Annotated in this window: 55 protein-coding genes (1 of these 55 cut by a window edge); 17 read left to right on the forward strand and 38 right to left on the reverse strand. The window is 68.0% G+C overall.

Going from position 1 to position 55,804, the window contains the following annotated elements; all coding sequences use genetic code 11:
* Positions 1 to 69: 69 nt before the first annotated feature.
* Positions 70 to 603 (forward strand): GNAT family N-acetyltransferase, encoded by a 534-nt coding sequence (locus Rhe02_RS21510; protein ID WP_203910100.1) that lies wholly within the window; start codon positions 70 to 72, stop codon positions 601 to 603.
* Between the two features lie 9 nt (positions 604 to 612).
* Here the strand turns inward: Rhe02_RS21510 and nusB are convergent, their stop codons facing one another.
* The 6 genes from nusB to aroC form a co-directional block, all read right to left on the reverse strand.
* The gene (nusB, locus tag Rhe02_RS21515; protein ID WP_203910213.1) at positions 613 to 1,026 is read right to left on the reverse strand and encodes a transcription antitermination factor NusB; all 414 of its coding nucleotides are present in this window, start codon (positions 1,024 to 1,026) and stop codon (positions 613 to 615) included.
* Between the two features lie 81 nt (positions 1,027 to 1,107).
* Entirely contained in the window at positions 1,108 to 1,665 is a 558-nt protein-coding gene (efp, locus tag Rhe02_RS21520; RefSeq protein WP_203910101.1) for an elongation factor P, read from the reverse strand.
* Between the two features lie 46 nt (positions 1,666 to 1,711).
* Entirely contained in the window at positions 1,712 to 2,137 is a 426-nt protein-coding gene (gene aroQ, locus Rhe02_RS21525) for a type II 3-dehydroquinate dehydratase (protein ID WP_203910102.1), read from the reverse strand.
* Positions 2,118 to 3,152: a 3-dehydroquinate synthase gene (gene aroB, locus Rhe02_RS21530; protein WP_203910103.1), complete on the reverse strand. Its 1,035-nt coding sequence runs from the start codon at positions 3,150 to 3,152 to the stop codon at positions 2,118 to 2,120. The genes aroQ and aroB overlap by 20 nt, the downstream gene beginning before the upstream one ends.
* Before the next feature lie 91 nt (positions 3,153 to 3,243).
* Positions 3,244 to 3,744, reverse strand: coding sequence for a shikimate kinase (locus Rhe02_RS21535; RefSeq protein WP_203910104.1), 501 nt, complete (start codon positions 3,742 to 3,744; stop codon positions 3,244 to 3,246).
* On the reverse strand, positions 3,741 to 4,919 hold the full coding sequence (gene aroC, locus Rhe02_RS21540; RefSeq protein ID WP_203910105.1) for a chorismate synthase: 1,179 nt from the start codon (positions 4,917 to 4,919) through the stop codon (positions 3,741 to 3,743). The genes Rhe02_RS21535 and aroC overlap by 4 nt, the downstream gene beginning before the upstream one ends.
* A 53-nt stretch (positions 4,920 to 4,972) precedes the next feature.
* Here aroC and Rhe02_RS21545 point away from each other — a divergent pair, with 53 nt between their 5' ends.
* Positions 4,973 to 5,812, forward strand: coding sequence for a polysaccharide deacetylase family protein (locus Rhe02_RS21545; RefSeq protein WP_203910106.1), 840 nt, complete (start codon positions 4,973 to 4,975; stop codon positions 5,810 to 5,812).
* Here the strand turns inward: Rhe02_RS21545 and Rhe02_RS21550 are convergent.
* On the reverse strand, positions 5,795 to 6,172 hold the full coding sequence (locus tag Rhe02_RS21550; protein ID WP_203910107.1) for a hypothetical protein: 378 nt from the start codon (positions 6,170 to 6,172) through the stop codon (positions 5,795 to 5,797). The genes Rhe02_RS21545 and Rhe02_RS21550 overlap by 18 nt on opposite strands.
* 112 nt (positions 6,173 to 6,284) lie before the next feature.
* Between Rhe02_RS21550 and Rhe02_RS21555 the strand changes: the two genes are divergently transcribed.
* Positions 6,285 to 6,803 carry an RNA polymerase sigma factor gene (locus Rhe02_RS21555; RefSeq protein WP_203910108.1) on the forward strand — a complete coding sequence of 173 codons (519 nt, stop codon included), beginning with the start codon at positions 6,285 to 6,287 and terminating at the stop codon, positions 6,801 to 6,803.
* A 2-nt stretch (positions 6,804 to 6,805) separates the two neighbouring features.
* Positions 6,806 to 7,891 carry a TolB family protein gene (locus Rhe02_RS21560; RefSeq protein WP_203910109.1) on the forward strand — a complete coding sequence of 362 codons (1,086 nt, stop codon included), beginning with the start codon at positions 6,806 to 6,808 and terminating at the stop codon, positions 7,889 to 7,891.
* On the opposite strand, the gene Rhe02_RS21565 is transcribed toward Rhe02_RS21560, so the two are convergent.
* The 9 genes from Rhe02_RS21565 to Rhe02_RS21605 all read right to left on the reverse strand — a co-directional run bounded on the left by Rhe02_RS21565 (position 7,884) and on the right by Rhe02_RS21605 (position 17,712).
* A complete protein-coding gene (locus Rhe02_RS21565) occupies positions 7,884 to 8,705 on the reverse strand; it encodes a shikimate dehydrogenase (protein ID WP_203910110.1) in 822 nt (273 codons plus the stop codon). The genes Rhe02_RS21560 and Rhe02_RS21565 overlap by 8 nt on opposite strands.
* Positions 8,699 to 9,907, reverse strand: coding sequence for an endolytic transglycosylase MltG (gene mltG, locus Rhe02_RS21570; RefSeq protein WP_373320670.1), 1,209 nt, complete (start codon positions 9,905 to 9,907; stop codon positions 8,699 to 8,701). Before mltG ends, Rhe02_RS21565 begins: the two co-directional genes overlap by 7 nt.
* A complete protein-coding gene (gene ruvX / locus Rhe02_RS21575; protein WP_203910111.1) occupies positions 9,904 to 10,350 on the reverse strand; it encodes a Holliday junction resolvase RuvX in 447 nt (148 codons plus the stop codon). Before ruvX ends, mltG begins: the two co-directional genes overlap by 4 nt.
* Positions 10,351 to 10,354: 4 nt before the next feature.
* Positions 10,355 to 13,033, reverse strand: coding sequence for an alanine--tRNA ligase (alaS, locus tag Rhe02_RS21580; protein WP_203910112.1), 2,679 nt, complete (start codon positions 13,031 to 13,033; stop codon positions 10,355 to 10,357).
* 8 nt (positions 13,034 to 13,041) lie between these two features.
* On the reverse strand, positions 13,042 to 13,350 hold the full coding sequence (locus tag Rhe02_RS21585) for a hypothetical protein (RefSeq protein ID WP_203910113.1): 309 nt from the start codon (positions 13,348 to 13,350) through the stop codon (positions 13,042 to 13,044).
* Position 13,351: 1 nt separating this feature from the next.
* Positions 13,352 to 13,804 carry a DUF948 domain-containing protein gene (locus Rhe02_RS21590; protein WP_203910114.1) on the reverse strand — a complete coding sequence of 151 codons (453 nt, stop codon included), beginning with the start codon at positions 13,802 to 13,804 and terminating at the stop codon, positions 13,352 to 13,354.
* A gap of 63 nt (positions 13,805 to 13,867) precedes the next feature.
* Positions 13,868 to 15,946 carry a hypothetical protein gene (locus tag Rhe02_RS49925; protein WP_239123967.1) on the reverse strand — a complete coding sequence of 693 codons (2,079 nt, stop codon included), beginning with the start codon at positions 15,944 to 15,946 and terminating at the stop codon, positions 13,868 to 13,870.
* On the reverse strand, positions 15,943 to 17,319 hold the full coding sequence (locus Rhe02_RS21600) for a replication-associated recombination protein A (protein WP_203910115.1): 1,377 nt from the start codon (positions 17,317 to 17,319) through the stop codon (positions 15,943 to 15,945). The genes Rhe02_RS49925 and Rhe02_RS21600 overlap by 4 nt, the downstream gene beginning before the upstream one ends.
* A gap of 90 nt (positions 17,320 to 17,409) precedes the next feature.
* Positions 17,410 to 17,712 (reverse strand): hypothetical protein, encoded by a 303-nt coding sequence (locus tag Rhe02_RS21605; RefSeq protein WP_203910116.1) that lies wholly within the window; start codon positions 17,710 to 17,712, stop codon positions 17,410 to 17,412.
* A gap of 260 nt (positions 17,713 to 17,972) precedes the next feature.
* On the opposite strand from Rhe02_RS21605, the gene Rhe02_RS21610 reads away from it, so the two are divergent.
* Positions 17,973 to 19,295: a hypothetical protein gene (locus Rhe02_RS21610; RefSeq protein ID WP_203910117.1), complete on the forward strand. Its 1,323-nt coding sequence runs from the start codon at positions 17,973 to 17,975 to the stop codon at positions 19,293 to 19,295.
* On the opposite strand, the gene aspS is transcribed toward Rhe02_RS21610, so the two are convergent.
* Positions 19,285 to 21,030: an aspartate--tRNA ligase gene (gene aspS, locus Rhe02_RS21615; RefSeq protein ID WP_203910118.1), complete on the reverse strand. Its 1,746-nt coding sequence runs from the start codon at positions 21,028 to 21,030 to the stop codon at positions 19,285 to 19,287. The genes Rhe02_RS21610 and aspS overlap by 11 nt on opposite strands.
* A 10-nt stretch (positions 21,031 to 21,040) precedes the next feature.
* Positions 21,041 to 21,526: a hypothetical protein gene (locus Rhe02_RS21620; protein ID WP_203910119.1), complete on the reverse strand. Its 486-nt coding sequence runs from the start codon at positions 21,524 to 21,526 to the stop codon at positions 21,041 to 21,043.
* Between the two features lie 34 nt (positions 21,527 to 21,560).
* Between Rhe02_RS21620 and Rhe02_RS21625 the strand changes: the two genes are divergently transcribed.
* The 5 genes from Rhe02_RS21625 to Rhe02_RS21645 all read left to right on the forward strand — a co-directional run bounded on the left by Rhe02_RS21625 (position 21,561) and on the right by Rhe02_RS21645 (position 26,167).
* Positions 21,561 to 22,259, forward strand: coding sequence for a response regulator transcription factor (locus tag Rhe02_RS21625; RefSeq protein WP_203910120.1), 699 nt, complete (start codon positions 21,561 to 21,563; stop codon positions 22,257 to 22,259).
* A 49-nt stretch (positions 22,260 to 22,308) separates the two neighbouring features.
* On the forward strand, positions 22,309 to 23,208 hold the full coding sequence (locus Rhe02_RS21630) for a sensor histidine kinase (protein WP_203910121.1): 900 nt from the start codon (positions 22,309 to 22,311) through the stop codon (positions 23,206 to 23,208).
* 98 nt (positions 23,209 to 23,306) lie between these two features.
* Positions 23,307 to 24,494, forward strand: coding sequence for a cytochrome P450 family protein (locus Rhe02_RS21635; protein WP_203910122.1), 1,188 nt, complete (start codon positions 23,307 to 23,309; stop codon positions 24,492 to 24,494).
* Positions 24,495 to 24,496: 2 nt separating this feature from the next.
* Positions 24,497 to 25,267: a crotonase/enoyl-CoA hydratase family protein gene (locus Rhe02_RS21640; protein ID WP_203910123.1), complete on the forward strand. Its 771-nt coding sequence runs from the start codon at positions 24,497 to 24,499 to the stop codon at positions 25,265 to 25,267.
* 126 nt (positions 25,268 to 25,393) lie between these two features.
* Positions 25,394 to 26,167, forward strand: coding sequence for a TIGR03089 family protein (locus Rhe02_RS21645; protein WP_239123968.1), 774 nt, complete (start codon positions 25,394 to 25,396; stop codon positions 26,165 to 26,167).
* Here Rhe02_RS21645 and Rhe02_RS21650 read toward each other — a convergent pair.
* The 3 genes from Rhe02_RS21650 to Rhe02_RS21660 form a co-directional block, all read right to left on the reverse strand.
* On the reverse strand, positions 26,164 to 27,621 hold the full coding sequence (locus Rhe02_RS21650; protein WP_203910124.1) for a glycoside hydrolase family 3 protein: 1,458 nt from the start codon (positions 27,619 to 27,621) through the stop codon (positions 26,164 to 26,166). The genes Rhe02_RS21645 and Rhe02_RS21650 overlap by 4 nt on opposite strands.
* A gap of 189 nt (positions 27,622 to 27,810) precedes the next feature.
* Positions 27,811 to 29,127, reverse strand: a complete 1,317-nt coding sequence (gene hisS, locus Rhe02_RS21655; RefSeq protein WP_203910125.1) for a histidine--tRNA ligase — start codon at positions 29,125 to 29,127, stop codon at positions 27,811 to 27,813.
* A 30-nt stretch (positions 29,128 to 29,157) separates the two neighbouring features.
* Complete coding sequence (locus Rhe02_RS21660; protein WP_203910126.1) at positions 29,158 to 29,841, reverse strand: MBL fold metallo-hydrolase; 684 nt, start codon at positions 29,839 to 29,841, stop codon at positions 29,158 to 29,160.
* A gap of 192 nt (positions 29,842 to 30,033) precedes the next feature.
* Between Rhe02_RS21660 and Rhe02_RS21665 the strand changes: the two genes are divergently transcribed.
* Together Rhe02_RS21665 and Rhe02_RS21670 are read left to right on the forward strand one after the other, a co-directional pair.
* On the forward strand, positions 30,034 to 30,978 hold the full coding sequence (locus Rhe02_RS21665) for a peptidylprolyl isomerase (protein ID WP_203910127.1): 945 nt from the start codon (positions 30,034 to 30,036) through the stop codon (positions 30,976 to 30,978).
* 27 nt (positions 30,979 to 31,005) lie between these two features.
* Positions 31,006 to 31,818 (forward strand): peptidylprolyl isomerase, encoded by an 813-nt coding sequence (locus tag Rhe02_RS21670; protein ID WP_239123969.1) that lies wholly within the window; start codon positions 31,006 to 31,008, stop codon positions 31,816 to 31,818.
* Between the two features lie 42 nt (positions 31,819 to 31,860).
* Here Rhe02_RS21670 and Rhe02_RS21675 read toward each other — a convergent pair whose 3' ends face one another.
* The 8 genes from Rhe02_RS21675 to ruvC all read right to left on the reverse strand — a co-directional run bounded on the left by Rhe02_RS21675 (position 31,861) and on the right by ruvC (position 41,208).
* On the reverse strand, positions 31,861 to 34,272 hold the full coding sequence (locus tag Rhe02_RS21675) for a RelA/SpoT family protein (RefSeq protein ID WP_203910128.1): 2,412 nt from the start codon (positions 34,270 to 34,272) through the stop codon (positions 31,861 to 31,863).
* A 101-nt stretch (positions 34,273 to 34,373) separates the two neighbouring features.
* Positions 34,374 to 34,880, reverse strand: coding sequence for an adenine phosphoribosyltransferase (locus Rhe02_RS21680; protein WP_203910218.1), 507 nt, complete (start codon positions 34,878 to 34,880; stop codon positions 34,374 to 34,376).
* 591 nt (positions 34,881 to 35,471) lie between these two features.
* Complete coding sequence (secF, locus tag Rhe02_RS21685) at positions 35,472 to 36,635, reverse strand: protein translocase subunit SecF (RefSeq protein WP_203910129.1); 1,164 nt, start codon at positions 36,633 to 36,635, stop codon at positions 35,472 to 35,474.
* Positions 36,635 to 38,428 (reverse strand): protein translocase subunit SecD, encoded by a 1,794-nt coding sequence (gene secD, locus Rhe02_RS21690; protein WP_239123970.1) that lies wholly within the window; start codon positions 38,426 to 38,428, stop codon positions 36,635 to 36,637. The genes secF and secD overlap by 1 nt, the downstream gene beginning before the upstream one ends.
* A 102-nt stretch (positions 38,429 to 38,530) precedes the next feature.
* The gene (gene yajC, locus Rhe02_RS21695; RefSeq protein WP_203910131.1) at positions 38,531 to 38,845 is read right to left on the reverse strand and encodes a preprotein translocase subunit YajC; all 315 of its coding nucleotides are present in this window, start codon (positions 38,843 to 38,845) and stop codon (positions 38,531 to 38,533) included.
* Positions 38,846 to 39,045: 200 nt separating this feature from the next.
* Positions 39,046 to 40,092, reverse strand: coding sequence for a Holliday junction branch migration DNA helicase RuvB (ruvB, locus tag Rhe02_RS21700; protein ID WP_203910132.1), 1,047 nt, complete (start codon positions 40,090 to 40,092; stop codon positions 39,046 to 39,048).
* The gene (gene ruvA / locus Rhe02_RS21705) at positions 40,089 to 40,685 is read right to left on the reverse strand and encodes a Holliday junction branch migration protein RuvA (RefSeq protein WP_203910133.1); all 597 of its coding nucleotides are present in this window, start codon (positions 40,683 to 40,685) and stop codon (positions 40,089 to 40,091) included. The genes ruvB and ruvA overlap by 4 nt, the downstream gene beginning before the upstream one ends.
* Positions 40,675 to 41,208, reverse strand: a complete 534-nt coding sequence (gene ruvC / locus Rhe02_RS21710) for a crossover junction endodeoxyribonuclease RuvC (RefSeq protein WP_203910134.1) — start codon at positions 41,206 to 41,208, stop codon at positions 40,675 to 40,677. Before ruvC ends, ruvA begins: the two co-directional genes overlap by 11 nt.
* Positions 41,209 to 41,309: 101 nt before the next feature.
* Here ruvC and Rhe02_RS21715 point away from each other — a divergent pair, with 101 nt between their 5' ends.
* Genes Rhe02_RS21715 through Rhe02_RS21725 form a run of 3 tightly spaced genes read left to right on the forward strand, consistent with a single transcriptional unit; the run spans position 41,310 to position 44,841 of the window.
* Positions 41,310 to 42,068 carry a 3-hydroxybutyrate dehydrogenase gene (locus tag Rhe02_RS21715; protein WP_203910135.1) on the forward strand — a complete coding sequence of 253 codons (759 nt, stop codon included), beginning with the start codon at positions 41,310 to 41,312 and terminating at the stop codon, positions 42,066 to 42,068.
* Between the two features lie 17 nt (positions 42,069 to 42,085).
* The gene (locus tag Rhe02_RS21720; RefSeq protein WP_203910136.1) at positions 42,086 to 44,059 is read left to right on the forward strand and encodes a helix-turn-helix domain-containing protein; all 1,974 of its coding nucleotides are present in this window, start codon (positions 42,086 to 42,088) and stop codon (positions 44,057 to 44,059) included.
* A 41-nt stretch (positions 44,060 to 44,100) separates the two neighbouring features.
* Positions 44,101 to 44,841 (forward strand): alpha/beta hydrolase family protein, encoded by a 741-nt coding sequence (locus Rhe02_RS21725; protein WP_203910137.1) that lies wholly within the window; start codon positions 44,101 to 44,103, stop codon positions 44,839 to 44,841.
* 35 nt (positions 44,842 to 44,876) lie between these two features.
* On the opposite strand, the gene Rhe02_RS21730 is transcribed toward Rhe02_RS21725, so the two are convergent.
* From Rhe02_RS21730 to Rhe02_RS21770, 9 genes are all read right to left on the reverse strand, one after another.
* Positions 44,877 to 45,479 carry a TetR/AcrR family transcriptional regulator gene (locus tag Rhe02_RS21730; RefSeq protein WP_308442005.1) on the reverse strand — a complete coding sequence of 201 codons (603 nt, stop codon included), beginning with the start codon at positions 45,477 to 45,479 and terminating at the stop codon, positions 44,877 to 44,879.
* The gene (locus Rhe02_RS21735) at positions 45,476 to 47,044 is read right to left on the reverse strand and encodes an MFS transporter (RefSeq protein ID WP_239123971.1); all 1,569 of its coding nucleotides are present in this window, start codon (positions 47,042 to 47,044) and stop codon (positions 45,476 to 45,478) included. The genes Rhe02_RS21730 and Rhe02_RS21735 overlap by 4 nt, the downstream gene beginning before the upstream one ends.
* A 69-nt stretch (positions 47,045 to 47,113) precedes the next feature.
* Positions 47,114 to 48,058, reverse strand: a complete 945-nt coding sequence (locus Rhe02_RS21740; protein WP_203910221.1) for a branched-chain amino acid ABC transporter permease — start codon at positions 48,056 to 48,058, stop codon at positions 47,114 to 47,116.
* 29 nt (positions 48,059 to 48,087) lie between these two features.
* Entirely contained in the window at positions 48,088 to 48,948 is an 861-nt protein-coding gene (locus Rhe02_RS21745) for a branched-chain amino acid ABC transporter permease (RefSeq protein WP_203910138.1), read from the reverse strand.
* Positions 48,948 to 50,189 (reverse strand): ABC transporter substrate-binding protein, encoded by a 1,242-nt coding sequence (locus Rhe02_RS21750; protein WP_203910139.1) that lies wholly within the window; start codon positions 50,187 to 50,189, stop codon positions 48,948 to 48,950. The genes Rhe02_RS21745 and Rhe02_RS21750 overlap by 1 nt, the downstream gene beginning before the upstream one ends.
* Positions 50,190 to 50,193: 4 nt before the next feature.
* Complete coding sequence (locus Rhe02_RS21755; protein ID WP_203910140.1) at positions 50,194 to 50,859, reverse strand: ABC transporter ATP-binding protein; 666 nt, start codon at positions 50,857 to 50,859, stop codon at positions 50,194 to 50,196.
* A complete protein-coding gene (locus Rhe02_RS21760; protein ID WP_203910141.1) occupies positions 50,846 to 51,610 on the reverse strand; it encodes an ABC transporter ATP-binding protein in 765 nt (254 codons plus the stop codon). The genes Rhe02_RS21755 and Rhe02_RS21760 overlap by 14 nt, the downstream gene beginning before the upstream one ends.
* Positions 51,611 to 51,725: 115 nt before the next feature.
* Entirely contained in the window at positions 51,726 to 53,135 is a 1,410-nt protein-coding gene (locus tag Rhe02_RS21765) for a trypsin-like serine protease (RefSeq protein ID WP_203910142.1), read from the reverse strand.
* 104 nt (positions 53,136 to 53,239) lie between these two features.
* Complete coding sequence (locus Rhe02_RS21770) at positions 53,240 to 54,601, reverse strand: B12-binding domain-containing radical SAM protein (RefSeq protein ID WP_203910143.1); 1,362 nt, start codon at positions 54,599 to 54,601, stop codon at positions 53,240 to 53,242.
* An 85-nt stretch (positions 54,602 to 54,686) separates the two neighbouring features.
* Here Rhe02_RS21770 and Rhe02_RS21775 point away from each other — a divergent pair, with 85 nt between their 5' ends.
* Entirely contained in the window at positions 54,687 to 55,304 is a 618-nt protein-coding gene (locus Rhe02_RS21775; protein WP_203910144.1) for a class I SAM-dependent methyltransferase, read from the forward strand.
* Between the two features lie 9 nt (positions 55,305 to 55,313).
* Positions 55,314 to 55,804, forward strand: the 5' portion of a protein-coding gene (locus Rhe02_RS21780; RefSeq protein ID WP_203910145.1) for a class I SAM-dependent methyltransferase. 325 nt of this gene lie beyond the right edge of the window; 491 of the gene's 816 nt are visible here — the first part of the coding sequence; the start codon lies at positions 55,314 to 55,316; the stop codon falls past the right edge of the window.

A 55,804-nucleotide genomic window follows, 5' to 3' on the forward strand; every position in this document is an offset into this window, starting at 1 on the left:
TATGGTCGCGTGCGAAGCAACGCGCGGCATCGCCGCGGAGCGGCGAGTGGTGGAGATAGAGTTTGGACTATGCCTCTGATTCGGCGGGCTGGGCTCGACGACACCGAGCAGATCGCGGCGAACCATGTGCGCAGCTGGCAGGCGGCTTACGCGCACGCGCTGCCTTCCGACTTTCTGGCGGCGCTCGACCCTGCTGATTGGGCGCTGCGACGCCGGGAAATGCTGGCCAGACGGATCCCGCCGGCCGAGGTGTTCGTCGCTGAGGCCGACGGGCGGGTGATCGGTCATGCGGCGGTTGGGCGTTTCCGCGACGAGGACAACATCGCGCAAGACGGCATCGGCGAAGTGATGGCTATCTATGTCGCGCCTGAGCACTGGTCGACCGGGGCCGGCCTGGCCTTGATGCAAACCAGCGTTAAGCACCTTGTCGAGCAGGGCCTCACCGAGATCCGGCTGTGGGTGATCGCCGACAATCCCCGCGCCCGCGGCTTCTACGAGCGCTTCGGTTTCCTGCTCGACGGGAACTCCCGCATGCAGCCGATCGGCTCCGGCTATGAGCACCTGCCGCCGATCAAGCATGTTCGTTACACGCTTTACCGGTGACGGGCCGCCCTAGTCGCGCGGAGCGTAATCGGCGATGCGGCCGAGCAGGCCGTTGAGGAAACGCGGCGAGTCATCGGTGGAAAGCTCGCGCGCCAGCTCGACAGCCTCGGTGATGGCCACCGGGTCGTCGATCTCATCGACGTAGAACAGCTCGTAGACGGCGATCCTGGCCAGGTTGCGGTCGACCACCGGCATCCTGTCCAGCGTCCAGCCCTCGGCATAGGTGGAGATGGTTTCGTCGATGCGTCGCAGGTTTTGGTCGACGCCGTGGACGAGGCTGATGGTGTAGGGCAGGTGCTCCGGCTTCGGGCTTTCCAAACGCTCGACGTAGGCGTCGAGCACCCCCGGCACCGGCAGATCGCGCAGATCGGCTTGGTAAAGCACATCCAGCGCACGCTTACGCGCCCTGCGGCGCGCAGGCATGTTGGTCTTTGGGCCTTCAGGCATTACGCAAGCTCCATGCCATAAGGCCCAACGGGCGCTGAGTCGCTGAGGTGCAAGGCATTACGAGCGACCGAGGTAACGGCCATCGCGCGTGTCGACCTTGATCTTCTCACCGGTGGTGATGAAGAGCGGCACCTGGACGGTCGCGCCGGTGGAGATGGTGGCGGGCTTGGTGCCGCCGGTCGAGCGGTCGCCCTGCAGGCCCGGCTCGGTATAGGTGACCTCGAACATGAGGCTGGTTGGAAGCTCGATGTACAGCGGCACACCCTCGTGCGTGGCCACAACGACCTCGCCCTCGGGCAGGAGGTAGTTCACGTTGTCGCCCACGGTGGTCGGCGACACGTGGATCTGGTCGTAGGTGTCCAGGTCCATGAAGACGTAGTCGTCGCCGTCCTTGTACAGGTACTGCATCGAGCGCTTGTCGACGTTGGCGGTCTCGACCTTGGTGCCGGCGTTGAAGGTCTTGTCGACGACCTTGCCAGAGAGCACGTGCTTGAGCGTGGTGCGCACAAACGCCGGGCCTTTGCCGGGCTTGACGTGCTGGAACTCGACCACCGTCCAGAGCTCGTTGTCGAGGTTGAGCACGATGCCGTTTTTGAGGTCGTTCGTGGTGGCCACTGCCGTGTCTCCTGATTAGTAATCAATGAACAAACGCCGGTTGAGTCTACCGGCTTGATAGGTGCAGCAGCGCAAGACGGTAGCCATCGACACCTAAGCCGCAGATCACACCGGATGCCACGCCGGAGATCACCGAGTGATGCCGGAACTCTTCGCGAGCATAGATGTTGGAGAGATGCACTTCGATCAGCGGGGCGTTGAGCATGGCGCAGGCGTCACGCAGGGCGATCGAGTAGTGCGACCACGCCCCCGCGTTCAGCACCACCGCCGCCCCTTCGTCGGCGGCCCGGTGCAGCCAGACCACCAGCTCGTGCTCGTCGTCGGTCTGCTTGACCTCCACGTCGAGGCCGAGCTCCGCGCCGGTTTTGATGCACATCTCGGCCAGCGAGGCGTAGTCGGTCAGACCATAGATGTCGGTCTGCCGGGTGCCGAGCCGGCCAAGATTGACTCCGTTAAGCACGTAGGTCTTCATAAGCCCTCATAAGAAGATCTTCATCATCGACGGGTACCGTCACCGGCCGCGCCAGGTCGTCAAGAAGAACAAACCGTAGCGCACCTCCGCGAGACTTCTTATCGATGGCCATGGCAGCCCGCAATGCGGACCAGTCGCCCTCGTAGCCGATGGGCAAACCCAGGTCCAGCAAGAGTTTGCGGGTCTGCTCGGTGAAGTCGGGCCGCCCTGTCCGCGCGCCCACGGACGCCGCGTAGACCATGCCGACGGCCACCGCGTTTCCGTGGGACCAGGTGTAGCCCTCCACCTTTTCGATCGCGTGGGCCAGGGTGTGGCCGTAGTTGAGGATCTCCCGCAGCCCGGACTCCTTCAGGTCGTTGGCGACCACATGAGCCTTGACCCTGATCGAGCGCTCGATCAGCTCGCGCAGGGACTCGGTGGGCGTGGCGACCAGCTCCAGGATCACCGGGTCGGCGATGAAGCCGCACTTGACCACCTCGGCCAAACCGGCGGTGAGCTGGGCCGGGGGCAGGCTGCGCAGGGCGGAGAGCTCACACAACACGCCCGCCGGGGGGTGGAAGGAGCCCACCAGGTTCTTGCCGGCGGAAATATTTATGCCCGTCTTCCCGCCGATGGCCGCGTCGACCATCCCGTTGATGCTGGTGGCGATCGGCACCCAGCGCACGCCGCGCAGCCAGGTCGCGGCCACGAACCCGGCGATGTCGGTCAGCGCTCCCCCGCCCACGCCCACGACGACGTCGGAACGGGTGAACCCGTTGGCCGCCAGCTTGTCCCAGCAGCCGGAGGCGACCTGAACGGTCTTGCCGGCCTCCGCGTCGGGCACCTCGATCGGGGTGACCTCCAACCCGGCATCGATGAGCGAGTGCACGGCATGCGAGGCGTCGTGGCTGACCGAGGCGGTGAAGATGACCGCGGCCCGGCTCGCCCCCTCGACGAACCCGGCCACCTGCGGGCTCACATGGTCACCGATGATCACGTCGTAGGGCTGGTCCCCGCCGACAGATATCCGTGTCACGCCGACACCTCCCCACGACGGCGAGCCGCCGCGCCGCCGGACACTCGCTGTGGACCGCCATGGTGCCCGCCAGCGCGGGCGCAGATGGGGATCATGTGAGCGCCTTTGCTATCTCAGTCACGATTTCGGCGGGCTCGCGGCCGCTGGTGTCGACGGTGTGGGTGGCGACCTCCTCGTAGAGGGGACGCCGTTGCTCCATCAGGTAGCGCAAGGTGGCGCGCGGGTTCATCATCAGCAGCGGCCGGCCCTGGTCAATTCCCACCCTGCGCACCGCCTCGCCCAGCTCCACCGTCAAGAAGATCACCGTGTGCGCCTTGAGCAGGATGCGGGTCTGCTCGGCCAGGATCGCCCCGCCGCCCAGGGCCAGTACACCGTCGTGTTCGGACAGTGCACGGGCCACCGCTTCGCGTTCCAGGGCACGGAAATGCTCCTCGCCCTCCTCGACGAAGATGTCCTGGATCGGTTTGCCCTGCGCTGCCACGATATCGGCATCAGTGTCGCGAAAGGACACTCCCGCCTGTTGCGCGAGCAGGGTGCCGACCGTGGACTTGCCCGAGCCGGGCGGGCCGACGATCACGGCTAGCGGTTTCATGCGATCACCAGGCTTGCCAGGTACCCAGAAAGATTGCGTTTGATCTCGGCAACGGAATCGCCGCCGAACTTCTCGGTCGCCGCTTCGGCGAGCACAAGCGCCATCATGGATTCGGCCACGACCGCCGCGGCCGGCACCGCACACACGTCGGAGCGCTGGTTGATGGCGGTGGCCGCCTCGCCGGTCGCCACGTCCACAGTGGACAGCGCGCGATTGAGCGACGAGATGGGCTTCATCGCGGCGCGCACCCGCAGCGGCTCACCCGAGGTCATGCCGCCCTCAAGCCCGCCCGCCCGATCGGTGAGCCGCTTGACCCCGGTCGCGGTCGGCACGATCTCGTCGTGGGCCACCGAGCCCCGGGAGCGCGCCTGGGTGAACGCGTCGCCGATCTCCACGCCCTTGATGGCCTGGATCGACATCAGCGCGGTGGCGAGCCGGGCATCCAGCTTGCGGTCCCACTGGGTGTGGCTGCCCAGGCCGGGCGGAACTCCGTAGGCGAGCACCTCGACGATGCCGCCGAGCGTGTCGGCATCTTTCTTGGCGGCGTCGACCTCGGCGACCATCCGCGCGCTGGCCTCAGAATCCAAGCAGCGCAACGGGTCTGCGTCTATCCGCTCCTGGTCGGCGGGGGTCGCCACCAGGCCCGGCTTGACCGCCACCGAACCCAGCTCCACCACGTGCGACACGATCTCGATCCCGAGCGCCTGCCGCAGCAGGGCTTTGGCCACCGTGCCGACAGCACATCGGGCGGCCGTCTCTCTTGCGCTGGCCCTTTCGAGGATCGGCCGGGCATCCGTATGGCCATATTTCTGCATGCCCGCCAGGTCGGCGTGACCGGGCCGGGGCCTGGTCAGCGGGGCGTTGCGGGCCAGCGAGGCCAACAGGTCGGCGTCGACCGGATCGGCCGACATCACTATCTCCCACTTCGGCCACTCGGAGTTGCCGATCTGGATGGCGACCGGGCTGCCGAGGCTGAGCCCGTGCCGCACCCCGCCCAGAATCGTCACCACGTCCTGCTCAAAGCTCATCCGCGCGCCCCGGCCGTAGCCGAGCCGGCGCCGGGCGAGCTCCCGGCCGATCTGGTCTGACGTAATCTCCACCCCGGCCGGGACACCGTCAAGGACCGCCACCAATGCCGGTCCGTGCGATTCCCCTGCCGTCAGCCATCGCAACACCTGATCAGTCTTTCACGCCCCCCAAAGATCTCTACATCTGCCATCATGTCCCGATGCGTTCGTCACGGGGGATCTTCGTTTGCCTTACCCTGGCAACGGTTCTGGCCGGTTGCGGCTCGCCCGCGCCCACTCCCGCCCCACCGCCGGCCCCACCCGCAAGGGTGAGCGCCGAGCCGATCGCCGCGCGCCCCCAGCCCGGCGCCGTCGATCCGGGCCGCACCCCGCCGATCGTCGACCACGGGCCCCGCGGCCAGAAGGTCGTCGCGCTCACCTTCGACGCCGACATGACCCCCTCCATGCTCGCCGCGCTGAAATCGGGCCAGGTCAAGTCATACGCCAACCTGGCGATCCTTGACATCCTTGAGGAGAGGCGGGTTCCGGCGACCTTCTTCGTCACCGGCATGTGGGCCGAGCGCTACCCCGACGTGCTCGAGCGCATCGCCGCCCAGGACCGCAACGAGATCGCGAACCACACCTACCGGCACGCGGCCTACAAGCCCAACTGCTACACCCTCGAACAGCTCCCCCGGACAGAGATGACCGCCGACGCCCGGCGCACCTTCGAGGTATTGGCCCCCTTCGGCGGCAACCAGACCCACTACTTCCGCTTCCCCGGCCTGTGCCACGACGCCGCCGCCCTGACCGCGCTCGCCCCACTCGGAGTCACCGTCGTCGACGGCGACGTGGTCTCCGGCGACCCCTTCGCCACCGCAGCCGCACCGATCGTGCGAGCGGTGCTCGATAGGGTTCAGCCCGGGTCCATCGTCGTCATGCACATCACCGAAGCCAACGCCGCCTTCACCGACGAAGCCCTCGTCCCGATCCTCGAAGGCCTGGCCCAACGCGGCCTGCGTCCGGTCAAACTCTCCGAGCTCCTAGCCTCTGTCCCCTGACCGGCTTCGGGCTATCAGGGCCACGGTGAGTGCCGCGCCGCCGACGCCGAGGTGGAAGATGTTGTCGACCGGGCCGAGCGGGATCGCGAGGTGGGTTTCCAGCAGCAGGCCGTCGATGAACCAGCCGACGACGCCCAGGGCGGTGTAGAAGACTCCGATGAACCAGGTGTAGAGGATCGCGGGGGTGAGCGAGCGGGCGAGCCAGCCGGCGTAGCCGGCGAGGGCCGCCGAGCCTAGGTGGAGCATGCTGTGCAGCCAGTCGTGGGCGAGCCGGTGCTCGACGAGCTTGACCGCCAACGGATAGACAGTGAACAGCAGGAACACCATGGTCGCGATGCGACAGAACCTCCGGTAAGGCACCGCCGAAGTCTAAGAGCGAGCCGCAAACAGCGCTGCCCGCGCACCTGCAACCGGAACCCGCCGCCGCGTGTGTAGCTAGCGTCGAACACCACCACGCCACTCAGGAGGAGGAATGATCTCGGTGGCATTGACCGTGGGCGTGCCGCAGGCCAGAGCGCGGGAGTCGGCCGACTTTGACGAGTTCTACTCGGCCAGCGTTCGCGGCCTCACCCTTCAGCTCTACGCCTACCTTGGCGACCTGTCCGAAGCCCAGGATGTGGTGCACGAAGCGTTCGCCCGGGCCTTCGCCCGCTGGAAGCACCTCAGCGGATATGACGAGCCGGTGGCCTGGGTACGCCGAGTGGCCTGGAACCTGGCCACCAACCATTTCCGTAAGCAGCGCAACGCTTCGGTGTTCCTGCGCCGTCAGCGCACCGAGCACATCGAGGGCCCCGACCCCGATCGGGTCGCGCTGACCCGGGCCCTGGCGACCCTGCCCGCCAACCATCGCCGTGCCGTCGTCCTGCATTACCAGGCCCAGCTGAGCGTGGCCGAGATAGCGGCACAGGAAGGTGTCGCCGAGGGAACGGTCAAGTCGTGGCTCAGCCGCGGCCGCGCCGCGCTGGCCGCCCAGCTGAGAAGGGAGAACTGATCATGAGTGACTTCGACGACGACCAGCTCATCTCGGGTGCTTTCCAGCAGTTCAACCGGGCCGCCGATCCTGCTCTACGCCCAGCCGGCCCGGCGGTGGTGCGAAACATTGCGGCACGGCACCGGCGAAATCGCCTCGCCACGCTCAGCGCGCTGGCGGCCCTGGTAATCGCGGCACCCGTGGCCACCTATGCGGCTCTAGGCCAGGACAACCAGGGCCCGCCAACGCCGGGCGGCACGCCGTCGGCAACCGCGGTCCCCACGCCGACGAGTTCGCCGGCTCAGCCCGTCTTCGCGGTGGCCTACTTCGCGACCTCACGCACCGGCGAACCGGTGCGAATCTATGCCTTCGGTGCCGACGGGAAGACCAACCTGCTGACCTCCATCAGCCCAGACGAATACGAGTTCGTCTTCGCGACGATCTCCGTCGCACCCGACGGCAGCAAGCTCGCCTGGGTCGCCAGCAACAACGATCTTTACATTGCCAATCTCGACGGCTCCGAAAAGCGAAAGCTGGCAAGCAATGTGTCAGCGGCGGGTCATTCCGCGCCGGTCTGGTCGGCCGATTCGAAGAGCCTGATCACCTCCGACCGCACCATCCAGGTCGCCACCGGCGCAGTCAGCGGGCCGGGCGCTGTCGGCCTTTATCTGCGATGGTCGGCCAACGGATCGTTCTACGCGCACGTCGCCGCCGGCCCGAGCCGGGTGATCGTCAAGCGTGCGGACGGCAGCCTGGTCAGGCAGGTGTCCTACACCTGCACCGAATGTGAGGTAGCGGGGCCTTCGGTGGTGGATGTCTCTGAGGACGGGCGTTATGTCGCCCTTGGGCCCTTCCCCACCGACGGCGGGCGCGCCCATAGCTGGCGTGAGCTGCTCGACACCCAGACCGGCAAGCTGCGTCCCATGCCTGTCAACGAGACCAACTCGGGACGGTTCTTCCACGACGGGCTCATCATCATCGCGGTTGACGGGCAGCTGAAGGTAATGGACAGCGACGGCACTGTGCGCCAGACCTACCCGCTTCCGGCTGAGCTGACCAGCGTCTTCACACCGTCCTATCTGGACGTGACGATGCTGGGCGTCAGGTGAGGGGCATGCCCCGCGCTGCGAAGAGCGCCGCGCGCATTTCCGCGCGCGGCGCTGGCACACCGGTGAAAAGCTCGAACTGGCCCAGCGCCTGCTCCAGCAGAAGGTCCAAACCGGACACAATGTGGCACCCAGCGGCGGCAGCCGAGGCGGCCAGAGGGGTGGGCCACGGATCGTAGACGACATCGAAGAGCACGGTCTGCGCCCGCCAGCGCACGGAAATGTCGTCGGCCACGCCCTTGGGGACGGTGGAGATGACGACATCGTGCATCCCGCAGCGGGCAACGCCCGGCCAGGTCATGCCGGACAGGCTCAGCCGCAGCGCCTCGGCGACCGGGCCCAGCTCGTCGATGGCCTCGGCGCGCCGGGCAAACAGCACCACCTGGCGCACGCCCAGCTCGGCCGCGGCACCCAACGCGGCCCGCGCTGTGCCGCCGGCCCCAAGCACGGCAACGGATTTGGGCCGGGTCACCCCGGCCGAACGCAGGGCGGCGACCATTCCCGGCACGTCGGTGTTCTCCGCGTGCCAGCCATCGTCGCGGCGTACCAGGGTGTTGGCGGCTCCGATCGCCTCGGCCAGCGGGCTGACCGAGGTGGCCACCTTGAGGGCGACCTCCTTGAGCGGCATGGTAAGCGACAGCCCGGCCCACTCCGGGCCCAGCCCTTCGACCAGGCCCGCGAGGTCGTCCTCGGCGCACTCGGTGGCGTCGTAGCTCCAGTTTTCCAGGCCTGCAGCGGCGTACCCGGCGTTGTGCAGCACAGGCGACAGGGAGTGGCCGACGGGTTTGCCGAGCACCCCGGCACGCCTGCTCAGCATGTGGTGAGGAACCCGTTGCGGCAGCCGACCTGCTTGTTGTTGTCATGCTGGGAAAGGGTGTCGGCGAACAGGGTGGTGCCCTGCGCATCGACGGTCACCCAGTAGAGCCAGTTGCCCACGGGCGGATCCATGGCCGCTTTGAGCGCGTTCTCACCCGGGTTGCCGATCGGCGTGGGGGTCAGACCGGGCCGCTTGTAGGTGTTGTACGGGTTGTTCGCGTTCTGCATCTCGCTGACCCGCAGGTCGTTGGAGTGCTTCGGATCCTTGCCCTGCAGCTTGAACTGATAGTTGAACGCGGCATCGACCTGGAGCAGCTTGGTGTCGGCCTTGTCGGTGTAGGCGCGGTTGTAGATGGCGCGCGCGGCCTTGCCCATGTCCTCCGGCTTCTGCACCTCACCCTCCACAATGGACGCGGTGACCAGCGCCTCATAGGGCGAGATGTGCCGCTCGGCCTGGACCCGGTCGGCGAAGCGCATCTTGCCGGTGACGGTCAGGAAGTGGTTCACCATCACCTTCAGCGCGGCTTCGGCGCCGATGTTGGGCGGGAACTCGTAGGTCGCCGGGAACAGGAACCCCTCCAGCGACCTGGGTGTGGTCGGGGCGACGCCGTCCTTGCGGTTGAACCACCAGTCGGGGATGCCCAGCTTCACCGGGTCTTGCGCGGCGGCTTTGAAGTCATCCACGTTGAGCTTGAGCGCCTTGGCCAAAATGTCATAGATCTCAAGGGTGATCAGGCCCTCGGGAATGGTGACGCCGTTGACTATCCGGTTCTTCAGGTCGAGCAGAGCCAGCACCGCCGCGGCGCCGCTCATCCGCTTGTGCAGGTTGTATACACCAGGCTGAATCTTCAGCGCGTCGCGATTGCCGCTCTCGGTGAACGCCTTCTCGCTCTTGATGACGTCAGCCGCTTTGAGCGTCTTGGCGATGTCGACCTGGGTGGCGCCGGGCAAAATCTCGATCTGGACCGTCTCCGACACGCCCTGACCCTGATAGTCGGGCGTGGTGAACTTCTGCGCCAGCGCTTGATAACCGAGATAGCCGCCGAAGCCCAGCCCGCCCAGCAGCAGCAAAGTCACCAGTAGCGCCATAATGCTGCGGCCGCGGGTGCCCTTGTTCTTCTTCCGGGCCGCCTTTCGGCCGCGTCTGTGACGCCCCTTGTCGTCGGGCTCATCGAACCCGAGATCCAGGTCATCAATCATCATCTACGCCTCCGCTGCGAGTCGAGCCAGCTTTGCAAGATTTCCACCGCGGCCGCCTGATCGACAACCGCCCGCTGGCGCCTCCCTTTCACTCCCCGATCCGAGAGCCTACGGGTCGCCGCTACCGTTGACATCCTCTCGTCAGACAGCACCACCGGCACCGGGGCTATCACATCCGCCAATTTTTCAGCATATGCGCGGACATGAATCGCGGCTGGTCCTTCCGCCCCGGAGAGGTTCACTGGCAGCCCCAACACCACCTCGACGGCCTCGTGTTCGGTGACCAGTTGGGAGATCTCTGAAATGTCCGTGGGCAAGTCCGTATTCTCGGTGTTGTCACGCGCCAGCGTGACCACGGGAGTGGCAAGAATCCCGTCGGGGTCGCTTCTGGCCACCCCGACGCGAACCTTGCCGACATCGATACCGAGTCTTACCCCACGCTGCATGGATCTACGCGTCAGCCAATGCGCGCTCGACCGCGACGAGCAGGTTGGGCGCTTCCTCCGCCGGAAGGCCACCGCCCTGCGCCAGATCGGCGTTGCCGCCGCCCCGGCCCGACAGGGCGCCCTTGACCAGATCCGCAGCGGAGATGCCGCGGCTCTTGGCGGCGCCGTTGATGGCCACGATGAGCGAGGCCTTGCCGTTCGCGCGGGAGACGACCGCCACCACGGCCGGGCGATCGGCCGCAATCATTCCGCGGACCTCCTGGGCCAGCGTGCGCACGTCGTTGACCGCCGCGCCCTCGGGCGCCTCGGTGCCGACATAAGCGACCCCGCGCAGATCCTTGGCCTGCGCGGCAAGCGCGGCCGCACCCCCGAGCACCAGCTGGGCGCGCAGCTTCTCCAGCTCACGCTCGGCGTCTCGCAACTGCGACACGGTCTGCTCAACACGTTCTGCCACTTGCTCATTTGGTACCCGATAAAGCTCAGCCAACCGGGAAACCAGCAGATGTTCCTTGGCGAGGTGCCGGAAGGCATCCATGCCGACGAGCGCTTCCACCCGGCGCACCCCCGAGCCGATGGAGGCCTCCGACAGGATCTTCACCAGGCCCAGGTGGCCCGAGCTCGGGGTGTGGGTGCCACCGCACAGCTCCCGCGCGTAGTCGCCGACCTCGACGACGCGCACCACGTCGCCGTATTTCTCGCCGAACAGCGCCATCGCGCCCATGGCCCGCGCCTCTGCCTGTGAGGTGAGGAAGGCACGGACCTCAAGGTCCTGCATCAGCACCTCGTTGATCTGCTGCTCCACATCGTGAAGCACGCTTGGCGCAACCGCCTGCGGGGTGTTGAAGTCGAACCGCAGCCGGCCCGGCGCGTTCATGGACCCGGCCTGGGTGGCGGACTCGCCCAGGAAGTTGCGCATGGTCTGGTGCACGAGGTGGGTCGCGGTGTGGGCACGCGAGATGGCCCGGCGGCGCTCAGTGTCAATCTCGGCGAAACCAGCCTCCCCCACGCGGATCTCGCCATCGACGATCTTCACCTTGTGCACGATCAGGCCGGGCACCGGCTGCTGCACATCGAGCACCTCGGCCCGGCCACCACCCACCGTGATCAGGCCCGTGTCGGGCTGCTGGCCACCGCCCTCGGCATAGAACGGCGTCGAGTCGAGCACCAGCTCGACGATCTCGCCCAGCCCGGCCACCTCGACCCGGCCCGGCGCGCCCAGCAGCGCCCGCACCCGCGACTCGCGGGAAACCTCGGCGTAGCCGGTGAACTCGACCGCACCGCCGTCTTCGAGGGCCGAGCGGTAGGCGGAAAGGTCGGCGTGGCCGCTCTTGCGGGCTTTGGCGTCGGCCTTGGCGCGCGACCGCTGCTCGGCCATGAGCCGGCGGAAGCCCTCCGTGTCCACCTTCAAGCCCTGCTCGGCCGCGATCTCCAGGGTCAGATCGATCGGGAAACCGTAGGTGTCGTGAAGCTGGAAAGCCTTGTCGCCACTGAGTTCCTTGGCCTTCGCCTTCTTCGTATCGGCGATGGCGGTGTCCAAAATGGTGGTTCCCGCGCGCAGCGTCGACCGGAATGCCTCCTCCTCCGCGTACGCGTACTGGGAGATGCGCTCGAATTCCTCGGCCAGCTCGGGATACGAGGGCGACATCGCGTCGCGCGCCACCGGCAGCAGCTCGGGCAGAGCCGGGTCTTCGTAACCGAGCAGCCGCACCGCGCGGATGGCCCGGCGCATGATGCGCCGCAACACATATCCGCGGCCCTCGTTGGACGGGGTCACCCCGTCGCCGATGAGCATCAGCGACGTGCGCACGTGATCGGCGATGACCCGCAGCCGCACATCGTCGGGATGCGACTCGCTGGCCACCTTGGAAACGCCTTGGCCGTAACGCTTTCCGGTCAGCTCGACGGCGCGGTCGATGAGCGGGCGGATCTCGTCGATCTCGTACATGTTGTCGACGTTCTGCAGGATCGACGCCATGCGCTCCAGGCCCATGCCCGTGTCGATGTTCTTCGCGGGCAGCTCACCGACGACCCGGAACTCCTGCTTGCTCTTCACGTCCGCGATCTCGTACTGCATGAAGACGTTGTTCCAGAACTCGAGGTAGCGATCCTCGTCTACCTCGGGTCCGCCCTCCTTGCCATATTCCGCGCCACGGTCGTAGTAGATCTCCGAGCACGGCCCGGCCGGGCCGGGAATGCCCATCGACCAATAGTTGTCGGCTTTGCCGCGGCGCACGATGCGCTCCAGCGGCAGCCCGGTGCGGTGCCAGATGTCGATGGACTCGTCGTCGTCGAGGTAGACTGTGGCCCAGATGCGCTCCGGGTCCAGCCCGTAACCGCCCTCGGAAACCGGCTTGGTGCTCAGCTCCCAGGCCAGCGGGATGGCCTGCTCCTTGAAGTAGTCGCCGAAGGAGAAGTTGCCGTTCATCTGGAAGAACGTGCCGTGGCGGCTGGTCTTGCCAACCTCGTCGATGTCCGGGGTGCGAATGCACTTCTGCACGCTGACCGCGCGCTTGAACGGCGCCGCCTGCTGGCCTAGGAAGTAGGGCACGAACTGCACCATGCCGGCGTTGATGAACAGCAGGTTGGGGTCGTCGATAGCGGGCAGGGGTGCACTGGGCACCACGGTGTGCCCGTTGGACTCGAAGTGCGCCAGGAACCGTCGCTTGACCTCAGCGGTCCTCATCGTGGGTGTCACTCGCTCTCAAGTTGCTGCTTGAACCTGGCAAACCGGTGCCCCACACCCTGCGCCCAGGGCAGGTCCGGCGCATCCAACGCTATCCCCTCGGCGAAGTGAGCGCGGATGTCGTCCTCGCGCTCTTCCATGCCATCGCGGAGGTCTTCGAGGAATCCGCGTACCGACCCGGCCGCACCCGACAGCGACTCGTGGGCCTGACCGGCCAGCCCGGCCGGGGAGAAAGCGCTGACCTTCTTCGTAATCGTGCGGACCACCACGACACCGATGCCGATGCCTATGCCGAGCCACATCAGCCGCTTGAACACCTCAGCCCCTCCGCATTCGCTTGCGCGCCTTCAGCTCCTCGCGCATGGCCTGCTCCTCGTCGGCCTTGCGCTTGTCGCCGGTGGCCTTGCGCAGGCCGTAGGTGAAGGCGGCCGCCTTGACCAGCGGGCTGGACGCGGTCGTGGTGACCACGTTGACAAGGTTGGCGACATTGGCGGTGGCCGACGAGACATGCTGAGTCATCACATCGACGCGGGCGAGCTGGACGTTGACACCGTCCAATGAGGTCTGGAACTGGCCGAGCGTGGTGTTCACGTTGTCGACGGTCAGGTTGACATTGTCGAGCATCGGTCCTGTGCGCTGGTTGACCTGGCGCAACGCCTGCGTCGCCTCGTCAACGGTGTGCCGCAACCGAAGGATGGGCACAGCGAGAACGATCACGAGCATCAAGAACGCACCCGCAGCGATGAGCGCCGCGATCTCGCCACCAGACATGCCAATGACCCTACCGCAGGGCCTGATCGCAACCCTCGCGGCTCGGCGAATGTGGGGTGGCCGCTACGGCGTCGGGCTCGCCGACGGGTTCAGGTCTTCATCGGTGAGGTTGTCCAGCCCGGGATCCAGCGACGGCTCGGGCGAGTAGCGCAGCCTGATGTCATCGATGGCGTTGAAGACCTTGATGTGCACGACCGAACCGCCGCACTCGGAGGGCGCCGGATCCGGAGTCGCCTCCGGCGAGGCCGACGAAGTGGGCACGGGCGTGTCAAAGCCGCGCCGCCCACCACCTTCCAGCTTGCAGGGTGGCTCGCTGACGGTCAGGTCGAGAGTGAACTCGTCACGCTGCCAGCAGCTGTGGTCGCCCTGCTCGGGCGTCTCGCTCGGCTCGCAGCCCTGGATGTTGACCATCGGCGACCAGCCGGCGCCTACCAGCGCGTCACGGTAGACCTTCGCGGTATCGGGAATGGTCTTGCTCGAGTCCGCTGTCCTTTCCCTGTACCGGCAGTCGAGCAGGCACCATCGGCTGCCCGTGATGTTGTCGGTCTTGTTGGCCACCGCCCAGTCCGGCACGGCCAGCGCGTCGAGCGAGGTGATCACCGGGTCGCGGGTGGCCGCGCGCAGCACGAAGTAGAAAGGCAACGCGCCCACCACGGCCACCACCAGCGCGATGAGCGTCCACATGCGCAGCCGCTGCTGCTCGCGAAGCTGGCGGCGTACCTCGGAGCGAGCTCCTCGGATCGCCTGCACACCGGCGGCCAGACCTGCGCGCGGGCCGTGTCCGGCCGCCGCCGCGGGCGGGGGCGGACCGGCCGGCGAATGCGGCCGCACCGGTGCCTGCGGACCGGGCTGGAGCGGGATTCCGGGCGCTGTCATCGGGGGCGCTCCGGCGCCCATCACCGAACCCAGGGCCAGGCCGGCGCCGCGCAGCGGGCGCGCCGGGCCGATCGGCTCAGGCTCGGCGTTGAGCGGTGGCTTCAGGGCACTGGGACGGGCCGGGGTCCCGGGCGCGAACGGTGACCGGCGGCGCGGCTCGTCGCCCGGCGATGGAGGCGGGCTGGCCGGGGTGCGCCGACGCGGCTCATCGACGGGTGGGGGGATCGGGATGCTGGACCGGTCGCCGAACGGACGCCGCCGTGTCTCCTCGACCGGCGGTGGCGTGACCGGAGCGCCCAGGCTGGGCCGAAGCCCGAAGGGCGAACGCCGCCGCCCTTCCTCGGGCACCCCCGGGGACGAGCGGTCGCCGAAGGTGGACCGGCGGCGGGGCTCGTCGGACGGTGGCGAGCTGACCGGAGCGTTGGAGCCCGGCCGTTCGCCGAACGGGGAACGGCGGCGCACCGGCTCGTCGCCGGAATCGCCCCGGCGCGCACCTCGGCCACCGGCCGGGGGTTCGTCCATGGGGTCGCTGCGGCGTGAGCCGCCTCTGCTCGGTGGAGGCTCGTCCAGGTCGCGGCGGGACCCGCCTCTGCTTGCCGGGGGCTCGTCGATGGGGTCGCGACGCCCGCGACCGCCGGGTGCGGGCGAGATCGGGTCGGAGTCGGAGAAGGCGGACCGCCGACGTGGCTCGCTCTTGCCGGGCCGGTCGAAGAGCGCATCCTGCTCGGGCTCTTTGCGCGCGCGCCGGCCCACCAGCTTCTGCGGCTCGGGCTCGGGCTCTGGCCGGGCGCGGCGGCCTACCAAGGTCTGCGGGTCGGGCTCGGGCTCAGGCCGAGCGCGGCGGCCCACCAGGGTCTGCGGGTCGGGCTCCGGCTCAGGCCGGGCCCGGCGGCCCACCATGGACTGCGGGTCGGGCTCCGGCTCGGGCTGGGCCCGGCGGCCGATGAGGTTGGCGGCCGCGGCCTCCATGCGGGCGCGGCGGCTCTCCATCGACTCGGCCTCGGCGGCCCGGCGGCGGCCCGAGGGCTCCCCGCCCTCCGCTCGGTTGCGCCGCGGTGCGGACTCGCGCGGCGGGCGCGGCTCGGCCGGCGCGGAGTCGTGGTCGCCGAGTGCGCTCAGCTTGGCCCAGCGGTCGGTGCCGCCACTCGTGAAGTCGTTGGGACCAAGATCGTCACCGGACTTCTTGGCTTTTCGAAGATCGTCGAGCCAGCCGGTCTCCTCCTTGGGGATGTCATCACCCGGAGAAGAAGAACGTTTGCCACTCATACTTCTCTTCTCTCCTCATCGGTGACGCCGCTGCGGATCAGGTGACGGAGCTTCGGCAACCGCTCGGCGATGGGGCGTTCCGCACCGTGGGTCGTCGGACGATAGTAGTCAACCCCGGTGAGCGCGTCTGGAGGGTATTGCTGTGGCGAGACCCCGCGCGGGTCGTCGTGCGGGTAGAGGTAGCCGATGCCGTGCCCCAACCCCTTGGCCCCGCTGTAATGCGCGTCACGCAGATGCTGGGGGACGGTGCCGGCCCGGCCCGCCCGCACGTCCTCCAGGGCCTTGGAGATGGCGACGGTGACCGCGTTCGACTTGGGGGCCGTGGCCAGGTGGACCACGGCGTGGGCGAGGTTGAGCTGAGCCTCGGGCAGGCCTATGGTCTGCACCGCGTAGGAGGCGTTGACGGCCGCGGTCAGCGCGGTCGGGTCGGCCATCCCGATGTCCTCGCTGGCGAGGATGACCAGGCGGCGCGCGATGAAGCGCGGGTCCTCCCCGGCGACCAGCATCCGGGCCAGATAGTGCAGCGAAGCGTCCACATCGGAGCCTCGCATGCTCTTGATGAAGGCGCTGATCACGTCGTAATGCTCGTCGCCGTCGCGGTCGTAGCGCAATGCGGCCACGTCGACGGCTTTCTCGGCCATGTCCAGGTCGATCTCGGCCGACTCGCTCGCGGCCGCCGCGCCGAACGCGGCTTCCAGCGCCGTCAGCGCCTTGCGCACATCCCCGCCGGCGAGCCTTACCAGGTGGTCTTCGGCGGCGGTCGCGAGCTTCACCTTGCTCGCCAGCCCCCGCGGGTCGGACACGGCGCGGCGCACCAGCTCGCGGACGGCGTCGTCGCCCAGCGGCTTGAGGGTCAGCAGCACGCAACGGGACAGCAGCGGATTGATCACCGAGAAGTGCGGGTTCTCGGTGGTGGCCGCCAGCAGGGTGACCGTGCCGTTCTCGACCGCGGCCAGCAGCGAGTCCTGCTGGGTCTTGGTGAAGCGGTGCACCTCGTCGATGAACAGGACCGTCGGCTTGCCACCAGACATGCGCCTGCGCCGAGCGGCGTCGATCACCTCGCGGACGTCCTTGACCCCGGCGGTCAGCGCCGACATGGCCACGAAGTGGCGCTCCTCGGCCGCGGCGACCAGGTGGGCGATGGTGGTCTTGCCGCACCCGGGCGGACCCCACAGGATGACCGACATCGGGGCGCCCCCGGCCACGACCCGGCGCAGCGGCGCCCCGGCCGCCAGCAGATGATCCTGTCCGACCAGCTCATCGAGGCTGGCCGGGCGCATGCGCACGGCCAGTGGGGCGTCCGACGACGGCACAGCGAACTCCGGCCCCGCACCCTTGGCGGGCGTGAGCTCGAACAGTCCGTCGGGTTGCATTAGCCAGACGATACCTGGCTGTTCAGGCGCCGCCACCCCTCAGCACTGTAGGCAATGATGCCAATACGCTGCGTCGCCCAATTCGTTCGCCTATTTCCACGAGTGCCGTCGACGCATCCCTATCCGGCGCAGCGCCTTGCGGGTTTCGGCGGTCACCAGCGGGGCGATCCAGCTGCCCGGCTCCCAGTCGTCGCCTCCGGCGAGGTCGACCACTTTGGCCCGCTGCTTTCCGGCCCTTACCGCGGGCAGGGCACACATGGCCCGGAAGAGTTCGTGTGCGGCGTCGCGGTCGACGGCGCCGATCGCTTCGATCGTCCTTTCCGGACGGTGCACCTCGTCACGCTCGGGCTCGTCGCGTACCCAGGTGAGGAGAACAAGAAAACGTGGTCGCATGGTTGCTCCATCCGGTCATCGGCCGACTGATGGACACGCGACGGGATGCGGCCCGGGACCCCGGCTTCCCCGCCGCGCGTCCGCTTCCACCGACGCCGCCCCGATGGCCACCGGCAGCGAAAGCCCTCACCTCAGGCTGCCTGTCAGAGCACGACCGCATAATGAATGCGCAGTGCATTTACAGTGCAACTGCGAGGCATATGTCGGGAATGGACGATCCTTTTCGGCTCACTGAGCCCGCCGGCGGGGGGTGTGGCGGGGTGATTTCGGTGTGGAACGCGAGCGCCGCTCACGCGCTTCGCGAGGCGATGCGCATGAGCATCGACGACTTCGCCAGCCACCTGGAGGTCTCCCGCCGTGGCGTGGCGAGTTGGGGCAAGCGCGGCGAGGCCAGGCTGCGCTGGGACGTGCAGCGCAAGCTCGACGAAGCCCTGGCCGCCGCGCCCGCCGCGGTGAGGCGACGGCTCGCCGCGACTCTCAGCGCGCAGCAGCAACCTGCGCCGACCAGCGCGGCCGGCAGCCCACGGTGGCCGCTCACAGAGCAGCTCACCGCGGCCGCGGAGGATGATGCGGCAGGGCTGGCGCTCCTGATCGGCGAGCAAACCACCACCGCCGCCGCAGGTGTCGCGCCGATGGTGGCCACGCTCGGCGAGCTGCTCGTCCCGCCGCCGCAGGCCCGCGGGGCGCGGCCACCGGCGCTGATCCACCTCGAGCTGCAGGTGGCCAGGGCCAGGATGGCCTATCAGGAGGCGCGCTATCGCGCCGTGGCCGGCGAGCTTGCCACCCTCGCGCAGGCGCTAGCCGAGGCCAGAGCCGACGGACAGGCACGTTTTCCGCACCGGATCAGACGGCTCGCCGCCGCGGTGCACCAGATCACGGCCGGTCTGCTGGTCAAGCTCGGCGAGCTGCCGCTGGCCATGCTGGCGGCGGAGCGAAGCGCGAGCGAAGCGGAGGCGAGCGGGGATCCGCTTGTCATCGCCGCCAGCGCCCGCTGCACAGCCCAGGCCTTGCACCACAGCGGGCATCACGAACGTGCGCTTGCCTACGCCCGGCAGGCGGCCGCGCAACTGGCCGCCACGGTCGGCCTCGACGGCCCGCGCCCAATGTCAGCCTATGGGGCCCTGCTGTTGAGCGGGGCGGTAGCCGCGGCTCACGCCGCCGATCGCGCGGCCGCCGCCGCACTCCTGACCGACGCGGCACGAGCCGCGAAAACCCTTGGGGCGGAAAGAAACTTCGGCTGGACGGCATTCGGAGCCAGCAACGTGTCGCTGCACCGGCTCGACGTCCTGCTTCAGCTCGCCGAGCCGGCCGCCGCGCTGCAGGTGTCAGCCGCGATCGACCCCACCGCGATCTTTCTGCCAGAGCGGCTGGCGGCCTATCACGTCGGCAGCGCCCGCGCGTTACAGGCCATCGCCCAGCCCGCGGCCGCCGTGGGGGCGCTGAAGAAGGCCTATCGCGTCGCGCCCGAAGAGGTGCGCATGCGCCCCGACACGCGCCTGCTCGCCACCGAGCTGGCCGCAGCGACGCGCGGCCCGGCCAAGGCCCAGGCCGCGCGTTTCGCCGAGCTGGTGCTCAGGCCTTGACCGCCTCCTTGGGCTTGGCGTCCACGCCGGCCTCCTTGCGCTGCTGACCCGTGATCGGGGTCGGCGCGCCGGTGAGCGGGTCGAAACCGTTGCCCGACTTGGGAAACGCGATGACGTCACGGATCGAGTCGGTGCCCGCGATAACCATGCAGACCCTGTCCCAGCCGAAGGCGATGCCGCCGTGCGGCGGGGGGCCGTATTGGAATGCGTCGAGCAGGAAGCCGAACTTGTCCTTCGCCTCCGCCTCGGTGATGCCCAGCAGGGTGAAGACGCGCCTCTGCACATCGCCACGATGGATACGGATCGAGCCACCGCCGATCTCGTTGCCGTTGCAGACGATGTCGTAGGCGTAGGCAAGCGCCTTGTCCGGCGCCTCCTCGAACCGGTCGAGCCACTCCTCGTTCGGTGAGGTGAACGGGTGGTGCACGGCCGTCCAGGCACCGTCGTCAGTCTTTTCGAACATGGGGGCGTCGACGATCCAGCAGAAGGCCCAGGCGCTCTCGTCAATCAGGTTGGCGCGCTTGGCGATTTCGATGCGCGCCGCGCCGAGCAGCTCCTGCGACGCGTGCCGGGCACCGGCCGCGAAGAAGACCGCGTCGCCGGGCTTGGCCCCGACCGCGTCGGCCAGGCCGGTCAGGTGCGCCTCGGACAGGTTCTTGGCCACCGGGCCACGCGCCTCGCCGGTTTCCGCGTCGAGCACGACGTAGGCCAGCCCGCGCGCCCCGCGCGCCTTGGCCCAGTCCTGCCAGCCGTCGAGCTCCTTGCGGGTCTGGGCGGCCCCGCCGGGCATCACGACCGCGCCCACGTAGTCGGCTTGGAACACGCGGAAGTCGGTACCCGCAAAATAGGCAGTTAGGTCTTTCAATTCCACCGAGTAGCGCAGGTCGGGCTTGTCCGAGCCGTAACGGTCCATAGCCTCGTGGTAGGTGATGCGGGGCAACGGCGCCTGCAGCTCGTAACCGGCCAGCTCCTTCCAGAGCGCGCCCACGATCGCCTCGCCCAGCTCGATGATGTCGTCCTGGGTCACGAAGGACATCTCGATGTCGAGCTGGGTGAACTCGGGCTGGCGGTCGGCGCGGAAGTCCTCGTCGCGGTAGCAGCGCGCGATCTGGTAGTAGCGCTCCATCCCGGCCACCATCAACAGCTGCTTGAACAGCTGGGGCGACTGCGGCAGGGCGTACCAGGAACCGGGCTGAAGCCGAACGGGGACAAGGAAGTCGCGCGCGCCTTCGGGGGTCGACCGGGTCAGCGTCGGCGTCTCGATCTCCAGGAACTCCCGCTCGCCCAGCACCTCGCGGGCGATGGCGTTGGCTCGCGACCTCAGCTTGATGTAGCGAGCCTGGGTGTCGCGGCGCAGGTCGAGGTAGCGGTGGCGCAGGCGCGCCTCCTCGCCGACGGTGACGTGCTCGTCGATCGGGAACGGCAGCGGCGCGGCCTCGGAGAGCACCTCGAGATCGGTGACTGTGACCTCGATCGCACCGGTGGGCAGCTCCGGGTTCTCGTTGCCCTCCGGACGCGCCCCGACCGTGCCGGTCACCTTGACGCAGAACTCGTTGCGCAGCGCGTGCGCCTCCTCGGTGGACCTGAAGACGATCTGCACCACGCCGGAGCCGTCGCGCAGATCGATGAAGGTGACGCCTCCATGATCGCGACGTCGGGCCACCCAGCCCGCGAGAGTCACTGTCTGCCCCGCGTGTTCGGCACGAAGGGTCCCGGCTTGGTGTGTACGGATCATGGTGCCCATTCTAGGGTTCGAGGAACGACACCTCGGCGTAGGGCCTGCCTTCCCACCAGTGACAGTCGACGATGGTGTATCTGCCACCGGGTTTGAGGAATTTCAGGACCAGCCGCTGCGGCTGGGGCTGCTCCTGCGTGATCGTGTACCCGTCGCGGGCCGCCGAGGACACCAGGCTCACCACGCCGCCCGAGATGCGCACGGTCGCCGTCCCGCCGGTCACGTCAAACGAACGGGTGAAAGCCCCATTGCTGTATGCCCATCCGTCGTACATGGAAGGTTTCGGCTTCGGCGCCGCACTCGACGGGCGCGCCGGGCTCGGCGAGGCCGGCGACGCCGGAACGAAAATCACTGTTGGCGAAGGGGAAGCCGGCATCGGTACCGCGGCGAAACTCGACGACAGCAACGGGCGCAGGCCCCACCACACGGCGAAGGCGGCAAGGACGGTCAGCACCGCCCAGCCCACCGCGTAGAAAAACGCCCGCTGAGACCGCATTCGCTCATTGAACCCGAAGGACTAAGGTCCCACCATGCCCCTCGTACTCATCGTTGAGGACGACCCGATCATCCGCGAGGCCCTGAGCGACGCCCTGGCCGGCGCGGGGCATGTGGTGCGTGCCGTCGACAGCGCCCTGGCCGGCCTGCGCCAGCTCCGCCAGGAGCCACCTGACCTGGTGATTCTCGACCTCGGGCTGCCAGATCTCGATGGCGCCGACGCGCTGCGGATGCTTCGCGCGATCACCAACGTGCCGGTCATCGTCGCCACCGCCCGCCGAGGCGAGGTGGAGGCCATCCGGCTGCTCAACGCGGGCGCCGACGACTATCTGACCAAGCCGTTCTCCGCCGCTCACGTGCTGGCGCGGGTGTCGGCGGTGCTGCGCCGCACCGGCGCCCGCACCGAGCCCGAGTTCGCCGTGGTCGAGATTGGACCGCTGCGCCTCGACGAAGGCGCCCGCGCCGCCAGCCTGGACGGGGTTCCGCTCACCCTGACCCGCAAGGAATACGACGTGCTGGCCTACCTCGCGGCCCGCCCCGGCCGGGTGGTGACCCGCAAAGAGCTGTTCACCGAGGTGTGGCAGCAGCCGTTCGTCGGCGCCGACCAGACCCTCGACGTGCACCTGTCGTGGTTGCGCCGCAAGCTCGGCGAGACCGCGGCCCAGCCCCGCCTGCTGCGCACCGTCCGCGGTGTCGGCGTCATGCTGGTGCCACCGGGTCCTTCGGTCGCATGAGCAGGCTCGCCCTCACCGCAGCTGATGGCCTCCGGCACGAGGCGTTGGCATGAGGGGCACGCTGATCCGCGCCACGCTTGCGGTGACATCGATGATTGCCATCGCGTTCGGGGTGCCGACCGCGTTGGCCATCAAGCAGATCGCGCACGACCGGGCGCTCGTGGACGCCCGTGCCCGCGCCGTCGCGCAGGGCCGCGATCCAGCGACGGCAACCCTTGACAGCGCGGCACTTCAGCCCGGCGTGGCCCGCGCGTGGTGGACGATGGGCGCGATCGCCGCGGTGCTCATCGCCGGCTCGGTGGCCGCCGCCGACCGGCTTGGCGTGCGGGCGATCCGCGCCATGGACGCCGAACGCGAGGTCGCCGCCGACCTGTCCCACCGCCTCCGGACACCGCTGACCGCGCTGCGGCTCGACGCCGATGCTCTGCCCGCGGGTCCCGTCGCCGCCCGGATGCGCCAAGCCGTGGAGGCGCTTGACGCGGAAATCGACGCCATCATCCTCAGCGCCCGCAGCTCCTCCGCCGCCCGCGCGGTGGAAAAGACCGACCTTGTCGACGTCCTCGCCGATCGGCTCGCTTTCTGGGCCGTGCTGGCAGAAGATCATGGGCGAGATTTTCGGGTACTGGGCGCAGACCACCCCGTCTACCTGCCAGTCCCCCGAGCCGACGTGATAGCGGCGGTGGATGCCTTGCTGGGCAACGTTTTCGCGCACACCCCGCAGTCGACCCCGTTCCGCGTCACGGTCTCGGCCGGCGGGCTGGTCGTCGAGGACGGCGGCCCCGGCATAGCCAACGCCGCCACCGCCATGCAGCGCGGCACCAGCTCCGACGGCTCGACCGGCATCGGCCTGGACATCGTGGCCCGCATCGCCCGCCTGTCCGGCGGCCGGGTCGATATCGGCCGCAGCGACCTGGGCGGCGCCCGCATCACGCTCACCCTGCCCCATTGAACCCGTGCCCAGATACGTAGTATCAGCATGTTTGTGCTGGTAGAAGCGTTATCGGGGGCGTCGTGGGCACGAGTATTCCGTGGCAAATTTCATCGTCGATGGTCGATGTTCCGGAGGGTTTGCTGCGCGCTCGCCACCGAGACCCCTACCCCTATTTCGAGTGGCTTCGCGAACACGCGCCGCTGTTGCGGGAGGACAAGCCCAGCGGTTTGACCGTGTGGCACGTCTCCCGGTACGCCGACGTGCGCTCGCTGCTGTCCGACACGCGCCTCAGCAAACGCCCGGACCTGCTTCCGGCCTATGTTGCCGGACCCGCCGGGCTCAACGAGCATCTCGTGCACGCCGACCCTCCCGAGCACACCCGGCTGCGCGCGCTGGTCAACACGGCCTTCATCCCGCGGCGCATCGCCGCGCTCGAGCCGCTGATCCATGACACCGCCGCAGGCCTGCTGGCCCAGTTCGCCGATTCCGGTGTGGCCGACCTCATCGAGGATTTCGCCATGCCGCTCACCTTCACCCTCATCTGCACCATCCTTGGCGTGCCCGCCGAGGGGAACACCGCGCGCACCCGTGAAGTGCTTGCCCACACGGTGAATCCGGTCGCCAGCTCCGCGCAGCGGGCAGCGCATGAACGCGAGCTGCTCGACTATCTCGTGGCGCTGGTGGCTCACAAGCGCCGCGCCGGCCCCGTGGCCGAGGCGGATCTGCTCGGCGCGCTGATCGCGGCCAGCGATGAAGGCGGCACGCTCAGCGAGTCCGAACTGGTCGGCACGGCCTACCTGTTGCTGCTCGTCGGCCACGACACCACGGTCAACCTCATCGGCAACGGCATGCTCGCGCTGCTTCGCCATCCCCATGAGCTGCAACGCCTTCGCGACAACCCCGGCCTGATGCCTACCGCGATCGAGGAGCTGCTGCGCTACGACTCGCCTGTTCGCGACGCGACTTTCCGGGTTTGCGTCAAGCCGATCGAGCTCGCCCACGGCTTGATATCCCCGGGCGCCATCGTCAGCCTGCTCATCGGCTCGGCCAATCACGACTGGGACCAGTTCGACTCCCCGGGCCGGCTGGACCTGAGCCGCAGCCCCAATGAGCACCTGGCTTTCGGCCGCGGGCCACATTTCTGCATCGGCGCCGCGCTGGCCCGGATGGAAGGCGCCATCGCGTTCCGGCTCCTGCTGGACCGGTTCGGTGACATCGGTCTGGCTGTCCCGCCGCAGGACCTGGCCTGGCGTCCGTCGCGGGTGATGCGCGGCCTGTACCGGCTTCCGGTTCTGGTGGGCTGACCATGACCTCCACCCATGTCGAGACCGCGGTCGTCGGCACCGCCGTCACCGGTACCACCCTGGTCATCACCATCAACCGCCCGCACGCCCGCAACGCCATCGATCGGGCCGTGGCGGAGCAGATCAGCGCGGCCGTGGACCGCCTGGAACGCGAGTCCGACCTGGCGGTCGGCATCCTCACCGGCGCGGGCAGCACCTTCTGCTCCGGAATGGACCTCAAAGCCTTTGCCACTCAAGGGTTCCCGTTCATCGGCGAGCGCGGGCTGGCCGGGATCACCCGCGTTCAGCGCACCAAGCCGCTCATCGCCGCGGTGGAGGGTTACGCCGTCGCGGGTGGGTGCGAGCTGGCCCTCGCCTGCGACCTGATCGTCGCCAGCGGCACGGCCGTCTTCGGCCTGCCCGAGGTGACTCGCGGCCTGGTCGCCAGCGAAGGGGGCGCCATCCGGCTGCCCAAACGTCTCCCCTATCACGTGGCCATGCACATGCTGTTGACCGGAGACACCTTGGACGCGGCCGCAGCGGCCCGGTTGGGGCTCGTCAGCCAGCTGGCCGCACCGGGCGAGGCGCTCACTGACGCCATCGATCTGGCCGCCCGAATCGCCCACAACGCACCGCTGGCCGTCGCCGCCACTCTGCGCATCGCCGCTTTGAACGACAGCGACGCCTTTACCGTCCAGGACCGCATCGCGGCCCCGGTTGCCGCCTCCCAGGACGCACGCGAAGGCGCCCAAGCGTTCGCCGAGAAACGCCCGCCCCGCTGGCAGGGCCACTGAACCAAAGCGGGGCGTGTTCGTCTGCCGCTGCCCCTGGGCCGCCGCGCCCGAGGCAGCTGGCCATACGCGCACGGCCGGTAACGTTGGGCGGGCTGCTGCCCACCTACTCGCCTCGGGAGCCTTCCGATGGAGCTGACGCCTGTCACGGACCTGCCCGCCCTGCTCGGGGGCGACGAGGTGGACGGTCTCGACCGGCCGCTTTTGACATATTGCGACGATGCGACAGGTGAGCGCACCGAGCTCACCGCGAAGGCGTTGGGCGGCTGGGCGGCCAGAACAGCGGGGCTGCTGCGCGAAGGCTGTGGATTGAATGCCGGGGCGCGGGCCGCGGTGCTGCTGCCGCCGCATTGGCAGACCGCGGCCGTTCTGTTGGGTGCCTGGTCGATCGGGGTTGCCGTGTCGTTCAGGCCGTGGGCCACGGCGGGTCTGGCGCCGGTCGGTCAGGGCGCGGATCTGCCGTTGGATGCGGTGTTCGTTTCGCGTATCCGGCTGGACAGTTGGCTTGAGGTGGTGCCGGAGGCCCCGAATCGCTTTGTGCTTGGCCTTGCACCCAACGGCGCGGCGCTAGACGAAATCCCGGCCGGCTACCGGGATTTCATCGCCGAGGCCGGCCGCTACACCACCACTCTGCCGGGGTATGGGTCGATCGGGTCAGGCGACGCGGCAAGCCCCGACGGCACGACCTACCGGCAGTGGGGTGGGATCGCCCACGAAATCGCAGCTCGCCTGGACCTTCGTGCGGGCGATCGGCTGCTGGTGGATGTGGCCAAACATGAACAGCCCGTCGTGTGGCTGCTCGCACCGCTGGCGGCGGGCGCGTCGGTGGTGCTTTGCGCCAACCTCGATCCTGACACCGTTGCGGCTCGGGCCGCCGCCGAAGGTGTTACCCGGGTCCTCTAGCCGGCGAGGACCTCGGCGGCGGCGGTGCCGCAAACCGTTGCGGCGCCGTAGGTTGCGAGGTGCGCGGCGCCGATCGGGTCGCCTGTGGTGACTCCCATCTCGACCACGATGGTCTCGGGCCGGATGGCTACCACCTTGCCCAGCAACGCATTCAGCCACGGGTGGCGGTGCGGGTCGCGGCAGACCAGGACCGGGATCCGGCCGTCGGCTCCGGCGAGAACGTCGTCAGCCGTTGCGCCTTCAGCCAGCCGGACCACGGTGGTGTCGGGGCGAAGCGCGCGCAGCGGCGCGCCCAGCCCCCACGGGGTGCGCGGCTCGATCGCGAGGTTGGTACCGGTGGTGAACTCCACCACGTGGGCGGGCCCGGTCAGCCGGGCCGGCCCGGTGATGCGCAGCGCCCGGCGGGCGGCGGTCAGCCCGACGGTGGTTCCGGCGGCCGGCCAGGAGTCGCCTGCGGCCTTGCGCACGCCGCGGGCGGCAGCGCTGGCGACGGCGAAGTCGGCGACCCGCTGGGCGGCCTCGACCAAGCGCTGTTCGCTGATCGTCCCGTCGATGACCGCGTCGACGATGGCGTCGCGTACGGCCACCGCGGTCTGCTCGTCGTAGTTCTCCCCGCCGATGCAGATGGCGTCGGCCCCGGCGGCGACCGCAAGCGCCCCGGCCCGGGCCAGACCGTAGCGCTGCGCCACCGAGGCCATCTCGATGGCGTCGGTGACCACCAGCCCGGTGAAGCCCAGCCTGGTGCGCAACAGGTCCACCAGCACAGCTGTGCTCATCGTGGCCGGGTAATCGGCGTCCAGCGCCGGTACCAGCAGGTGCGCGGTCATGATGGCGCGCACCCCGGCGTCAATCGCCGCCCGGAAAGGGGGCAGCTCCACTGAGTCCAATCGCGACAGTTCGGCCTCGATGATGGGCAGTCCGTGGTGGGAGTCCACCCCGGTGTCGCCGTGGCCGGGGAAGTGCTTGGCGCAGGCGGCCACCCCGGTCGACTGCAGCCCGCGCACCCACGCCGCGGTGTGCCGGGCGACCAGGCCCGGGTCGGATCCGAACGACCGCACGCCGATGACGGGGTTGGCCGGGTTGTTGTTGACGTCGGCGGTGGGCGCGTAGTTCATGGTGATCCCGGCAGCGGCCAGCTGCGCGCCGATGTCGGCCGCCACGATTTCGGTCAGCGCCGGATCGTCGACCTGGCCCAGCGCGTAGTTGCCCGGACGCTGGCTGCCGCGCTCGAAGTCCAGGCGGGTGACGTCGCCCGACTCCTCGTCCACGGCGATCATCACGTCGGGGTTTTCCGCGGCCAGCGCCGCCGTCAGCGCGGCGAGCTGCTCCGGGTTGGCGATGTTGCGGGAGAAAAGGACAACGCCGCCGAGGCCGTGCGCCAAGCGCCGCCGGATCCAATCCGGCGGCGTGGTTCCCTCGAAAGCGGGCTGCAACAGCGCATCCGCCAGGCGCATCAAGCGGGGGTCGCGTCGATGACTTCTGACCCCCGCCGGAGACGTAGATGACGTCGCAGTCATACCGCAGTGGCCCCCCAGGTGAGAGAACGTCGCGGGGGCCACACAGACATACCGCAGTGGCCCACGACGACGTTCTAGGTCGAAAACCTAAACGTCTGTTGGGCCACAGACTATTACTAAACTTTACTAACCAAAAGACCCACGAACGGCCGGATACAGATCTTCGGACGGGGGACTCCAGCTCGCGGCCGCCGCATCCACCTGGTCACCTGAACGAATGTCCTTGACTGTGTCACCTTCCGGTGACGGGAACCAGACGAACGGTATGCCCCGGCGCTCCGCAAAGCGGATCTGTTTGCCGAACTTCGCCGCCGCCGGGGCCACCTCGGTGGCGATCCCCCGCGCCCGCAGCGCCGCCGCGATGCGGTCGGCCGCCGGGCGATCCTCCTCGGCGGGCAGCGCCACCAGCACACAGGTGGGCACCGAGCGGCTCACCTGCAGCGCGTCGCGCCCGAACAGCACCCCCACCAGCCGGGTCACCCCCAGCGAGATGCCCACCCCAGGAAAGGTTTCCTTGCCCGAGCTGGCCAGGTTGTCATAGCGCCCGCCCGAGCAGATCGAACCCGACTTCTCGAAGCCGACCAGCTGCGTCTCGTAGACCGTGCCGGTGTAGTAATCGAGCCCGCGCGCGATCTTCAGCTCCGCGAAACAGATCCCGGGCGCGTGTGCCCGCGCCGTCTCCACCACGTTGACCAGCTCCGCCAGGCCCTCCGTCAACAGCGGATCGGTGACCCCCAGCTTCTCCACCAGCTCGACGAAGGAGGCGTCGGGAGTGGAGATCTCAGCCAGCGCCAGCGCCAGCTTGGCCTGCGCCTCGGTCGCGCCGAGGGAAGCCAGCTCCGCGGCCACACCGGCCGGCCCGATCTTGTCGATCTTGTCGACGATGCGGATCGCCTCATCCTGATCATCGATGCCCAGCCCGCGATAGAAGCCTTGCAGCACCTTGCGGTTGTTGACCTGGATCCGGATCTTCGGGATCGGCAAGCCGCCCAGCACATCCGCGATGATCAGCGGCAACTCGGCCTCGTAGTGGCTGGGCAGCGTGTCGCGATCGACGATGTCGATATCGGCCTGCAGGAACTCGCGATATCGCCCCTCCTGCGGGCGCTCTCCCCGCCAGCACTTCTGAATCTGATAGCGCCGGAACGGGAACTGCAGCTTGCCCGCGTTCTCCAGCACGAAGCGGGCAAACGGGACGGTCAGATCGAAGTGCAGGCCAAGCGTGCTGTCGGAGCTGTCCTTCTCGTCAGCCTGCAACCTGCGCAATAGGTAAACCTCTTTGGACGTCTCGCCTTTGCGCAGCAATTGATCCAGCGGCTCCACGGCCCGCGTCTCCAATGGCGCGAAACCATAAAGCTCGAAAGTCCGCCGAGCGCGGTCGATGATCGTCTGCTCGATAATTCGCTGCGCCGGCATCCACTCTGGAAACCCAGAAATAGCCATTATCTGGTACCCCTAAAATGTCTTTGAAATTCAGTGACCGCGCTGAGGCGAGGAACCCATCGCCTCGCGCAGGAAAGGATTGTGAGCCCGCTCGCGGGCAATCGAAGTCTGCGGGCCGTGGCCGGGCAGAACGACCGTCTCGTCAGGCAGGGTCAGCACCTTGTCGCGCAAACTCGCCATCATCTCGCTCAGGTCGCCGCCAGGCAGGTCGGTGCGGCCAATGCTGTCGCGAAAGAGCACGTCGCCGGAGAAACACAACGGCTCTTGCGAGGTCGACAGCCGGAACATCACCGACCCGCCGGTATGGCCCGGCGCATGGTCAACCAAGATCGACAGACCGGCGATCTCCAGCACAATCCCGTCGGTCATCTCGGCGATCTCGTCGGGCTCGCTCCACTCCAGCCCGCCGAACATGGCACGGGTGTCGATCGACATGGCCTTGGTGGGATCGGCGAGCATCTCGCGGTCGCGGGGGTGGATGTAGGCGGTGACGCCACGCGCCTTGCAGACCGGGGTCACCGAAAAGGTGTGGTCCAGATGGCCGTGGGTCAGCAGGACCGCGGCGGGGTGCAGCCGATGCTCGGTCAGCACCGAGTCAAGCTGGTCAATGACCCCGATGCCCGGATCGACCACCACACACTGCTCTCCCGGACCGCTGGCGACCACGAAACAATTCGTTCCGAAGGCCTGCGCCGGAAAGCCCACGACCAGCAACTCACACCTCTTTCTCAGTGTCCCAGTGAGCCTAATGCTCAATAGTCGGTCACAGTTGGTAGGCGGGCGTACCTAATTCCCATCCTTTGCCCGTACACTCGCTCGGGCGTGTGACATGGGTTATGCGCCGACTCAAATGTGTGATGGACGACACGTCAATTGGACGCGGTCGACGGTGACAGGAGGACACGGGTGGCTACCAGCAATACCCGTCTGCGCAAACTCGCGCGTGCCAAGCTTGACCGGCAGCTGGCCCGGCGTGCGGAGAAGGAACGCCGACAGCGGCAGATCCGCGCCGCAGCGGCGGGTGTCCTCACCCTGGCCCTGCTTGTGCTGGGCGGCATGTGGATCGGCGGGGTCTTCGACAAGGAGCCTGCTCCGCTCGAGGCCGCTCCCGACTGCAGCTGGACAGAGCAGGACACGGCAGCCAACACCAACCTCAAGGCCGTCGGCACCCCGGCCAAGACCGGCATCGCCAAGACCGGCACCTCGACCATGGCGGTCGCGCTCAAGAGCGGCGACACCAGCGGCAACGTGACCGTCCAGCTCAACAACGAGCTGGCCAAGTGCGGCTCGGCCGCGCTGAGCTACCTGGCCGCCCGCAACTTCTACGGCGAAACCAAGTGCCACGAGCTGACCCACGCCGAGGGCAGCTTCGCCCTGCGCTGCGGCGACCCGTCCGAGACCGGCAACGGCGGCGCTGCCTTCACCTGGTACCCGGAGAACGTGCCCCCGTCCGCGACCGACCCGAGCGCGTCGCCCGCGCCAACCGCCTCCCCGGCCGCGTCGGCCTCGCCGACCCCGGCGGCTTCGGCGCCTCCCGCTGCTCCCCGGTACCCGGCCGGCACCGTGGCCATGGCCAACGGCCTCTACGGCAGCCAGTTCCTGATCTTCTACAAGGACTCCACGCTTGACGCCAACTACTCGGTCGTCGGCCGGGTGACCTCCGGCCTGGACCTGGTCACCAAGATCGCCGACGCGGGCACCGTGCCAAACAGCAGTGGCGTGGATACAAAGCCCAAGAATGATGTGATTATTCAGACGTTGACCGTCACCAGCGACACCCCGTCGCCGAACCCGTCGGTCGATCCCTCTGCGTCGCCCCAGTCGTCCCCGACGGCTACCCCAGCCAGTTGATCAGCACTTAGGTATGAGGAGAGCACCGTGAGTTCCACAATCCAGCGGGAGCGGGCGGCGGCCCGGGCCCGGCTCGAGCGCCAGATGGCAGAGAAGCTGGAGAAGGCCCGCGCGCGCAAGAAGCGCAGCGCGATCGCCGGAGCGGCTGCGGCGGTGCTGCTGGTGGCCGGCGGCGTCATCTGGGCCGTAGTCGCCATGGGCGACGACGACAAAGGCCCGGCACTCGCCGACGGCGACGTCAGCTGCATGTGGACGCCCGACGACGCGCAGGCCAACCCAGACCTCAAGGAGGTCGGCGCGCCGCCGACCGGCAAGGCCCCCAACACCGGCACCCAGACGATGACCATCACCACCAACCTGGGCGCCATCGATGTTGAGGTCAACACGGCGAAGGCGCCGTGCACCGCGCGCAGCATGACTTACCTCGCCAGCAAGGGCTTCTTCGACAACACCAAGTGCCACCGGCTGGTCACCGACGGCATCAAGGTGTTGCAGTGCGGTGACCCGAGCGGCACCGGCCGCGGCGGCCCGACCTACAAGATGGCCGAGGAAAACCTGCCCAACTTCACCGACGACCTGAAGAACTACCCCAAGGGCACCATCGCGATGGCCAAGACTGACCAGCCGAGCAGCACCGGCAGCCAGTTCTTCATCGTGTGGGGCGACACCCCGCTGCCGGGCCAGTACACCGTGCTCGGCAAGGTGACCAAGGGACTGGACATCGTCGAGAAGGTGGGTGCCGACGGCGCCCTGCCCGAGGACCCGACCACGGGCGCGACAGCACCCAAGACCGAGGTCATCATCAAGACCCTGACCGTCACCCCGCCCCAAGAGGGCTAGGTTTGGCAGAACCGGGCGCGTCCGAAGGGACGCGCCCGTTTTCTATGCGCCTGAGGTGACCCGGTAGCAGTCCATGACGCCTTCCACTGTGCGCACCGCGTTGAGCAGGTGGCCCAGATGCTTGGGGTCGGCCATCTCGAAACTGAAGCGGCTCACCGCTATCCGGTCGCGGGTGGTGGTGACCGTCGCGGACAGGATGTTGACCCGCTCCTCGGACAGCGCCCTGGTGATGTCGGCCAGCAGCTTGTGCCGGTCGAGCGCCTCCACCTGAATCGCGACGAGGAACATCGAACCGGCGGTGGGCTTCCAGGACACCTCCACCATGCGCTCGGCCTGCTGCTTCAACTCTTCGGAGTTGGTGCAGTCGTCCCGGTGCACGCTTATGCCGCCGGAGCGCGTCATAAACCCGAAGATCGTGTCGCCTGGTACCGGAGTGCAGCATCGCGCCAGCTTGATCCAGACATTGGACACGCCCTTGACCTCGACCCCTGGGTCGTGCCCGGGTGCCCGGGTGCGGCTGGGCCGGGTCGGCACGGTGGTCTCGGAGATGTCCTCCAGTGCACCGTCCTCGCCGCCGTAGCCCGCGATGAGCCGCTGCACCACGGCCTGCGCCGACATCTGCCCCTCGCCGACCGCGGCGTAGAGCGACGTGATGTCGCCCAGGTGCAGCTCGCGCGCGATGGCGAGCAGGCCGCCCGCGGTCAGCAGCCGCTGCAGCGGAAGACCCTGGCGACGCATGGCCCGCGCCAGCATGTCCTTACCGGCGTCGATGGCTTCGTCGCGGCGTTCCTTGTTGAAGTACTGCCGGATCTTCGTCCTGGCCCGTGACGACTTGACGAAGCCGAGCCAGTCTTGGGTCGGGCCGGCCGTCTCCGACTTCGACGTGAAGATCTCGACGACGTCGCCGTTGGACAGCACCGACTCCAGCGGAACCAGCTTGCTGTTGACCCGTGCCCCGATGCAGCGATGGCCCACCTCGGTGTGCACCGCATAGGCGAAGTCGACCGGTGTCGACCCGTTGGGCAGCGCGAGCACCTCGCCCTTGGGCGTGAAGACGAAGACTTCCTGGCTGGACAGGTCGTGACGCAGCGCGTCGAGGAACTCGCCGGGGTCGCTGGTCTCGCGCTGCCAGTCGAGCAGCTGGCGCAGCCAGGTCATGCCGTCGATGTGGCTGGACGGGCCGGCGACCGTGGACGCCTTGCCCTCCTTGTACTTCCAGTGCGCCGCGATGCCATATTCCGCGGTGCCGTGCATGGCGTGGGTGCGGATCTGCATCTCGACCGGCTTGCCGGTGGGCCCGATGACCGTCGTATGCAACGACTGGTAGAAGTTCATCTTGGGCATCGCGATGTAGTCCTTGAACCGCCCTGGCACGGGCTGCCAGGCGGCGTGGATGACGCCCAGCGCCGCGTAGCAATCGCGCACGGTGTCGACCAGGATCCGCACCCCGACGAGGTCGTAGATCTCGTTGAAGTCACGCCCTCGCACGATCATCTTCTGATAGATCGAGTAGAGGTGTTTCGGGCGGCCGGTGACCTTCGCCCCGATCTTCGCCGAACGCAGGTCGTCGAGGACCCGGTCGCAGACCTGGCGCAGGAGGTTGTCGCGCTGCGGCGTGTGCTCGCCGACCAGACGCTGAATCTCCTTGAAGCGCTTGGGGAACAGATGCGCGAAGGAGAGATCTTCCAGCTCCCACTTCACCGTGTTCATACCGAGCCGGTGGGCAAGCGGCGCAAGGATTTCCAGCGTCTCGCGGGCCTTCTGCTCGCGCTTGGGCGGCGGGAGGAAGTTCAGCGTGCGCATGTTGTGCAGGCGGTCCGCGAGCTTGACGACGAGCACCCGCGGGTCCTTGGCGGTGGAGACCACCATCTTGCGGATCGTTTCGGCCTTCGCCGAATCGCCGAGCTTCACCTTGTCCAACTTGGTGACACCGTCTACTAAGAGGGCCACCTCCTCGCCGAAGTCGGCGCGCACCTGCTCGAGCGTGTACTCGGTGTCCTCGATGGTGTCGTGCAGCAGCGCAGCCACCAGAGTGGTGGTGTCCATGCCCAGGTCAGCCAGGATGCTCGCGACCGCCAGCGGGTGGGTGATGTATTCGTCACCGGACTTGCGGAACTGGCCGTCGTGCTGCTGGCGCGCGGTCTCGTAGGCCCGCTGCAACTGCCGGGTCTCGGCCTTGGGGTGCGCGGCCCGGTGCGCCTCGATGAGCGGCTGAAGCTCCTCGCTGATGCTGGCCGACTGCCAGGGCGCATTGAACCGGGACAATCGCGCTCTGACCCGCCTACCGGACCCGACAGCGCCGATAATGCCCATGCCGAGCCGGTCTGTCCCCGGCGCTGCGCGCACCTCGGGTGGCTGCTGTTCGGTGGCCTGCGACTCGGGCGGCGTCTCCGGCTCCTTGGCCACGGCCCTCGTCTCAGCAACGGTAGCCGTGGGACTGACTTCCTGAGACACCGGCGCTCCTTAGCTTCTCGGATCAGCCCATGCTACCTGTCGCCAGACCAACCAGCGTCTTTGCTGGCCGCATGGACGACATTGGGACCGGCCGTTAAGCGTCACACGGTCATCAGAGCGTGGACCTCACGGCCGGGCAAACGGGACCGGCCGTCCAGGAAACCCAGCTCCATAAGGACCACCAGACCGGCCACCACGCCGCCTGCCCGCTCCACCAGATCGAGCGTGGCCACCGCCGTTCCGCCTGTCGCGAGGACATCGTCGACGACCAGGACTCGCTCACCGGGCTTGAACGCGCCTTCGCTGACCTCCAAGGTCGCCTCGCCGTATTCCAGGGCGTAGGAGACCGCATGCGCCACCCGTGGCAGTTTGCCCGCTTTGCGGATCGGCACCACCCCTGTTCCGCTGGCGTAAGCCACCGCCGCCGCCAGCACGAACCCGCGCGCCTCGATGCCCACCACGGCATCGAACTCCCCCGCGTAACGCGCCACGATGTCGTCGATCACGGTGCGGAAGGCTTCGCCATCGGCGAACAGCGGCGTGAGGTCTTTGAACACGATTCCGGGCTTGGGGAAGTCGGGCACATCCACCACGCGGTCGGCGATCATCTGCGCGATTGGCTCCACGGTCACCCGCTAAGCCTAATGCCACCCCAAACCGCAACCACCCCACACCGCTCCCGCCCATCCCACCGCCAGCCCGCCGCCGCTGTGCGGTGTCGTGGTCTGCTGCCGCTGAGCGGTCTTGCTGCCTTCGCCGCTGCCCCAGATTGTCACGAGAAAGCGGAGGTGAGGTGTTGTTACGCAGCACCTTTGCTCTGCACCCATAGACGCACATTGACCATGAAATTGCGTCTATGGGTGCAGAGCAAAGGTGCGCGGAAGGAAGACACCTCCCCCTGGTCGGGGGCGGAGCGCATTGCACGGTACGGCGGCGACGTGGGCGCGGGGTTGGCGAGAGGGGGAGGCGCGCGAGAGGTGGGGCGGCGCGCGGCAGGGGTGGAGAGAGGTGGGGCGGCGCGCGCGGCAAGGGGTGGGGCGGGCAGGGCGGGGTGGGGTGGCGGCGCAGCCGCCGAGGGTGACTACGCACGGACATTCGTTGCCGCGCGGGAGCTTGCGGACAGCGACCACGACGGGCCGGCGAATATAAAAAAACGACCCCGACGCTCAAGAGAACGCCGGGGTCGAAAAGTGTTGCGGCTAGCGGCGTTTGCCGCCGGGGCGCGCGGGGCGCACACCGGGCTTGGCTGCGCCCTTGGCGGCACCGCCGGACTTGGCCTGGACCGGCTTGGCACCGGTCTTCGGCGTGGCACCTGCCAGCGCAGGGGCGCCGACCGGCGACTTCTGGGCCGGGGTGTCCGCTGCCACCCTGGGCGCGGCCCGGCGGGCCAGAACGCGCTTGGTGTGGTTGGCGATCGCCGGCTCCATCTCCTTGAGCCACACCAGGAACGGGGTGGCGAAGAAGAGGGACGAGTAGACGGCCATGCCCATACCGATGAACAGCACCAGACCGAGGTCCTTCAGGGTGCCCGCGCCGAGCAGGCCGGCCCCGATGAACAGCAGACCACCGACCGGCAGCAGGGCCACCAGCGAGGTGTTGATGGACCGCATGAAGGTCTGGTTCAGCGCGAGGTTGGTGGCCTCGGCGTAGGTCTCGTTGCTCTTTCCGGTGATGCCGCGGGTGTTTTCCTGCACCTTGTCGAAGACCACGACGACGTCGTAGAGCGCGAAACCAAGGATGGTCAGGAAGCCGATGACGGTCGCGGGCGAGACCTCGAAGCCGACAATCGAGTAGACCGCCGCCGTAGCGATGAGGTTGAAGACCAGCGACGCGACCGCGGCCACGGCCATGCGCCATTCGAAACGCACCGACAGGTAAGCGGTCACGGCCACCAGGAAGATGGCGAGCGACAGCAGGGCCTGGTTGGACACCTGCTCGCCCCAGGAGGCGCTGACCCGGCTGCCGATGACGTCGTTGGGATCCAGCCCGAACTTCTCGGCGATGGCGTTGTGCACCTGAGTGGTCTCGGTGTCCGACAGGGTCGGGGTGCGCACCGAGTAGACCGCTCCGGTGCCGTCACCGATCTGCTGACCGGTCTGGATCTTGGCGTCGGGCTGAACCGCGTGCACCGCGTCGGTGACCACCTGCTCGACCTGTGAAAGGCTGCCGACCTTCACCGGGACCTGGAACTCGTTGCCGCCAGAGAACTCGATGCCCGCCTTGAACCCGAAGATGATCAGGGCGAGGATCGAGACGGCGACGACGCCGCCGGCGACGCTGAACCAGAGCCGGCGCTTGCCGACGATGTTGAGGTTGGCCTCACCGCGATAAAGCCGGTTGGCGATATTGCCGAAGTTGGCCATCAGTTGGTCTCCTTTGCTTCACGCAGAACGCGGCCGAGGCCACTGATCCGCGGGGAGAGGAAGGCCGGGGTCCGGGCGAACAACGCCATGATCGGATACCGGAAGAGGAACACCACCAGCAGGTCGAGCGCGGTGGCCAGACCAAGGGCGAAGGCGAAGCCAGCCACCGGACCGGACGAGAACAGATAGAGGATCACGGCCGCCATCAACGAGATCGCGTTGGCGGTCAGGATCGTCTTACGAGCCCGGATCCAGGCGCGCTGCACTGCGCTGCGGGGGCTGCGGCCTTCTCGAATCTCATCTTTAAGACGTTCGAAATAGATGACGAACGAGTCGGCCGCGACACCAAGCGAGACGATGAAGCCTGCGATTCCGGCCAGCGTCAGCGTGAAGCCCATCTCCCGGCCGAGGAACACCAGCATGCCGAAGGTCAGCAGACCGGACAGCACGAGCGACAGGAAGATGACCGAGCCCAGCAGGCGGTAGTAGAAGAACGAGTAGACGATGACCAGCGCCATACCGATACCGGCCGCCAGCAGACCCGCCTGCAAGTACTCCTCGCCCAGGGTGGCGGTGACCGCCTTGCTCTCCGCCTCGCCGAAGGTGACCGCGAGGGCACCGAAGTTCAGCGCGTCGGCCAGGTCCTGCGCGGACTTGGCGTCGAAGTTGCCGCTGATCTGCGAGGTGCTGGTGAGCACGCCCTGGATCTCCGGAGCGGAGACGATCTTGTTGTCGAGCACCGCGGCCACCAGGCACTTGCCCTGGTCGCCGAGGGCGGCCTGGTCGCACTTGGGATCGCCGGTGTTGCCGTAGGCCTCGCGGGTGAGCTCGGTCCACTTGGTCTGGCCGTCACCCTGGAAGGTCAGGCTGACCACACGCTGACCGGTGTTCTGCTCGATCTGCGGGGTGGCCTTGTCGATGTCGGTGCCGGCGACCTTCGCGACGTCGAGGAAGAACTTGGTCTGGCCCTGGCAGGCCACCGCCTTCTCATCGGCCTTGTCGATCGCGCCGGGAACCCGCCGGTCGAGCTTCTCGCAGGTGATCTGCGGGATGTAGTACTGCATCTCGGGCGGCAGCGAGGTCACCTCGTAGCGCGCGGCGAGGTTGCCGAACGGCTTGAGCGTCTCGATGACGGCCGCGTCGGTCGGGACAGCGGTAAGCCCCTTGCCTGCGTCCCAGGCGGCCGCGCCGACCTTGGCCTTCAGCTCGGCCTCGGTGAGCCGCCGGGTCGCCTCGCCAGTGGCGCCGGGCGAGGCGCTCGTGGTGGGTGCCGGGGTCGGGGTGGCCGACGGTTCCGCGGCCGCGCCGCCACCGGTGCCGGACGCCTTCGGCGACGGCGTGCTGGTCGCGGCCGGGCTGGCCGCGGGGCTGGTGGTCGCGCCCGGGGTCGGGCTGGCCGGGGCGGCAGCCGGACCGCTGCCGTCGGTCAGGGTGATCACCTTGCGGAAGTAGAGCTTCGAGGCCTGGCCCACGTCGCTGAGGGCGTCCTTGGCGACGCTGGCCACCGAGATCACGATGTTGCGATCGCCCTCGGTCACCACCTCGGCCTCGGCCACGCCTCGGGCGTTCACCCGGTCTTCGATGATCTGACGGGCCTGCTCGAGGTCTTCGCGGCTCGGGGGATTGCCATCCCGGGTCGTGGCCTCCAGGGTGACTCGCGTGCCACCGACCAGATCGAGGCCGAGTCGGGGCTCAAGGCGGTCTTGCCAGCCGCCCTTACCGCCGAACCAGACTATTGCCCCGAGGATGACAAAGATGGCACCGAGGAAGGCCAGCTGCCTGCCTGGTCGCATCTGTTTTTGAGGTGGTGCCACGGCTGTCGAGTCTCCCCTAACAGGCCCCGCCCGGCATCGGGCCGGACAGGGAGAGATGGACGGGTGGAGTTTCTAAGAAGATCAAACTTTCTTCTTGGTCTCTTGGATCGGGCTCACCGGCTCGTCGAGGGAGGTGTCCGGCTCAGCCTCGGCGGCTGTGGTCGGCTGCTCGATGCGGGAAATGGCCGCGCGCTCGAAGGTGAGCTCAACGCCGGGCGAGACTTCGATGCTGACGGTCTTGTCGTCGGCGCGGCTCACGGTGCCATGCAGCCCACCGATGGTGATGACCTTGTCACCCGCGCCAAGCTCGCTCTGCATCTTGAGAGCTTCCTTGCGCCGCTTTGACTGCGGACGGATGAACATGAGATACATCAAGCCAAAAAGCACGGCGAACATGCCGACGGTGCCCCAGATGTTGCCGCCGCCGCTTGCGGGCGCCGCTTCGTATGCAAACAGCACTGTGAGTGCCCTTCCAAATGGCCTCCAGGGCGCCCACCAGGGCACGCCAACCAGAGGCGGCTATCGACCGTTCGGATCGCCGGAAGTCTAGTCGCTATGCAGCCGTTCGCACACATGCGGTAGAGATCACGTTAAGATTACGAACCTGAGAACAGATCGGGCGTCGTGTCAACGCCAACCCCAAAAATACCATTTGGTGGATTTAACCCGAGATGACGCCACGCGGCGGCGGTCGCCACCCGGCCCCGCGGAGTGCGAGCCAGCAGCCCAGCGCGCACCAGGAACGGTTCCACGACCTCCTCGACGGTGTCGGGCTGCTCCCCCACCGCCACGGCGAGGGTGGAAAGGCCGACCGGGCCACCGTTGAACGAGACAACCAGGGCGTAAAGCACCGCCTTGTCGAGCCGGTCCAGACCGATGTCATCCACGTCATAGACCTTCAGCGCAGCGCGGGCCGTGTCCAGGGTCACCACCCCCTCGGCGCGCAGCTCGGCATAGTCACGAACCCGGCGCAGCAACCGGTTGGCGATGCGGGGTGTGCCCCGGGACCGGCCGGAGATCTCCTCGATGCCCTCCTCGGTCGCGTTCACACCGAGGATGCGCGCCGTGCGCTTCAGCAGCACCGCCAGCTCGCTGCCCTCGTAGAACTCCAGATGGCCGACGAAACCGAAACGGTCGCGCATCGGGCCGGTCAGCAGACCCGACCGGGTCGTCGCACCAACCAGGGTGAACGGCTCGACGTCGAGCGGGATCGCGGTCGCCCCTGGGCCCTTGCCCACCACCACATCGACCCGGAAGTCCTCCATCGCGCTGTAAAGCAGCTCCTCGGCCGGTTTGGCGATGCGGTGAATCTCGTCGATGAAAAGCACATCCCCGGCCTGCAGCCCGGTCAGGATCGCCGCCAGATCCCCGGACCGCTCGATGGCCGGCCCGGAGGTCATCCGCAACCCGCCGCCCAGCTCGGCCGCCACGATCATCGCCAGGGTGGTCTTGCCCAGGCCGGGCGACCCGGAGAACAGGATGTGATCGGGCGGGGAGCCGCGCTTGATGGCGCTGTGCAGCAACACTTCCAGCTGCTCCCGCACCCGCTCCTGGGCCACGAACTCGGCCAGGCGCTTGGGGCGCACCGAGGCTTCGGCGTCGCGCTCCTCGGGCGCGGCCAGCGGGCTCACCAGCGAGCTCATCGGTTCTTACCCAACAGCCGGATCGCCTGCTTGAGCAGGACCGGTACCGGAGGCGTTGTCCCGTCAATGGTTTGCGCCACCGCCGACACCGCCTGGTCGGCCTGCAGCTGGCTCCAGCCCAGCCCGATCAGGCCCTGGCGCACCTGTTCGGTCCACGCCTGGGGGCGCCCACCCTGTACCGGCAGCGGGCTGGGCGCGCCCACCTTGTCGCGCAGCTCCAGCACTATCCGCTCAGCGCCTTTCTTCCCGATGCCGGGAACCTGGGTCAGCGTCGAGGTGTCCCCCAACGAGATGGCCGAACGCAGCACCTCGGGCGAGTGCACGCTGAGCGCGGCCTGCGCTATCCGCGGGCCGACCCCGCTAGCCGTCAGCAGCAGCTCGAAGAGGTGCTTCTCGTCGTCGTCGGCGAAACCGAACAGGGTCAGCGAGTCTTCCCGCACGATCAGCGAAGCCGCCAGCCGGGTGGTCTGTCCAATGCGGAGGGCCGAAAGGGTGGCCGGGGCGCAATGCAGCGCGAGCCCGACCCCGCCCACCTCGACCACGGCCACATCGGCCCCGATCGCGGCCACTGTGCCCGCCACACTAGCGATCATTCGATATGGCCTTTCGGAGCGCGTTTTCCAGCTTCTGCTTGGTGCCCCCGCGCCACACGTGGCAGATCGCCAGCGCGAGCGCGTCTGCCGCATCCGCGGGACGCGGTGGTGTGTCCAATCGCAACAGTCTGGTCACCATCGTCGTCATCTGCTTCTTGTCCGCCTGACCCGAGCCGGTCACGGCGGCTTTGACCTCGCTAGGAGTGTAGGTGTAGAGCGGCAGGCCGAAGCGGGCGGCGGCCAGGATCGCCACCGCCGAGGCCTGGGCTGTGCCGATCACGCTGCCCACGTTGTGCTGGCTGAACACCCGCTCCACGGCCACGCTCTCCGGCCGGTGCTTGTCGATCAGGACGGTCAGCTCCCGCTCGAGGTTGAGCAGCCGGTCGGTGATGTCCTGACCCGGATCTGAGGTGATCACGGCGACGTCGACGAGCGAACATGGCCGGCCCGGGGCGCCGTCGACGATGCCGACACCGCACCGGGTCAGGCCTGGGTCAACACCGAGCACACGGACCGTACGCATGTACGACACCATACCGAAGTGCCGCAGCACACCTAAGCACCACGAGGTGTGTGCCGCGAAGCCATGTGCCGTAACTTCACACGCTCGTAACTTCATGCGCCATGGGTGTGGTACGGCTGGACCTGCAAGGGCGGACCGCGATGGTGACCGGCGGCGGCAGCGGAATAGGCGAGGCCTGCGCCGCGCGATTGGCGCAAGCCGGGGCAAAGGTTCTCATCGTCGACCGCGACGGCGACTCCGCGGGACGGGTGGCGGCGGCGATAGGCGGCGTGGCCTATCGCGCGGACCTGGCCGACCCCGACGCGCTGCGCGGCCTGCCCGCCGAAGTGGATGTGCTGGTCAACAACGCCGGGCTGCAGCACGTGTCGCCGGTCGAGGAGTTCGACGACGAACGTTTCGGCCACCTGCACGAGGTGATGCTGTGGGCCGCTTTCCGGCTCAGCAAGAAGGTGCTGCCCCACATGTATGACCAGGGCTGGGGCCGGATCGTCAACATCTCCTCTGTCCACGGCCTGCGCGCCTCGGCGTTCAAAGCCGCCTACGTCAGCGCCAAGCATGGGCTGGAGGGGCTGACGAAGGTGGTCGCGGTCGAGGCCGCCCCGCACGGGGTGACGGCCAACTGCATCAACCCGGCTTATGTCCGTACCCCGCTGGTCGAGGGGCAGATCGCCGATCAGGCCCGCACCCACGGCATCCCGCCGGCTGAGGTGATCGAAAAGATCATGCTGGCGAAGGCGGCCATCAAGCGGCTCATCGAGCCGGCCGAGGTTGCCGAGCTGGCCGCGTATCTTTGCACTCCAGCCGCCTCTTTCATCACCGGCACGTCGATAGCGATGGATGGTGGCTGGACCGCCCAGTGAGGACGATAGGCAACCGCATGCTCAGCAACGGTGATCTCCCCGCGACCGCGACGCCAAGGGGCCGCGGCGCGGTGCCGACCGCTGAGCTGTTCCTCGAGCTCCTGGCGCGCGAGGCGGCGCCGATCGAATTCGAGGGCCCGCTGGTCGAGGCGCGCGCCAACGGCGCCAGCGGGGCCCAGCTGGCGCAGCTGGAGGAGGCCAAGGTCGTCGCGCTGCGGGTGCGCGGGCTGCTGGAGCGGCGGCGAAGGCGTGAGGCCGAGCTGTCCGGCCTGTTCGACACCGCCAGCGACCTGGCCGGTCTGCGTGATCTGGACGCCGTACTGCACGCGATCGTGCACCGGGCCCGCAACCTGCTCAACGCCGACGTCGCCTACATGACGCTGACCGACGAGAACATCGGCGACACCTATATGCGGGTCACCGACGGCTCCATCTCCGCCCGCTTCCAGCGCCTTCGCCTGGCCCTGGGCACCGGCCTGGGCGGTCTGGTGACCCAGACCGGCACGCCCTACGTGACCGCCAACTACGCCGAGGACTCCCGTTTCCGGCACACCGGGGACATCGACGAGGGGGTACGGGAGGAAGGCCTGGTCGCCATCCTGGGCGTGCCCCTGCGCCTGGGTTCACGGGTCATCGGAGTGCTCTACGCCTCGAACAGATCGGCCCGCCCGTTTGCCCGCGAGGAGGTCGCGCTGCTGGTGTCGCTGGCCGCGCACGCGGCCGTCGCCATCGACACCGCGCGCCTGCTCTCCGAGACCCAGACCGCGCTGACCGAGCTCTCCGCCGCCCACGTCAAGATCTCTGCCCACAGCGCCTCGGTGGAACGGGCCGCGGCCGCCCACGACCGGATGACGGCGCTGGTGGTGCGCGGCGGCGGGGTGGAGGAGGTCGCCGCCGCGGTGGCCGAGGTGCTCGGCGGCGGGCTGCTCGTGCTCGACGCCGACGGGCGCACCCTGGCCCGGGTGGGCACCATCGACCCGCCGGAGCAGCCGGTCATCAACGAAGCGGTGTCGGCGTCGCGTTCGGACGGGCGAAGTGTCCGGCGTGGATCATTTTGGTACTCCGCCATCATCGCGGGCGCCTCGACCGGGGCCGCGGAATACATGGGCGCGTTGGTGTTGAAGCCCCATCAAGAGCTTGCCGACGCCGACGAGCAGATCCTGGAACGCGCCGCCCTGGTCACCGCGCTGCTGCTGCTGTTCCGGCGAACGGTGGCCGACGCGGAGGGGCGTGTGCGCGGGGAGCTGCTTGACGACCTGATCGCCCGGCCGGTCCGCGATGCCGAGGTGCTGCGCGACCGGGCCCGCCGGCTGCAGGTCGATGTCGACCGCCCACATGTCATGGTCTGCGTGGACGATCCGGTCGCCGGTTCCGGGGCAGCCCGCCAGCGGGCGCTGTCGTGGGCGCACACCTTTGCCGGGCAACGCTTCGGGCTCGCCGCCGCGCGCGACGGCCGGATAGTGCTCATGCTGCCCGGCGAAGACGCCGGTTCCGCGGCCCGGGCGGTGGCCAAGGAGCTGGGTCGAGTCGTGAACCGGCCGGTCACCGCCGGCGCGGCCGGCCCGGCCAGCGGAACGGCCGATCTCGCCGCCGCCTTCCGTGAGGCCGACCGGTGCGCGAGCGCGCTGGCCGCCCTCGGCCGAGCGGGCGACGGCGCCTCCAGCACCGAGCTCGGCTTCGTCGGGCTGCTGCTCGGCTCCATCCAGGAAGGACAGGACCGCGACGTCGACGCGTTCCTGCGCTCGGCCATCGGAGTCGTCATCGACTACGACTCCCGCCGCGGAACAGCCCTGCTGCGCACGCTGGAGTGCTACTTCGGCAGCGGCGGCAGCCTGGCCAGGGCCGCCGAGCAGTTACACGTGCATGTCAACACGGTGACCCAGCGCCTGGAACGGGTGGCCCAGCTGCTCGGCCCGGACTGGCAAAAACCCGAACGCGCCCTTGAGGTCCAGCTGGCCCTGCGGCTGCACCGGCTTCGTTCCACCGGATGAGCCTTCCCTCCGCGCAGGCCCCTGCAGCTGTCTAGGACAGCATGCGCAAACTTTGGTTCCTCCTCGCCGTTGCCGCAGTGGCCGCGTGTGCGACGACGCCCACGCCTGCCGTGCCCGCGGCCCCCAGCCGCAAGGCCGGGCCGGGCTGCCTCGAATCCACCACGGCCGCCAAGCACATCACCTTCGGTGACTCCAAATTGGTCGGCATCGTGCTCGGCAAGGGCACCACCGGCGTCGTGCTCGCCCATCAGAACGGCGGCTCGGTCTGCCAGTGGCTGATCACCGCGGATGAGCTGGCGCAGAAAGGCTATCTGGTACTGGCCTTCGACTTCGCCGGTTTCGGCGGCTCCCAGGTGGGCACCAGCGCCGGCCGGGCCGCTGACGTGGCCGAGGCGGTGAAAGCGATCCGCGCCGAGGGGGCGACGAAGGTGGCGCTCGCCGGGGGATCGATGGGCGGCACGGCCGTGGTGGCCGCGGCGGCCACCATCACCCCACCGGTACAGGCCGTGATCGCCCTTTCCGCACCGGCGAACTTCGGCGGCGCCGACGCGCTGTCCGCGGCGCCCAAGCTGACGATGCCGGTGCTCTACATGGCCGCCATAGGCGAGTCCACCTACACCGAGAACGCCAAGGCGATGCACGCCGCGAGCACGGCAAGCCCGGACGCGCAGCTGCTGGTGGCCAAGGGAAGCGAGCACGGTGTCTCGGTGGTGATGACCGGTGTCGGTACCGACGAAGCCATAAAAGCCTTTTACAGCTTCCTGGCTAAGCACATGCTGTAATTCTGGCGCGTGCGAAGCAACGCGCGGCATTGCCGTCAGGCCGGCGCTGCGATGCCGGACAAGACCACGTCGACCACCTGTCCTGGAAGGGCCGCGTCGTCAAGGCGCGGATTCCACCGCATCACGCGGCTCACCAGGACAGGCCCGGTCAGGACCGCGCACACCGCCTCGATGTCTATCTCCGCGCGCACTTCGCCGTCGGCGATGCCCTGACGCAGCACCTCACGCATCATCTCGCGGCGGGGCTCGATGATTTCCTGCCACAGCTCATATGCGGCCTGGCTGCGCAGCATCTCGGGAAGCATGCAGGGGAAGATGCGGGCCGCCCGCTCGTCACCGGCCGCGATCTTGGAAACGAGCGAGATGAGCCGCTCCCGCACGCCGGTGCCGACCGGATGCGGCGCCGGGCCCTTGAGCTCCTGCACCGCCTCGCTGAGCATCGCCTGCTTGTTGGGCCAGCGCCGATAGATGGTGGCCTTGCCCACGCCGGCCCGTGCGGCGACCGCCTCGATGGAGAGCGCATCGACGCTCATCCCCTCGGCGATCAGCTCCAGGATGGCGTCGAGGATCGCCTCATGCGCACGGGCACTGCGCGGGCGACCTGCCCGCGCGGTGTCCGTGGCATGAGACATCGTCATTGTGCTGACACTACTAGCTCGCGCTCGGGAACGGGTGCTGGTGCGGGCGGAGGCGCGGGCGTGCGGCGCGGCAACCAGACCAGGGCCACCACTACGCCGATCACGGCGACGATGGTGGAGCCCAGGGCGGCCCAGTGCATCGCGCTGACGAAGGCGTCGTTGGCCGCGGTGACCAGCTGACCAGCCGCGGGGCCTGCCTTCTCGGCGACTCCGTAGGCACCGGTGATGGATTCCTTCGCCGGGTCCTGAAGCGGGACCGGCAGAGCGTCCGCGGCCGGGGTGACCTCACCCCGGTAGACTCCGGCCACCACCGAGCCGAGCACGGCCACTCCCAGCGCCGCCGACACCTGGCGAACGGTGTTGGAGATGGCGGAGCCGACACCGGCCTTTTCCCGGGGCAGCGTCGCCATGATGGTGTTGGTGGCGGGCGGCATGACGTTGGCCATACCCGCGCCCATGGCGAGGAACACGATGACGATCCACCAGAACGGGGTGTCCAGCTGGAAGGTCATCATGGTGGCGAAGCTGATCGCGGCCAGCCCGATGCCCGAGGCCGCGACCGCTTTGATGCCAAAGCGTTTCACGAAGGTCGTGCTCAGCGGAGCGAAGACCATCTGGCCGACGGCGAACGGCAGGAACATGGCGCCGGCTTGCATCGGCGACAGATCGCGTACCACCTGCAGGTAGAAACCGGCGAAGAAGAACACGCCCATCGAGGCGAAGAAGACCAGGCCGATGGTGGCGATGGAGGCCGAGAAGCGGCCGTCGCGGAAGAGCTTGACGTCCAGGGACGGGTGGCTCGTGCGCGACTCCCAGTAGATGAACGCCGTCAGAACCGCGACGCCGCCGAGGATCCACGCCCACACGCCCGGCTGGTCGAACCCGTGCTCGCCCCCGTCCACGATGCCGTAGGTGAGCGCCACCAGGCCGACGACAGACAGCAGCACGCCGACCAGGTCGAGGCGACCGGGCTTGGGGTCACGCGACTCCGGTACCAGGATGAAGACAGCCACCAGACCGAGCAGCACGATCGGCACGTTGATCAGGAAGACCGAGCCCCACCAGAAGTGCTCAAGGAGGAAGCCGCCCAGCATCGGGCCGATGGCCACGGCCAGGCCGACCGAGCCCGCCCAGATGCCGATGGCCTTGGGCCGCTCGCGCGGGTCAAAGACGTTGGAAATGATGGAAAGCGTCACCGGCATGATGGCCGCGCCACCCAGACCCATGAAGGCCCGCGCCGCAATGAGCTGGCCGGGGTCCTTGGAGTAGGCCGAGAGCAACGATGCCAGGCCGAACAGGACCAGACCGGTGAGCAGCATGCGCTTGCGGCCCCACCGGTCGCCGAGGACGCCGAAGCTGAACAGCAGCCCGGCGAAGACCAGCGTGTAGGAGTTGATCGCCCATTCGAGCTCACTCTGGGTAGCGCCCAGACCGTTGACCGGGTCAGCCAACGTGCGCATGGCCACGTTGAGGACCGTGTTGTCGAGGACCACGACCAGGAGGCTGACCACAAGAACCCCGAGGATGGCCCAGCGCCTGGGGTGCCCCGTGTTGTCTGTTATCACGGTGGCGACGTTACGCTTTGCACATCCGATACGGAACGGTTCCGTATCGGATGTGACTCAAGCCACAGTCTAGCGGCGTTTGAACAGCGTCCCCCATACTCCGCGCCTGAACAGCAGCACCGTGAGCACGAAGATGCCGCCGGTCACCAGGCCGATCTGCTCGAAGCCGGAGAAGGAGAGCCAGTCCTCCAGCCGCACGATCGCCGCCGCGCCGAGCGGCCCGCCCCACAGCGTCCCGATCCCGCCTAGCACCACGATGATCACGGCCTTGCCCGAAGTGGTCCAGTGCAAGGTTTCCAGCGAGACGAAGCGGTGCCCCATGGCGAACAGCCCGCCGCCGAGCCCAGCCAGAAAGGCCGAAAGCATAAAGGCCATCAGTTTGTACCGGTGCACCGCATACCCGAGCGCGCGAGCCCGCGAAGGGTTGTCGCGGATCGCGACCAGCACGCGGCCGAAGGGCGAATGCACGATCCGCCAAGCCAGGAATAGCCCGCCGAACACGATAGGCAGCGCGGCATAATAGAAGTAGAAGTTGTCGGTGATAGCACGCGGCACGCTCTGCAGCCCGTTCTCTCCCCCGGTCAGCGAGCTCCACTTGTTCGCCACGACGTAAATCATCTGGGCGAAGGCCAGCGTCACCATCGCGAAGTAGATGCCGGTCCGCTTGACCGCCAGGTATCCGATCGGCACCGCGAGCACGGTCGCCGTCAACGCTCCACATAGGACGGCAAGCGGAAAAGGCAGACCCCAATGGATGGCCACCAGCCCGGTCGCATAGGCCGAGGTGCCCCAGAACGCCGCGTGCCCGAAGGACATCAGCCCCACATAGCCCAGCAGCAGATCGATCGCGACCGCAAACAGCGCCCAGCAAAGGATTTCCACCGCCACGGCCGGATACAGCCCAAAAGGCAGCCACAGCGCGAACACCACCGCCGCCGCGAGCAACAGCCAACGTGCGTTGCGCCTGAGGGCACTCCCGCGCGGCTCCGGCCCGGGCCGCTCCGCCTCGGCCATTTCTTGCGCCACAAGCGCTGACGACTCGGTCATGCCGGGGACTCCTCTCGGCCGAACAAACCCGAAGGGCGCCAGAGCAATACCGCCGCCATCACGACGTAGACGAGGATCTGCGAAACCAGCGCGCTGTCGAGGTAGGCCTCGCTCAGGGCCTGCAGCACCCCGATGGCGAAGGCCGCCGCCACCGAGCCGAAGATGGAGCCGAGCCCACCGATGACCACCACGGCGAAAACCACGATGATGAGGTCGGCGCCCATCAACGGGTGCACCGCCCGCATCGGCGCGGCCAGCACCCCGGCCAGGCCGGCCAGGGCGACGCCGAAGCCGAAGACGGGGGTCACCCACCGGCCGACGTTGACGCCCAGGGCCGCGCTGAGCTCGGGACGTTCGGTACAGGCCCGCACGATCAGGCCCAGCCGGGTGCGGGAGAGCAGGAACCACACTCCAAAGCAGACGATCGCGGCCACCACGAGCACGAAGACGCGGTAGGCCGGGAAGTCGAACAGCCCGAAGTCCACCGAGCCGCCCAGCCCGGCCGGGGTGGGATAGGGGCTGGATTGCACGCCGTAGCGCCACTTCACCAGATCCTGCAGCACCAGCGTCAACCCGAACGTGAGCAGGAAGTTGTAGAGCGGATCCAGCCGGGCCAGCCGGTTGACCACTGTGCGCTCCAGCACCATGCCGAGCAGCCCGAGCCCGACCGGCACCACCACCAACGCGGCCCAGAACGCTTCCCCGGTAAGGGCCAGCGCACCGAACGCGCCGAGCATGTAGATCGCGCCGTGGGCGAAGTTCACCACGCGCAGCATGCCGAAGATGACGGCCAGGCCGAGGGCAACCAGAGCCAGAAAGCTCCCCCCGACCAGGCCGTTGAAAACGTGTTGCAGCATCAGAGCTTGCAATCCGCCGAGGGCGCACGGAAGGCGTCAGCGGCCGGGATGGTCTTGAGCACGTCCACGTAGTCCCAAGGCTCCTTGACCTCCTTGGACGAGCGCACCTTGGCGAGATAGGCGTCGTGCACCACCCGGTGGTCCTCGGCGCGGATCTTGCCGGAGCGCAGAAAGACATCCTCGACGGTACGGCCCTCGAGGTACTTGACGATGGTGTCCGCGTCATCGGTCCCGTTGGCCTGTACCGCTTCCAGGTACTGCAACGCGGCCGAGTAGTTCGCCGCGTGGGCGAAGGTGGGACGGGTCCCGGTGGCCTGGAAGAACCGGTCGGCGAACTCCCTGTTGCGCAGATCGTAGTTCCAGTACCACGCATCGGTGTAGGTGGTGCCCGCCAGCGCATCCGGGGTCAGCGAGTGGATGTCGGTGAGGAACATCAGCCCGACCGCGAGCCCCACTCCCTTCTCGCGCAGCTTGAACTCGTTGTACTGCTTGACAAGCGCGACCAGCTCCGCACCCGCCTGCATGGTGCCGAGCACGTCCGGCTTCGGGTTCAGGTTGGGCGCCTTGAGCAGATACGTGGAGAAGTCTCCCGACGCGTTGGGGAAGGGCGCCGGGTCCTTCGCCACGACCTTGCCACCGGCCTTGGTGACGGCCGCCTCGAACGAGGCCGTCATGTCCTGGCCGAACAGATAGTCGGGGTAGACCAGGTACCAGCTCTTGGCCCCCTGATCGGTCACCGTCTTCCCGGTGCCGTTGGCCAGCATGTAGGTGTCGTAGGCGTAGTGGAAGGTGTATTTGTTGCACGACTTGCCGGTCAGGTCCATGGTGGCGGCGGTGATGTTGAAGTAGAGCTTCTTCTTCTCCTTGGCCACGTCAGCCACCTTGAGGGCAGCCGAAGACGTTGGCACGTCAAGGATCGCGTCCACCGCCTTGCGGTCGTAGAGCTCGGCCGCCTTGGCGTTGGCGACATCGGGCTTGTTCTGGTGGTCGGCGGCCTCCACCACGATGTTCTTCGCCACCGCCTTGTCGCCGTACTTGGCCTTGTAGTCCGCGATCGCGAGCTCCACCGCTTTGATCGAGTTCTTGCCGGACAGCTGGGCGTAGACGCCGGACTGGTCGTTGAGCACCCCGAACACGACCTTGTCGTCGGAAAGCTTGCCGCCGCCCGAGGTGGACGGGCCGCCACCGCCGCAGCCGGCGGCCACCAGGGCGACGCCGCAAAGGAGGGCTATCTTGCGCATCTATTCACACTCCTAGATAGGTGAGAAGGTCCTTGTCCGCTGGCGACGTCTGCTGAACGCGGCCGGAGGCGAGGAGGTAATAGCTGTCCGCGACTTCTGCGGCGAAGTGAAGGTTCTGCTCCACGAGCAGCACGGCGATGCCCTGTTGCTTGGCCTGCCGCAGGATCTCGCCGACGCGTTGCACCAGCAGCGGGGACAGTCCTTCGGTGGGTTCGTCGCACAGCAGCACCCGCGATCCCATCCGCAGCGCGCGGGCGAGCGCCAGCATCTGCTGCTCGCCGCCGGAAAGCTTGGTGGACATGGAGCCGCGCCGGGCGTAGAGGTTGGGGAAGGCCTCGTAGATCTGTTCAAGCGACCACCCGCTGCGCATCGGCGGCAGGGCAAGGCTTTCCGCCACGGTCAGGGTGGCGTAGGCGCCGCGGTCGTCGGGCACCCAGCCCAGGCCGAGCCGCGCCCGCTCGAAGGGCTTGCGGCCACGAAGGTCGGTGCCGTTGAGCGACACCTTTCCGGAGCCGGGATGTAGGCCCATCACACAGCGCAGCAGCGTCGTCTTGCCCGCGCCGTTGCGCCCGCACAGGGTGGCCACCTCGCCCTGCGCCACGGACAGGCCGGCCGAGGTGAGCACCTTGGCTTCGCCGTAGGAGGCGGACAGCTCCTCAATGTGCAGCATGGGAACCGCTCCCCAGGTAGGCGGTGATCACGGCTTCGTCCGCTCGCACCTGCTCGTAGCTGCCCTCGGCGAGTACCCGCCCGGCCTGCAGCACGGTGACCCGATCGGCGAGCGCGCCGACCACGCTCATGTTGTGTTCCACCATGACCACGGTGCGGCCCTCGCGTACCCGGCCGATCAGCTCGATGGTGCGCTCGACGTCCTCCATGCCCATCCCGGCCGTGGGCTCGTCGAGCAGGAGCACCTGGGGATCGAGGGCAAGGGCAAGCGCCAGCTCAAGGGCGCGTTTGCGGCCATAGGACAGACTGTCCGCTTTGGACTGTTCCAGCTCGCCGAGCCCCACCATGGCGAGCAGCTCCCGCGCTCGCGGGCGATGACGGTGCAACAGCTTGTCCGACCGCCAGAACCGCCAGCCACCACCCTGGGCGGCCTGCAGCGCGAGCTCCACATGTTCGCCGGAGGTGAGCTGCCCGAACAGGCTGGTGATCTGAAACGAGCGGGCCACCCCCAGGCGCGCCACAGCCTCCGGCGGCAGCCCGGTGACATCGCGCCCCGCCAGCTCGATTCTTCCCGAGGTGGGCGCCAGAAATCCGGTGAGCAGGTTGAACAACGTGGTCTTGCCGGCCCCGTTCGGCCCGACCAGCGCATGCACCGTCCCCGCAGCCACCTCGAGGTCGACCGCATCGACGGCCCGGAATCCCCTGAAGTCGCGGCTCAGCCCACGCGCCACAAGCGCTAACGGCGTTGTCATGAGCCAGAAACGTACGGCCAGCCCCGGTTACCAGCCATGTAGAACCGTCACATAATCCGGCACACACCAACGTGGGGCCCTCCCATCCAAGCAGAGAGCCCCACCGATGCGTTCGTTACAGAGTTAACGTCCAGCTGTCGATGAATCCGGTGTCCAGTGTGGCGGCGTCACGTACCCGTAGCCGCCACAGGCCATTGCGGACCTCGCTGGAAAGGTTGCGGCTGAACGTCTGGTTGACGTTGTCCGCGCTGCCGCCGGAGCGGTTGAGCAGGTTGTAGACGGTGCCGTCCGGGGCGATCACGTCAACGACGAGGTCGCCGCGGTAGGTGTGCACGATCGTCACCTGGATCGACGAGGTGGCCGAGGCGTTGCCGGCGCAGCCCGCGATCGTGATGTCGCTGAAGACCGTGGTGTTGTCCGGGATGGTGACGTCGGTGCCGCTGGTGACCGCGCCACAGCCGCCGACCGCGCTCACTGTCCAGGTGAAGCTGGCCGAGCCGCTGCCTCCGCCGCTGGCGGTTATCGTCACGCTGTAGCTGCCCGCTGTCGTGGGTGTACCGGTGATCTGCCCGCTGGAGGAGTTGATGGCCAGGCCGGGCGGAAGGCCGGTGGCCGACCATGTGTAAGGCGGGGTGCCGCCGCTTGCGCTGTTGTTAAGGGTTACCGCTGTCCCCACGACGCTGCTCTGCGCGCCTGGGTTGGTCACGGCCGGGCCCGTGGGCGCACCCTGGCAACCGCCGATGGTGTTGGCGGCGTTGCAGATGTCGTTGGCGAAGAAGCGAACCTCGGTGTAGACACCCGGCGCCATGGCGCCGGCGCAGCCGATACCCCAGCTGACGATGCCGATCTGGATCCAGTTACCGGCCGCGTTGCGCTTGGTCATCGGGCCACCGGAGTCACCCTGGCAGGTGTCGACGCCACCATTGGTCCAGTTTCCGGCGCAGATCTCCTCGTTGGGGATCAGGCCGGAGTAGCCGCTGGCGCTGGCGCACTGGGTATCGGTGATGAACGGCACTTCCGCCTTGCGCAGGAAGCGCTGCTGGCCGCCGCCTGAGGCGGTCGCGCCCCAGCCCATAACCTGGAAGTTGCCGGTGTGCAGCGACGTGTCCGTCGCGAGCGGGAGCAGCGGCACGCCGTTGATCGGGCTGGACATGCGAATGAGCGCCCAGTCCTTGCCGTCGCCGGTGTAGCCCGGGGCGCGCAGCACGTAGTTGGAGGTGCGGGTGATGCGGGCCGGGTCCTGCAGGTCGACCACGCCCTGGGTCACGCCGATCGAGGTGTTGTTACCGGTGGCGCCGACGCAGTGGGCCGCGGTGAGGATCAGCGTCGGGGTGTAAAGCGCCCCGCCGCATCCCATCGACAGCCGCACCATCCAGGGGAACTCCCCCTGAGCGGCCAGGGTGCCGCCCACCACCTGCGGGAAAACTGGATCGGCTTGCGCCGGCGACGCCGCCACGGCGCTCACGGTCATGCCGAGCAGCGCGACGACGCCCAGGCGCGCGACAGCGCGCAGTGCTTGTTTCATGTGTCCCTCCCTCAAGACGCCCGGGTTGGCCGGGCTTGCAAGGAAGGTATGCGACTCCAGCGATACTTAGCAATATTGACAACTATGATTTACAATCAGGAAATTCATTTCATTGACAGCACGGACTCCAGCAATGGCAGTGCCCGCAGCACCTGACGCCCCCGGATGAGCGCGTTCCACATCGGTTCGAATTTCTTCCATCCGGCCGAATAGGCCATATGCCGCAGCCGCCCGCGCGTGGTGGGCTTGCTCGACGCCCCGCGCCAGATCGAGCCCCACCGGTAGAAGTCTTTATAGGCACGCCAATAGCCTGCCTCCAATTGCGACGGTGCCATTCCCCGCGGCTCGAACACCACTTGGCGGGTGTCATAGCGTTCCCAATCCCGATGCAGCAGCCTATTTTGCGCCGCTATCCGATCGAATAGCGCCGTTCCCGGATAGGGCGTCATGATGTGGAAGGTGGCCGTCTCTATGCCGGCGCCGATCGCCCAATCGACGGTGCGGTCGAACACGTCCGGGCCGTCGCCGTCCATGCCGAAGACGAAGCTGCCGTTGACCATCACACCGTTGTCATGCAAGCGGCGCACCACCGCGGCGTAGTCGCGCCCGACGTTCTGCCGCTTGCGCTGTTCCGCCAGATTGGGCGCATTGACCGTCTCAAATCCCACGAAAAGGCTGCGCAGCCCGGCCGCGACCGCCTGCTCCAGCAGCCCCGGCGCGAGGACCGCGTCGACGGTGGCGGCGGCCTGCCACAGCCGATTGCTTCCCCGCATCCCGGCGAACAGCGCCTCGGCGAAGCGCCGATTGCCGAACAGATGGTCATCGAGGAAGTAGAGATGCCGGCCGGGAAGGCGATCAATCTCGGCCAGAGCCGCGTCGACGGTCTGCGTATAGAAAGATTTTCCACCTTCGAAAAAGGCGTCCTTGTAACAGAAGTCGCAATGGTGAGGGCAGCCTCTTGAAACCACTATTGAGTTTGGTACCAGATAACGCTCGCGCTGAATGAGATCGCGCCGGATCGGCGGAAGCGAAGCCAGGCTGCGGTTGACCGAGACATAGCGCGCCTTGGCCACGCCCTGGGCCCAGTCGCGCAGGAAGACCGGCCAGGTGTCCTCGCCCGGCCCCAGGAAGATGGTGTCGCCGTGCTGGGCCGCTTCCTCGGGAAGCGAGGTGACGTGCAGCCCGCCCAGCACCACATAGGATCCCAGCGCCCGATAGTGGTCGGCGATCTCGTAGGCACGCCGGGCCGAGGTGATGTACACCTGCACCACCACCAGGTCCGGCACCTCACCGTCGTCGAGGTCGAGCCGCTGCACGTGTTCGTCGTGAATGGACACCTGAGCCGATGCGGGCAGGTAGCCGGCCAGCGTGGCCAGCCCTAGCGGGGGAAACAGCGAGTACTTGATGGGCCGGAACAGCGGGCTGATCGCCTCGGTCAGCGCGGGCAGGAACATCTTGACCCTCATACATGATGAACCTAGGCACGTTTGACGCGGGTTTGGCGGTGCATCTGTGAAGGCTTGATGGAGATCGATCATCTAGGGTGGCCGCATGCTTGGACACGATGAGATTCGCGAAAGGCTGCGCACCTCCTACGATGCCTTCGCCACCGAGCGCGAAGGCCTCGGCAAGCAGGCTTGGAAACTAGACGAACGGGCTGATTTCGCCCAGCGCATGCGGGAGGCGAAGGCCACCAGGCTCCTGGAGATAGGCGCGGGAACGGGCCAGGACAGCGCCTTCTTTCAGGAGCAAGGCTTCGAGGTCGTGGCGACCGACCTGTCCGCGGCGATGGTGGATTACTGCCGCAGCAAGGGAATCGACGCGCGAGTCATGGACATGCTCCACCTGAGCTTCGGGCCCGCGGAGTTCGACGCCGCCTATGCGATGAACTCCCTGCTGCACGTGCCGAACGCCGAGCTGGGGCGGGTGTTCTCCGGCATCCGCGCGGTGCTGCGCCCGGCCGGCCTGTGTTACGTGGGCCTTTGGGGCGGCACCGAGTTCGAGGGCATCGCCGAGTGGGACCACCAGCGGCCGCAACGTTTCTTCTGCTTTCGCACCGAGGAGCAGCTGCGGCGGTTCGCCGAGGCGGAGTTCGAGATCGTCGACTTTCACACGGTGAAAGACGGGGATCTGACCTTCCAGTCGCTGACCCTTCGCGCGCCTGCGTAATCTATGCCGATGGATCCCGCCGCGTTCAACGCGTTCGAGGCTCAGGGCTGGGAGAGGATCGGGGCCGGCTACGAGACGTTCATCGGCCGCGTGACCCGCCGCACCACGGTGCCATTGCTGGACGCGGCACAGGTCAGGGCGGGCAGCCGGGTGCTCGACGTGGCCACCGGCCCCGGGCATGTGGCGGCCGAGGCAGCGGGCCGGGGCGCGACCGTCACCGGGGTCGATGTCGCCTCGTCGATGGTGGAGCTGGCCCGGCACACCTATCCCGGCCTGGCCTTCGAGCACGGCGACGCGGAAGCGCTGCCGTTCGCGGCCGGCTCTTTCGACTCCGTCGTCGCCAATTTCGTCCTCCTTCATCTCGGGCAGCCGGAGCGGGCAGCGGCCGAAGCGGCCCGGGTCCTCCGCTCCGGCGGCTACGTCGCGATGACCACATGGGACGTTCCGCAGCACTGCCGCCTGCTCGGGGTTCTCGTCGAGGCGATGGCGCAGGCCGGTGC

It is taken from the genome of Rhizocola hellebori (genome assembly GCF_016862955.1).
GTDB lineage: Bacteria > Actinomycetota > Actinomycetes > Mycobacteriales > Micromonosporaceae > Rhizocola > Rhizocola hellebori.

Coding starts and splice junctions, on each gene's coding strand:
- Rhe02_RS21620 (WP_203910119.1), bottom strand. CDS start 21,526: ATGCGGTCTCAGCGGGCGTTTTTCTACGCGGTGGGCTGGGCGGTGCTG.
- Rhe02_RS21775 (WP_203910144.1), top strand. CDS start 54,687: ATGCTTGGACACGATGAGATTCGCGAAAGGCTGCGCACCTCCTACGAT.
- secF (WP_203910129.1), bottom strand. CDS start 36,635: ATGGCCAACTTCGGCAATATCGCCAACCGGCTTTATCGCGGTGAGGCC.
- Rhe02_RS21715 (WP_203910135.1), top strand. CDS start 41,310: ATGGGTGTGGTACGGCTGGACCTGCAAGGGCGGACCGCGATGGTGACC.
- mltG (WP_373320670.1), bottom strand. CDS start 9,907: ATGATGATTGATGACCTGGATCTCGGGTTCGATGAGCCCGACGACAAG.
- nusB (WP_203910213.1), bottom strand. CDS start 1,026: ATGCCTGCGCGCCGCAGGGCGCGTAAGCGTGCGCTGGATGTGCTTTAC.
- ruvC (WP_203910134.1), bottom strand. CDS start 41,208: ATGCGTACGGTCCGTGTGCTCGGTGTTGACCCAGGCCTGACCCGGTGC.
- Rhe02_RS21545 (WP_203910106.1), top strand. CDS start 4,973: ATGCGTTCGTCACGGGGGATCTTCGTTTGCCTTACCCTGGCAACGGTT.
- Rhe02_RS21630 (WP_203910121.1), top strand. CDS start 22,309: ATGAGGGGCACGCTGATCCGCGCCACGCTTGCGGTGACATCGATGATT.
- Rhe02_RS21590 (WP_203910114.1), bottom strand. CDS start 13,804: ATGTCTGGTGGCGAGATCGCGGCGCTCATCGCTGCGGGTGCGTTCTTG.
- Rhe02_RS21640 (WP_203910123.1), top strand. CDS start 24,497: ATGACCTCCACCCATGTCGAGACCGCGGTCGTCGGCACCGCCGTCACC.
- aroQ (WP_203910102.1), bottom strand. CDS start 2,137: ATGAAGACCTACGTGCTTAACGGAGTCAATCTTGGCCGGCTCGGCACC.
- Rhe02_RS21535 (WP_203910104.1), bottom strand. CDS start 3,744: ATGAAACCGCTAGCCGTGATCGTCGGCCCGCCCGGCTCGGGCAAGTCC.
- Rhe02_RS21510 (WP_203910100.1), top strand. CDS start 70: ATGCCTCTGATTCGGCGGGCTGGGCTCGACGACACCGAGCAGATCGCG.
- Rhe02_RS21720 (WP_203910136.1), top strand. CDS start 42,086: ATGCTCAGCAACGGTGATCTCCCCGCGACCGCGACGCCAAGGGGCCGC.
- ruvA (WP_203910133.1), bottom strand. CDS start 40,685: ATGATCGCTAGTGTGGCGGGCACAGTGGCCGCGATCGGGGCCGATGTG.
- Rhe02_RS21680 (WP_203910218.1), bottom strand. CDS start 34,880: ATGATCGCCGACCGCGTGGTGGATGTGCCCGACTTCCCCAAGCCCGGA.
- Rhe02_RS21740 (WP_203910221.1), bottom strand. CDS start 48,058: ATGGCCGAGGCGGAGCGGCCCGGGCCGGAGCCGCGCGGGAGTGCCCTC.
- aspS (WP_203910118.1), bottom strand. CDS start 21,030: ATGATCCGTACACACCAAGCCGGGACCCTTCGTGCCGAACACGCGGGG.
- Rhe02_RS21760 (WP_203910141.1), bottom strand. CDS start 51,610: ATGACAACGCCGTTAGCGCTTGTGGCGCGTGGGCTGAGCCGCGACTTC.
- Rhe02_RS21725 (WP_203910137.1), top strand. CDS start 44,101: ATGCGCAAACTTTGGTTCCTCCTCGCCGTTGCCGCAGTGGCCGCGTGT.
- Rhe02_RS21560 (WP_203910109.1), top strand. CDS start 6,806: ATGAGTGACTTCGACGACGACCAGCTCATCTCGGGTGCTTTCCAGCAG.
- ruvX (WP_203910111.1), bottom strand. CDS start 10,350: ATGCAGCGTGGGGTAAGACTCGGTATCGATGTCGGCAAGGTTCGCGTC.
- Rhe02_RS21605 (WP_203910116.1), bottom strand. CDS start 17,712: ATGCGACCACGTTTTCTTGTTCTCCTCACCTGGGTACGCGACGAGCCC.
- Rhe02_RS21565 (WP_203910110.1), bottom strand. CDS start 8,705: ATGCTGAGCAGGCGTGCCGGGGTGCTCGGCAAACCCGTCGGCCACTCC.
- Rhe02_RS21745 (WP_203910138.1), bottom strand. CDS start 48,948: ATGCTGCAACACGTTTTCAACGGCCTGGTCGGGGGGAGCTTTCTGGCT.
- Rhe02_RS21625 (WP_203910120.1), top strand. CDS start 21,561: ATGCCCCTCGTACTCATCGTTGAGGACGACCCGATCATCCGCGAGGCC.
- Rhe02_RS21755 (WP_203910140.1), bottom strand. CDS start 50,859: ATGCTGCACATTGAGGAGCTGTCCGCCTCCTACGGCGAAGCCAAGGTG.
- Rhe02_RS21555 (WP_203910108.1), top strand. CDS start 6,285: ATGATCTCGGTGGCATTGACCGTGGGCGTGCCGCAGGCCAGAGCGCGG.
- Rhe02_RS21645 (WP_239123968.1), top strand. CDS start 25,394: ATGGAGCTGACGCCTGTCACGGACCTGCCCGCCCTGCTCGGGGGCGAC.
- Rhe02_RS21765 (WP_203910142.1), bottom strand. CDS start 53,135: ATGAAACAAGCACTGCGCGCTGTCGCGCGCCTGGGCGTCGTCGCGCTG.
- Rhe02_RS21770 (WP_203910143.1), bottom strand. CDS start 54,601: ATGAGGGTCAAGATGTTCCTGCCCGCGCTGACCGAGGCGATCAGCCCG.
- Rhe02_RS21730 (WP_308442005.1), bottom strand. CDS start 45,479: ATGACGATGTCTCATGCCACGGACACCGCGCGGGCAGGTCGCCCGCGC.
- yajC (WP_203910131.1), bottom strand. CDS start 38,845: ATGTTCGCCGTGCTTTTTGGCTTGATGTATCTCATGTTCATCCGTCCG.
- Rhe02_RS21750 (WP_203910139.1), bottom strand. CDS start 50,189: ATGCGCAAGATAGCCCTCCTTTGCGGCGTCGCCCTGGTGGCCGCCGGC.
- secD (WP_239123970.1), bottom strand. CDS start 38,428: ATGCGACCAGGCAGGCAGCTGGCCTTCCTCGGTGCCATCTTTGTCATC.
- Rhe02_RS49925 (WP_239123967.1), bottom strand. CDS start 15,946: ATGAGTGGCAAACGTTCTTCTTCTCCGGGTGATGACATCCCCAAGGAG.
- ruvB (WP_203910132.1), bottom strand. CDS start 40,092: ATGAGCTCGCTGGTGAGCCCGCTGGCCGCGCCCGAGGAGCGCGACGCC.
- alaS (WP_203910112.1), bottom strand. CDS start 13,033: ATGAGGACCGCTGAGGTCAAGCGACGGTTCCTGGCGCACTTCGAGTCC.
- Rhe02_RS21650 (WP_203910124.1), bottom strand. CDS start 27,621: ATGCGCCTGGCGGATGCGCTGTTGCAGCCCGCTTTCGAGGGAACCACG.
- Rhe02_RS21635 (WP_203910122.1), top strand. CDS start 23,307: ATGGTCGATGTTCCGGAGGGTTTGCTGCGCGCTCGCCACCGAGACCCC.
- hisS (WP_203910125.1), bottom strand. CDS start 29,127: ATGGCTATTTCTGGGTTTCCAGAGTGGATGCCGGCGCAGCGAATTATC.
- Rhe02_RS21600 (WP_203910115.1), bottom strand. CDS start 17,319: ATGCAACCCGACGGACTGTTCGAGCTCACGCCCGCCAAGGGTGCGGGG.